The organism is Stenotrophomonas sp. B2 (assembly GCF_014947095.1).
Taxonomy (GTDB): Bacteria; Pseudomonadota; Gammaproteobacteria; order Xanthomonadales; family Xanthomonadaceae; genus Stenotrophomonas; species Stenotrophomonas maltophilia_P.
On record NZ_JADCQA010000013.1, the window covers coordinates 1 to 57,067 of the forward strand.

General features: G+C 66.8%; 50 protein-coding genes (1 of these 50 cut by a window edge). 22 read left to right on the forward strand and 28 right to left on the reverse strand.

Annotated features, from left to right (window positions below; genetic code table 11):
- Positions 1 to 469 precede the first annotated feature (469 nt).
- Complete coding sequence (gene purB, locus IMX13_RS14960; protein WP_193396645.1) at positions 470 to 1,837, reverse strand: adenylosuccinate lyase; 1,368 nt, start codon at positions 1,835 to 1,837, stop codon at positions 470 to 472.
- Between the two features lie 290 nt (positions 1,838 to 2,127).
- Between purB and IMX13_RS14965 the strand changes: the two genes are divergently transcribed.
- Positions 2,128 to 3,564 (forward strand): class II fumarate hydratase, encoded by a 1,437-nt coding sequence (locus tag IMX13_RS14965; protein ID WP_193396646.1) that lies wholly within the window; start codon positions 2,128 to 2,130, stop codon positions 3,562 to 3,564.
- A gap of 58 nt (positions 3,565 to 3,622) precedes the next feature.
- Here IMX13_RS14965 and IMX13_RS14970 read toward each other — a convergent pair whose 3' ends face one another.
- From IMX13_RS14970 to IMX13_RS15000, 7 genes are all read right to left on the reverse strand, one after another.
- Complete coding sequence (locus IMX13_RS14970) at positions 3,623 to 4,048, reverse strand: hypothetical protein (protein ID WP_053515382.1); 426 nt, start codon at positions 4,046 to 4,048, stop codon at positions 3,623 to 3,625.
- A gap of 89 nt (positions 4,049 to 4,137) precedes the next feature.
- Entirely contained in the window at positions 4,138 to 4,749 is a 612-nt protein-coding gene (locus IMX13_RS14975; protein ID WP_053515384.1) for a hypothetical protein, read from the reverse strand.
- A gap of 30 nt (positions 4,750 to 4,779) precedes the next feature.
- On the reverse strand, positions 4,780 to 5,664 hold the full coding sequence (locus tag IMX13_RS14980; protein ID WP_193396647.1) for a DUF2807 domain-containing protein: 885 nt from the start codon (positions 5,662 to 5,664) through the stop codon (positions 4,780 to 4,782).
- Between the two features lie 22 nt (positions 5,665 to 5,686).
- Positions 5,687 to 6,712 (reverse strand): hypothetical protein, encoded by a 1,026-nt coding sequence (locus IMX13_RS14985; protein WP_193396648.1) that lies wholly within the window; start codon positions 6,710 to 6,712, stop codon positions 5,687 to 5,689.
- Positions 6,709 to 7,599, reverse strand: coding sequence for an ABC transporter ATP-binding protein (locus IMX13_RS14990; protein WP_065176059.1), 891 nt, complete (start codon positions 7,597 to 7,599; stop codon positions 6,709 to 6,711). Before IMX13_RS14990 ends, IMX13_RS14985 begins: the two co-directional genes overlap by 4 nt.
- Entirely contained in the window at positions 7,599 to 7,958 is a 360-nt protein-coding gene (locus IMX13_RS14995; RefSeq protein ID WP_053515392.1) for a GntR family transcriptional regulator, read from the reverse strand. The genes IMX13_RS14990 and IMX13_RS14995 overlap by 1 nt, the downstream gene beginning before the upstream one ends.
- A gap of 2 nt (positions 7,959 to 7,960) precedes the next feature.
- Positions 7,961 to 8,206: a hypothetical protein gene (locus IMX13_RS15000; RefSeq protein WP_065176058.1), complete on the reverse strand. Its 246-nt coding sequence runs from the start codon at positions 8,204 to 8,206 to the stop codon at positions 7,961 to 7,963.
- A 364-nt stretch (positions 8,207 to 8,570) separates the two neighbouring features.
- Between IMX13_RS15000 and IMX13_RS15005 the strand changes: the two genes are divergently transcribed.
- The 5 genes from IMX13_RS15005 to IMX13_RS15025 all read left to right on the forward strand — a co-directional run bounded on the left by IMX13_RS15005 (position 8,571) and on the right by IMX13_RS15025 (position 12,521).
- A complete protein-coding gene (locus tag IMX13_RS15005) occupies positions 8,571 to 9,158 on the forward strand; it encodes a glutathione peroxidase (protein WP_053515396.1) in 588 nt (195 codons plus the stop codon).
- 96 nt (positions 9,159 to 9,254) lie between these two features.
- On the forward strand, positions 9,255 to 10,232 hold the full coding sequence (locus tag IMX13_RS15010) for an FKBP-type peptidyl-prolyl cis-trans isomerase (protein ID WP_065182910.1): 978 nt from the start codon (positions 9,255 to 9,257) through the stop codon (positions 10,230 to 10,232).
- Positions 10,233 to 10,255: 23 nt separating this feature from the next.
- Entirely contained in the window at positions 10,256 to 11,605 is a 1,350-nt protein-coding gene (locus IMX13_RS15015) for a UDP-glucose/GDP-mannose dehydrogenase family protein (RefSeq protein ID WP_053515400.1), read from the forward strand.
- A complete protein-coding gene (locus IMX13_RS15020; RefSeq protein ID WP_053515402.1) occupies positions 11,598 to 11,837 on the forward strand; it encodes a SlyX family protein in 240 nt (79 codons plus the stop codon). Before IMX13_RS15015 ends, IMX13_RS15020 begins: the two co-directional genes overlap by 8 nt.
- Before the next feature lie 15 nt (positions 11,838 to 11,852).
- On the forward strand, positions 11,853 to 12,521 hold the full coding sequence (locus IMX13_RS15025; protein WP_193396649.1) for a DUF2058 family protein: 669 nt from the start codon (positions 11,853 to 11,855) through the stop codon (positions 12,519 to 12,521).
- A gap of 60 nt (positions 12,522 to 12,581) precedes the next feature.
- On the opposite strand, the gene metH is transcribed toward IMX13_RS15025, so the two are convergent.
- Genes metH through IMX13_RS15040 form a run of 3 tightly spaced genes read right to left on the reverse strand, consistent with a single transcriptional unit; the run spans position 12,582 to position 17,358 of the window.
- Positions 12,582 to 15,266 (reverse strand): methionine synthase, encoded by a 2,685-nt coding sequence (gene metH / locus IMX13_RS15030; RefSeq protein ID WP_065182908.1) that lies wholly within the window; start codon positions 15,264 to 15,266, stop codon positions 12,582 to 12,584.
- A gap of 57 nt (positions 15,267 to 15,323) precedes the next feature.
- Positions 15,324 to 16,415: a homocysteine S-methyltransferase family protein gene (locus IMX13_RS15035; RefSeq protein ID WP_065176054.1), complete on the reverse strand. Its 1,092-nt coding sequence runs from the start codon at positions 16,413 to 16,415 to the stop codon at positions 15,324 to 15,326.
- A 13-nt stretch (positions 16,416 to 16,428) separates the two neighbouring features.
- Positions 16,429 to 17,358: a metalloregulator ArsR/SmtB family transcription factor gene (locus IMX13_RS15040; protein WP_053515410.1), complete on the reverse strand. Its 930-nt coding sequence runs from the start codon at positions 17,356 to 17,358 to the stop codon at positions 16,429 to 16,431.
- 152 nt (positions 17,359 to 17,510) lie between these two features.
- Here IMX13_RS15040 and IMX13_RS15045 point away from each other — a divergent pair, with 152 nt between their 5' ends.
- Positions 17,511 to 18,659, forward strand: coding sequence for an acyl-CoA dehydrogenase family protein (locus IMX13_RS15045; protein ID WP_053515412.1), 1,149 nt, complete (start codon positions 17,511 to 17,513; stop codon positions 18,657 to 18,659).
- Between the two features lie 149 nt (positions 18,660 to 18,808).
- Here the strand turns inward: IMX13_RS15045 and IMX13_RS15050 are convergent, their stop codons facing one another.
- The 4 genes from IMX13_RS15050 to IMX13_RS15065 all read right to left on the reverse strand — a co-directional run bounded on the left by IMX13_RS15050 (position 18,809) and on the right by IMX13_RS15065 (position 25,121).
- A complete protein-coding gene (locus IMX13_RS15050; RefSeq protein WP_227255464.1) occupies positions 18,809 to 19,693 on the reverse strand; it encodes a hypothetical protein in 885 nt (294 codons plus the stop codon).
- A gap of 323 nt (positions 19,694 to 20,016) precedes the next feature.
- A complete protein-coding gene (locus IMX13_RS15055) occupies positions 20,017 to 23,190 on the reverse strand; it encodes a multidrug efflux RND transporter permease subunit (RefSeq protein ID WP_074899280.1) in 3,174 nt (1,057 codons plus the stop codon).
- A 15-nt stretch (positions 23,191 to 23,205) separates the two neighbouring features.
- On the reverse strand, positions 23,206 to 24,465 hold the full coding sequence (locus tag IMX13_RS15060) for an efflux RND transporter periplasmic adaptor subunit (protein ID WP_053515418.1): 1,260 nt from the start codon (positions 24,463 to 24,465) through the stop codon (positions 23,206 to 23,208).
- A complete protein-coding gene (locus IMX13_RS15065) occupies positions 24,465 to 25,121 on the reverse strand; it encodes a TetR/AcrR family transcriptional regulator (protein WP_053515419.1) in 657 nt (218 codons plus the stop codon). Before IMX13_RS15065 ends, IMX13_RS15060 begins: the two co-directional genes overlap by 1 nt.
- A 251-nt stretch (positions 25,122 to 25,372) precedes the next feature.
- On the opposite strand from IMX13_RS15065, the gene IMX13_RS15070 reads away from it, so the two are divergent.
- The 3 genes from IMX13_RS15070 (at position 25,373) to IMX13_RS15080 (ending at position 32,358) form a co-directional block, all read left to right on the forward strand.
- Positions 25,373 to 30,349, forward strand: a complete 4,977-nt coding sequence (locus IMX13_RS15070; protein WP_065182907.1) for an NAD-glutamate dehydrogenase domain-containing protein — start codon at positions 25,373 to 25,375, stop codon at positions 30,347 to 30,349.
- A 243-nt stretch (positions 30,350 to 30,592) separates the two neighbouring features.
- Positions 30,593 to 31,366, forward strand: coding sequence for an NAD kinase (locus tag IMX13_RS15075; RefSeq protein WP_053515423.1), 774 nt, complete (start codon positions 30,593 to 30,595; stop codon positions 31,364 to 31,366).
- 47 nt (positions 31,367 to 31,413) lie between these two features.
- A complete protein-coding gene (locus tag IMX13_RS15080) occupies positions 31,414 to 32,358 on the forward strand; it encodes a 5'-nucleotidase (RefSeq protein ID WP_053515425.1) in 945 nt (314 codons plus the stop codon).
- Positions 32,359 to 32,426: 68 nt separating this feature from the next.
- Here IMX13_RS15080 and IMX13_RS15085 read toward each other — a convergent pair whose 3' ends face one another.
- From IMX13_RS15085 to asnS, 12 genes are all read right to left on the reverse strand, one after another.
- A complete protein-coding gene (locus tag IMX13_RS15085) occupies positions 32,427 to 32,978 on the reverse strand; it encodes a DUF2939 domain-containing protein (RefSeq protein ID WP_193396650.1) in 552 nt (183 codons plus the stop codon).
- A gap of 41 nt (positions 32,979 to 33,019) precedes the next feature.
- Entirely contained in the window at positions 33,020 to 34,000 is a 981-nt protein-coding gene (locus IMX13_RS15090; protein WP_053515428.1) for an aldo/keto reductase, read from the reverse strand.
- Positions 34,000 to 34,686, reverse strand: coding sequence for a DUF2461 domain-containing protein (locus IMX13_RS15095; RefSeq protein WP_193396651.1), 687 nt, complete (start codon positions 34,684 to 34,686; stop codon positions 34,000 to 34,002). Before IMX13_RS15095 ends, IMX13_RS15090 begins: the two co-directional genes overlap by 1 nt.
- Positions 34,683 to 36,122 (reverse strand): exodeoxyribonuclease I, encoded by a 1,440-nt coding sequence (sbcB, locus tag IMX13_RS15100; protein WP_193396652.1) that lies wholly within the window; start codon positions 36,120 to 36,122, stop codon positions 34,683 to 34,685. The genes IMX13_RS15095 and sbcB overlap by 4 nt, the downstream gene beginning before the upstream one ends.
- A complete protein-coding gene (locus tag IMX13_RS15105) occupies positions 36,122 to 37,489 on the reverse strand; it encodes an NAD(P)/FAD-dependent oxidoreductase (RefSeq protein WP_065176049.1) in 1,368 nt (455 codons plus the stop codon). Before IMX13_RS15105 ends, sbcB begins: the two co-directional genes overlap by 1 nt.
- 31 nt (positions 37,490 to 37,520) lie before the next feature.
- Positions 37,521 to 38,795, reverse strand: coding sequence for a kynureninase (gene kynU, locus IMX13_RS15110; RefSeq protein WP_053515435.1), 1,275 nt, complete (start codon positions 38,793 to 38,795; stop codon positions 37,521 to 37,523).
- 216 nt (positions 38,796 to 39,011) lie between these two features.
- Complete coding sequence (locus tag IMX13_RS15115) at positions 39,012 to 39,533, reverse strand: 3-hydroxyanthranilate 3,4-dioxygenase (RefSeq protein ID WP_128987771.1); 522 nt, start codon at positions 39,531 to 39,533, stop codon at positions 39,012 to 39,014.
- A gap of 19 nt (positions 39,534 to 39,552) precedes the next feature.
- Positions 39,553 to 40,215: a carbonate dehydratase gene (can, locus tag IMX13_RS15120; RefSeq protein ID WP_053515439.1), complete on the reverse strand. Its 663-nt coding sequence runs from the start codon at positions 40,213 to 40,215 to the stop codon at positions 39,553 to 39,555.
- A gap of 70 nt (positions 40,216 to 40,285) precedes the next feature.
- Positions 40,286 to 40,924 carry an FMN-binding negative transcriptional regulator gene (locus IMX13_RS15125; protein WP_193396653.1) on the reverse strand — a complete coding sequence of 213 codons (639 nt, stop codon included), beginning with the start codon at positions 40,922 to 40,924 and terminating at the stop codon, positions 40,286 to 40,288.
- A 10-nt stretch (positions 40,925 to 40,934) separates the two neighbouring features.
- Entirely contained in the window at positions 40,935 to 41,249 is a 315-nt protein-coding gene (locus IMX13_RS15130; protein WP_053515443.1) for a hypothetical protein, read from the reverse strand.
- Positions 41,250 to 41,256: 7 nt separating this feature from the next.
- Entirely contained in the window at positions 41,257 to 41,556 is a 300-nt protein-coding gene (locus IMX13_RS15135) for a hypothetical protein (RefSeq protein ID WP_053515445.1), read from the reverse strand.
- Between the two features lie 32 nt (positions 41,557 to 41,588).
- Positions 41,589 to 42,983, reverse strand: coding sequence for an asparagine--tRNA ligase (gene asnS / locus IMX13_RS15140; RefSeq protein WP_065182902.1), 1,395 nt, complete (start codon positions 42,981 to 42,983; stop codon positions 41,589 to 41,591).
- A 128-nt stretch (positions 42,984 to 43,111) separates the two neighbouring features.
- On the opposite strand from asnS, the gene IMX13_RS15145 reads away from it, so the two are divergent.
- The 6 genes from IMX13_RS15145 to zipA all read left to right on the forward strand — a co-directional run bounded on the left by IMX13_RS15145 (position 43,112) and on the right by zipA (position 49,416).
- Positions 43,112 to 43,450, forward strand: coding sequence for an iron-sulfur cluster assembly accessory protein (locus IMX13_RS15145; protein ID WP_053515449.1), 339 nt, complete (start codon positions 43,112 to 43,114; stop codon positions 43,448 to 43,450).
- A gap of 206 nt (positions 43,451 to 43,656) precedes the next feature.
- Positions 43,657 to 44,094 carry a 30S ribosomal protein S6 gene (gene rpsF / locus IMX13_RS15150; RefSeq protein ID WP_053515451.1) on the forward strand — a complete coding sequence of 146 codons (438 nt, stop codon included), beginning with the start codon at positions 43,657 to 43,659 and terminating at the stop codon, positions 44,092 to 44,094.
- 11 nt (positions 44,095 to 44,105) lie between these two features.
- On the forward strand, positions 44,106 to 44,336 hold the full coding sequence (gene rpsR / locus IMX13_RS15155) for a 30S ribosomal protein S18 (RefSeq protein WP_002804494.1): 231 nt from the start codon (positions 44,106 to 44,108) through the stop codon (positions 44,334 to 44,336).
- A 104-nt stretch (positions 44,337 to 44,440) separates the two neighbouring features.
- Positions 44,441 to 44,890 (forward strand): 50S ribosomal protein L9, encoded by a 450-nt coding sequence (gene rplI, locus IMX13_RS15160; protein ID WP_053515452.1) that lies wholly within the window; start codon positions 44,441 to 44,443, stop codon positions 44,888 to 44,890.
- Between the two features lie 235 nt (positions 44,891 to 45,125).
- On the forward strand, positions 45,126 to 48,629 hold the full coding sequence (gene smc, locus IMX13_RS15165) for a chromosome segregation protein SMC (protein ID WP_065176046.1): 3,504 nt from the start codon (positions 45,126 to 45,128) through the stop codon (positions 48,627 to 48,629).
- A gap of 46 nt (positions 48,630 to 48,675) precedes the next feature.
- Positions 48,676 to 49,416, forward strand: a complete 741-nt coding sequence (gene zipA / locus IMX13_RS15170) for a cell division protein ZipA (RefSeq protein ID WP_111186144.1) — start codon at positions 48,676 to 48,678, stop codon at positions 49,414 to 49,416.
- A 76-nt stretch (positions 49,417 to 49,492) separates the two neighbouring features.
- Here the strand turns inward: zipA and IMX13_RS15175 are convergent, their stop codons facing one another.
- Positions 49,493 to 50,623 (reverse strand): pyridoxal phosphate-dependent aminotransferase, encoded by a 1,131-nt coding sequence (locus tag IMX13_RS15175; RefSeq protein ID WP_193396654.1) that lies wholly within the window; start codon positions 50,621 to 50,623, stop codon positions 49,493 to 49,495.
- Between the two features lie 158 nt (positions 50,624 to 50,781).
- On the opposite strand from IMX13_RS15175, the gene ligA reads away from it, so the two are divergent.
- From ligA to gyrA, 6 genes are all read left to right on the forward strand, one after another.
- A complete protein-coding gene (ligA, locus tag IMX13_RS15180; protein ID WP_193396698.1) occupies positions 50,782 to 53,253 on the forward strand; it encodes an NAD-dependent DNA ligase LigA in 2,472 nt (823 codons plus the stop codon).
- Between the two features lie 52 nt (positions 53,254 to 53,305).
- The gene (locus tag IMX13_RS15185) at positions 53,306 to 53,791 is read left to right on the forward strand and encodes a GNAT family N-acetyltransferase (protein ID WP_193396655.1); all 486 of its coding nucleotides are present in this window, start codon (positions 53,306 to 53,308) and stop codon (positions 53,789 to 53,791) included.
- Complete coding sequence (gene epmA / locus IMX13_RS15190; protein ID WP_065176043.1) at positions 53,788 to 54,744, forward strand: EF-P lysine aminoacylase EpmA; 957 nt, start codon at positions 53,788 to 53,790, stop codon at positions 54,742 to 54,744. Before IMX13_RS15185 ends, epmA begins: the two co-directional genes overlap by 4 nt.
- A 139-nt stretch (positions 54,745 to 54,883) precedes the next feature.
- Positions 54,884 to 55,612, forward strand: coding sequence for a DUF3011 domain-containing protein (locus tag IMX13_RS15195; protein ID WP_080375199.1), 729 nt, complete (start codon positions 54,884 to 54,886; stop codon positions 55,610 to 55,612).
- 47 nt (positions 55,613 to 55,659) lie between these two features.
- Complete coding sequence (mtnA, locus tag IMX13_RS15200; RefSeq protein WP_065176042.1) at positions 55,660 to 56,724, forward strand: S-methyl-5-thioribose-1-phosphate isomerase; 1,065 nt, start codon at positions 55,660 to 55,662, stop codon at positions 56,722 to 56,724.
- A 247-nt stretch (positions 56,725 to 56,971) separates the two neighbouring features.
- A protein-coding gene (gene gyrA / locus IMX13_RS15205) for a DNA gyrase subunit A (RefSeq protein WP_065182897.1) crosses the window boundary here: on the forward strand, positions 56,972 to 57,067 show its 5' end (the start). Its footprint extends 2,619 nt past the window's final position; 96 of the gene's 2,715 nt are visible here — the first part of the coding sequence; it begins with the start codon at positions 56,972 to 56,974; the stop codon falls past the right edge of the window.

Consider the following 57,067-nt stretch of genomic DNA (forward strand, 5'->3'; position numbering starts at 1 on the left):
CCCCCGCCGTCCCCGCCCCCCCCCCCCCCCCCCCCCCCCCCCCCCCCCCCCCCCCCCCCCCCCCCGGCCCCTGACAGTTTCCTGCGGGGTCCGCCACGGAATGGAAGAAGAAAATCAAGGGCAACAGCGGCTCGCGCGCTGCGCTTGCTCGTGTAGCCGAAAAACAAAGAGGGACGCGGCGAAGCCGTGTCCCTCCTTCACATTCCGTCCCGACAACAAATGCTCTTCGATCCGTCACCGGGATGCTGTCAGAGGTGGGGCGGGTTGGGTTCGCGGGGGTGTCCGCGGCATGGATGCCGCGGCCAAGCCCCCAGGGATGGGTTCACGGCGTCCCCCGCGAACCCAACCCGCACCGCCCAACTCCCAGCAATCCAGAGCCTGGACCGCTGTTGCTGTTGCTGTTGCTGTTGCCTTGGCAGTACACGCCTGCCGCAGGCAGCGCCGCGGCCGCCGCCGCAAAGAAAACCCCTCAGATCTTCTTCGCCAGCGCCTCGGCCAGACCGGTATAGCTGCCCGGGGTCATCTCCAGCAGCCGCTGCTTCGCATCCGCCGGCAGCTCCAGCCCCTGTACGAACGCCCGCATCGACTCGGCGGTGATGCCCTGGCCGCGGGTCAGTGCCTTCAGCTGCTCGTACGGGTTCGGCAGGCCGTGGCGGCGCATCACCGTCTGCACCGCTTCGGCCAGCACTTCCCAGGCCGCATCCAGATCGGCATCCAGGCGCTGCGGATTCACCTCCAGCTTGCCCAGTCCCTTGGCCAGCGAGTCCAGCGCCACCTGGCTGTGGCCGAAGGCGGTACCCAGCGCCCGCAACACGGTGGAATCGGTCAGGTCGCGCTGCCAGCGGCTGATCGGCAGCTTCGCGCTGAAGTGCTCGAACAGGGCATTGGCGATGCCGAAGTTGCCTTCGGCATTTTCGAAATCGATCGGGTTGACCTTGTGCGGCATGGTCGACGAGCCGACTTCGCCTTCCTTCAGGCGCTGCTTGAAGTAGCCCAGCGAGATGTAGCCCCAGATATCGCGGGCCAGGTCGATCAGGATGATGTTGGCGCGGCGGGCGGCATCGCCGATTTCGGCGACGTTGTCGTGGGGCTCGATCTGCGTGGTGTACGGGTTGAACACCAGGCCCAGCCCGCTCACGAAGCGTTCGGCGAAGGCCGGCCAGTCCACGTCCGGGTAGCTGGCGACGTGCGCGTTGTAGTTGCCGACCGCACCGTTGATCTTGCCGGTCAGCTCGACCGCGGCGATCTGGCGGCGCTGACGCTCCAGGCGCGCCACCACGTTCGCCAGCTCCTTGCCCAGGGTGGTCGGCGAAGCGGTCTGGCCGTGCGTACGCGACAGCATCGGCTGCGCGGCCTGGGCGTGGGCCAGGCCACGCAGGGTGGCGGCGATGCCGTCGAGCGTCGGCAGCAGCACCTCGCGGCGCGCCTGCTCGAGCATCAGGCCGTAGCTGAGGTTGTTGATGTCCTCACTGGTGCAGGCGAAATGCACGAACTCCAGTGCCGGCGCCAGCTCGGCGTCGTCCTTCAGCTGCTCCTTGATGAAGTACTCCACCGCCTTGACGTCATGGTTGGTGGTGCGCTCGATCTCCTTCACCCGGGCGGCGTGGGCGGGGCTGAAACCGCTGGCCAGCGCGCGCAGACGGGCGGTGGCGGCTTCGGAGAACGCTGCAAGCTCGACGATGCCCGGCTCGGCGGCCAACGCCAGCAGCCACTCCACCTCGACCGTGACGCGGGCCTTGATCAGGCCGTACTCGGAGAAGATCGGGCGCAGGGCATCGACCTTGCCGGCGTAGCGGCCATCGAGCGGGGACAGGGCGAGCAGGGCGGAATCGGACATGTCGGCAGGGCGGGAGCGAGCGGCGGGGCCGATATTCTACGACGCGTGGCCTTCGCATGCTTGGCAGCACCGGGCCACGCCGGGCGCAGGGAGGCTGCGCGCTGTCCTCGCCCGGCCGGGCCCGCCGCTCCCGATGGGCAACGGTGCCGCAGATGAAACGATCCGGCCCGCTTCCGTCATGCCATGCAACGGGCAAGAGAGTATCGTGATTACCGCCGCCAGCCCGGGAAGCGACACCCTGCCAGCCGCCGCTTCCCTTTCCCCAACTGAAGTAGTGCGGAGTCGATGCAATGAGCAAAGCTGCAAGCAAGGGTGCCTCCCGGGCGTTCCGGATCGAACACGACAGCATGGGCGAGCTGCAGGTGCCTGCCGACGCCCTGTGGGGCGCGCAGACCCAGCGCGCCGTGCAGAATTTCCCGGTGTCCGGCCAGCGCATGCCGCGCGGGTTCATCCGTGCGCTGGGTCTGGTCAAGGGCGCCGCTGCCGGCGTCAACGCCGAACTGGGCCACCTGCCCAGGAACGTGGCCAAGGCGATCCAGGCCGCCGCCGCGGAAGTGGCGGCGGGCGACTGGGACGCGCATTTCCCCATCGATATCTACCAGACCGGTTCGGGTACGTCCTCGAACATGAATGCCAACGAGGTCATCGCGACCCTGGCCAACCGCGCCGGCAAGGCCGGCAAGACCACGGTCCATCCCAACGACCACGTCAACCAGGGGCAGAGCTCCAATGACGTGATCCCGACCGCGCTGCGCGTCTCGGCGGTGCTGGCGGCGCACGAACAGCTGCTGCCCGCGCTGGCGCATCTGCGCAGGACCATCGACAGGAAGGGCCGCAGCCTGCGCAAGGTGGTCAAGACCGGCCGTACCCACCTGATGGACGCCATGCCGCTGACCTTCGAGCAGGAGTTCGGTGCCTGGTCGGCACAGCTGGCATCGGCACAGGCGCGCATCGAGGACAGCCTCAAGCGCGTCCGCCGGCTGCCGCTGGGCGGCACCGCCATCGGTACCGGCATCAATGCCGATCCGCGTTTCGGCGCTCAGGTGGCCAAGGCCCTCAAGCAGCACTCGGGTTTCAAGTTCGACAGTGCCGACAACAAGTTTGAAGGCCTGGCCGCGCAGGACGATGCGGTGGAGCTGTCCGGCCAGCTCAATGCGCTGGCGGTGGCGCTGATCAAGATCGCCAACGATCTGCGCTGGATGAATGCCGGGCCGCTGGCGGGGCTGGGCGAGATCGAACTGCCGGCCCTGCAGCCGGGCAGCTCGATCATGCCGGGCAAGGTCAATCCGGTGATTCCGGAGGCGACGGTGATGGCCTGCGCGCAGGTGATCGGTCACCACACGGCGATCACGGTGGCCGGGCAGACCGGCAATTTCCAGCTCAATGTGACCCTGCCGCTGATCGCGGTGAACCTGCTCGAAGGCATCGGCCTGCTGGCCAACGTGTCGACGCTGCTGGCCGACAGCGCCATCGCAGGCCTGAAGGTGCGCGAGGATCGCGTGGCGGAGGCGCTGGCGCGCAACCCGATCCTGGTTACTGCGCTGAACCCGATCATCGGCTATGAGAAGGCCGCGGCAATCGCCAAGCGCGCCTACAAGGAACAGCGGCCGGTGCTGGAGGTGGCGCTGGAGGACAGCGGCCTGGGCGAAGCGGAACTGCGGCGCCTGCTGGATCCGACGGCGCTGACCGCTGGCGGCATCCATGCGGGAGGCGGTGGCGGCGGTTGATCTGCCGAGCAGACTTGCCGGGCCAATGAGAAACGCCGCCCTCGGGCGGCGTTTGCGTTCAGCGACGGTCGGCGACGATGTTGCCGAAGGTCTCGGTGTAGTCCTTGAACTCGGGGATGCGCTGGATCAGGTCGCCTGGAATGACGTCCATGCCCTCCGGTGGCTGGATCTTCACCGGCTGCATGTTCGGATCGGCCGGGGCGGCCACCAGCGTGTTCTGGCGCAGTACCTGCAGCTTGCCGAACATCGTCTGCAGCATCTGCTTCTGCGCGTCGTCCAGCGGAATCTGGATCTCGTCCATCTTCATCGTGCCGTCGGCCAGGATGATGATGTTCGGTGCCGGTGGACGGCGCACGGTCACCATGCCTTCGCTGACGGAGATCTTGGGCTTGCCACGCTCTGCGCGGTGGTTGCGGTAATCCTGGTCGCAGCCGGCCAGGCCCAGGCAGAACAGGGCAGCCAGCAGCAGAAACAGCTTCTTCATGACGATTCGATCGGGGGCATCCGGGGTGCCCATTGTAAGCCCGGTGGCGGCAGCGGGGACCCGCTGCCGGCCGGCTGCGCTGAAGTGTCTCAGTTGGAGAAGGTGACCGAGCTGTCCTTCCCGCAGTCGTCGACGTCGCTCTGGTCCATGCTGGCGTAGGGCTTGAAGGCCGGCAGTTCGCGGGCAAGCGCCTGCTGGCTGGCCAGCATCGCCGGCAGGCGGTCGCAGATGCGCTTGGCCTGCGCTTCGATCTTGGCGGCCTCGGCGTTGATCCGCTTCTCCACGCCTTCGCTGTCACCGCTGAAGATACCCTTGAGCGCTTCACCGGCAGCGCTGGCACCCAGCTTGGCACCGGCCAGGCCGACATTCATCCCGTCCGTCGCGATGGCGACCACGTGACCGCGGTACTCCAGCAGCTGGCGGCGCTGCGCGTCGTTGGTCGGCACATCCTTGCCGCCGATCAGCAGATGTCCATCCGGCGTGATCTCCGCGCGCGGCTGATTGTCGGCGGAGATCTTGATGTTGCCCTCAGTGATCTCCCTGCGGGCCTCATCCATGGCTTCCTGGACTTTTCTGCCAACGCCGCTGGAGGTTTCGGCGACGCTCTTGCCGACACTGGTGTCGGGCGCGGAAGACGTGCCACCGCAGGCGATCAGCGGCAGGCACAGCAGGGTGGCAGGCAGCAGGCGCATCAGGTTCATGGCATTCCCCTCGAATCGGTGGGTTGGGATTTACTTGTTGCGGGGCAGGGTGACCCTGCCGCTGACGTTGCGGTGCACGACGTCGCCGCTGCCGCTGTGATCGACGGTCAGGTTGCCGCGCACGCCATCGACGTCGATGTCGCCGGAGCCATGGCTGCGCACGTGCACATCGCCGCCGATGTCACCCAGGTCGATGCCCCCCGAGCCCACCACGCCGATCTGGACGCTGCCCTGCACGCGCTTGAAGTCGACGTCGCCCGATCCGACCGTGTCCAGGCGTGCGTTGCCACGCACGTCGCTGATCGTGAGGTCGCCGGAGCCGACCGTGCCGACGATCGCGTCGCCCCCGATGTTGCGCGCCTTGACGTCACCCGAGCCGAGCGACAGCAGGTTCAGTGCGCTGCCACCGTCGATCTCCAGGTCGCCGGAGCCGACGGAGGCATGGATGGTGCCGCGGGTGCCGCGCGCAACGGCGTCGCCGGAGCCGACATCCACGCTCAGTGACTGCGCGTTGTCGATGCTGGCATCGCCGGAGCCGACCTTGAACTGCAGCGGCAGGTTGTCCGGCACGCTGCCGCGGATGTCCAGCCAGGCGTAGAAGTTGCCCAGGTTCAGGCCGGCACGGCTTGCGCGGCGCAGGCTGACCACCAGCTTGTCGCCTTCCCGGCGCTGGTCCAGCACCAGCTGGTCCAGCAGATCCTGGCTGGACGCGCAGGCACGGCCGTCGAGCTGACCGCCTCCACTGCGGGCGGTCACCTTCAGATCGAACTGGTTCACTTCGAACACCACCGCCTTGGCACCGGCCGCGTCCAGCTTCAACGTGCGTGCAGCGGTGAACTTGCAGTTGGGTGCATCGGCGGCCAGGGCCGACAGCGGCATCAGCAACAACGCGGTACAGGCGAGCAGGGAACGCATGGGTGGTGGCTCCGGTAAGGGGTCAGATTTCGCCGGCGCGGCGGCGCAGGCGGATGGCAAGGAAGATGAAAAGCGCGCCGAACGCAGCGCCGATCCACAGTCCCGGCATCGCCAGCGACTTCAGCTGCGCGACCGGGCCCATCAGCGCGGTGACCGATTCCAGGTCCGCACGCGAGTCCTGCAGGCCGGTGCGGTAGATCAGGTCCATGCCGGGCACGCCACTGAGCAGCAGGCGACCGACGACGTTCTGCCAGAACCAGCCGCTGGTGAGCCCGAACAGGGTCATGACCTTGGTGGTGGAGACGATGATCCCGGCGAACAGCGGCAGCATCACCGCCCACAGGAACGGCTTGGACTTGGCCCAGGCCGAGCACAGCAGCAGCCAGCCGGCGGTCGGCAGCGCCCACAGGACGTAGACCGGAATCCAGGACAGATGGCCGGCGGCCAGGGTCAGCGGGCTGGCCGGTCCCCAGATCAGGTTCATCGGGCTGCCACCGTGCAGCGCGGCCACCAGGCTGATGATGGCGAGGAAGCCGAACATGGTCAGGATGCCGGCGACCACTGCGATCAGCGGGGCGATCACCAGCGCGCTGATCGCCTTGGAAAGCACGGTCTGGGTATCGGACAGTGGCAGTGATTTCCAGAACAGGATGCTGCGGTCGCGGCGGTCGTCATACAGCGCGCCAAGGCAGTAGAAGAACATCACGAACGCCAGCACCAGGAACGGCCAGGCCGAACTCAGCACCAGGGTCAGGTCGAGGCCGTTGCCCAGGTCGGCCATGTCCTTGGCACTGATGTTGCGGGTCAGCAGCGCCAGGTCCAGGCCGTTGATGTTCACGTCCTCGCCATCGATGTGCAGATTGCCGTCGCGCGCAGCCCGATGCAGGGCGAACAGGCCGAAGGCGATGCCCACACCGCTCATCAGCAGCGACACCACGCCGGCAATCAGCGGCGCATAGAGGAACCCGCCACGGTTCTCCCAGTATTCACGCTTGAGCAGCCAGCGCAGCGTGCCGGCGGGGCCGACGGGATGATTGACGGCGTTCATGCGTAGGTCCCCTTCATGACAGCGACGAACAGATCAGCCAGGCCCGGGCTGCGGGTCTCGCCGAGGGAGGTGAGCTGGTCACGCGGCACGCCGTCATACAGCAGCACGGTCTTGCCGAAGGCCAGGGCGCGCTCGTCGATCGGCTTGAGCGCACGCGCGGTATCGAGCTGCTCGGCGTTGACCAGCAGCTCGGTGTAGCGTTGGCCGACATCGTCCATCTCTGCGTCGAGCACGATGCGGCCGTCGCGGATGAACATGACGTCGCTGAGGATGTGCTCGATCTCTTCGACCTGGTGGGTGGTGACGATGATCGTCTTCTGCTCGTCGAAGTAGTCCTCCAGCAGGCGCTGGTAGAACTCCTTGCGGTACAGGATGTCCAGGCCCAGGGTCGGCTCGTCGAGCACCAGCACGCGGGCGTCGATGGCCATCACCAGGGCCAGGTGCAGCTGCACGATCATGCCTTTGGACAGTTCGCGCACGCGCTGCTTCGGCTGCAGCTTGGTGTTGGCCAGGAAGCGCTCGCAGCGGGCGCGATCGAAGCGTGGATGCACGCCGGCGACGAAGTCGATGGCCTCGCGCACCTTCAGCCAGCGGGGCAGCACCGCGACGTCGGCGATGAAGCAGATGTCCTTCATCAGCTCATCCCGATGAAGGCGCGGGTCGCGGCCGAGCACGCTGAGGTCGCCTTCCACCGTGGTCAGGCCGAGGATGGCCTTCAACGCGGTGGTCTTGCCGGCACCGTTGGGTCCGATCAGGCCGATGATCCGGCCCGCCGGGATGGTGAAGCTGGCATTGTCGAGCGCGACCGTGCTCTTGTAGGCCTTGCGCAGGCCGCGGGCGGTGATGACCGCGTCGCTTGCAGCGGTACTGGTGAGGCTGGCATTCATCAGACTTTCCCCTGGGTCAGCAATTCGTCGAGGCTCAGCCCCAGGCGCTGGATGCGCTCCAGGACGGCCGGCCATTCTTCATTGAGGAAGCGCTCGCGCTCGCTGCTGCGCAGCTGCGTGGCCGCCTGCTCGGTCATGAACATGCCCAGGCCCCGGCGCTTCTCGACCAGGCCTTCGTCAGCCAGTTCCTGGTAGGCGCGCGAAACGGTGATGGGGTTGAGCTGGTAGTCGGCGGCCACCTGGCGCACCGAAGGCAGGGCATCGCCCGGCTTGAGGATTCCGTCGAGCATCATGGCGATCACGCGCTCCTTCAGCTGGCGGTAGATGGGAGCGCCGTCGCTCCACTGGATGTCGCTCATGGTCAGCTCCGTGGGGTCAGCGGCTGTGCGAACGAGAAATACGGCATGGACAGGGAGCTGTGCAGCCGACGCGGGGGGGAGGGTGAAGCTTCCGGCGTCCCGGCCGTGGGAGTGGGCGCGTCCTGCGGGGTATCGGACAGAGAGGGGGCGGTGGGCGCGCGTGGCGAGGCCAGCCAGGCCATCACCAGCAGGGTCGAAACGGCGGTGATCGCGGGAGCGGTGACGTTGCGATGCATCCGGGTGTTCATGGCATACCCCTGTCTCAGGTGACTGGTGTTGTATGCAACTATAACACCGGCACGCCGACGTGCAACCCCCGACATGACCCAACTGATGACAGGGGGCGTCATGGCATAGACGCAATTCTGCAAGCCATTGATTTGAATGCGGAATGATGCTCGGTGGGCGCAGGCCGTCGCGTCGCTTCCATTCAGCTGCGTCCATGCTATGTCAAGCACCGGCCAGCTTCTGGCTCCGGCTGCGTTGCCGCCAATCCGCGCAAAGCGCCGGGGCGGTCGCGCGGCGGGGTGCCCCCGGGGCCGGTGCTATAGTTCGGCCGATTCCCGGCCGCTCCCGGCCGGGCCCTGTGAATGGCCACCGCGGACCGCTCCGATGCCCCTGCCGACCGTCTTCCCGCGCCGCCTGCGCGGTCTTTCCCTGCTGACCCTGCTGGCTGGGCTGGCCCTTCCCGGCCTCACCCTGGCCGCCGATCTGCTGGATGTGGACTACCGGCCCCTGGCCGGCAAGCAGCAGGTCAACCTGCAGCAGCGCTATCACGGCCAGGTGCTGCTGGTGGTCAATACCGCCAGCAAGTGCGGGTACACGCCGCAGTACGAAGGCCTGGAAGCGCTGCAGCAGCGCTATGCACGCCGCGGGTTCGCGGTCCTCGGCTTCCCGTCCAACGATTTCAAGGGCCAGGAACCCGGTGACGAAGCGCAGATCCAGGAATTCTGCACGCTGACCTATGGCGTGAAGTTCCCGATGTTCGAGAAGGTCCACGTGGTCGGCGCGCAGGCCACCCCGCTGTACCAGCGCCTGACCGCGGCAACCGGCGTGGCGCCGGGCTGGAACTTCCACAAGTACCTGGTCGGCCGCGACGGCAGGGTCATCGCCCAGTTCGCCAGCAAGGTCACGCCGGATGATCCGCAGCTGATCGCGGCCATCGACAAGGCACTGGCCGCGCCCGCCGCCACGCGTTGATATCCGGCACGGATGCCTCGACATCGACGGCATGCGTGCGACAATGCTTCTTTTCGCGCCGACGTCGGCGCCCAGTCACTTCCAGGAATGCAGCGAATGAAGATGGGAATGCGCGGCGCAGCGGCGTCGGTTCTGATTCTGGCGATGGGCACTTCGGGTGTCGCTCTGTCGCAACAACCGGCGGCCCCCGCAGCCGCCAAGGAGACCGCAACCTTGAATTCCCCCAAGCAGAAGCTCGGTTACGCCATCGGCCTGGATGTCGCCAAGTCGTTCACCCCGATCGCCGATGAAATCGACGTCGCTGCCCTGCGCACGGCCGTGGAGCGTTCGTTCGAAGGCCTGCAGCCGCAGATCACCCAGGAGCAGGCCAAGGCCACCGATGCCGCCCTGCGCCAGGTCGTGATGGCCCGCAGCGGCCAGCAGGTGCCGGGCGTTGCGCCGGGCTCGCAGCCGCCGAAGGTCGATCGGGTGAAGGTCGCACAGATGATCGGTTCCTACTCGGTGGGTCCGTCGCTGGCACAGCTGAAGGACGACATTGACGTTGCGTCGCTGTTTGACGCAATCAGCACTGGTCTGAGCAAGGGCCAGCCGAAGATGACCGAGGCTGACGCCACGGCCACCATTCAGGCGTTCATGGGCACCAAGCAGGCCGAAATGCAGGCCAAGGCCGCCCAGGCTGCACAGACCAACCGTCAGGAAGGCAATGCATTCCTGGCCAAGAACAAGACCCAGCCGGGCGTGGTGACCACGGCCTCTGGGCTGCAGTACCAGGTGATCCGCCCGGGCAGCGGCGAGCGTCCGCTGCCGACCAGCAAGGTGCGCGTGAACTACGAAGGCAAGCTGCTCGACGGCACCGTCTTTGACAGCTCCGCCAGCCGTGGCCCGGCCGAGTTCGGCCTGGACCAGGTGATCAAGGGCTGGACCGAAGGCGTCGCGCTGATGCCGGTCGGCTCCAAGTACCGCTTCTGGATCCCGGGCGAGCTGGCCTACGGTGAGAACGGCACCCCGGGCGGCCCGATCGGTCCGAACGCCACGCTGACCTTCGACGTCGAACTGCTGGGCGTCCTGCCGTAAGCCACCACGGAGCCTGCACGGACATGCGCGTTGCGATTTTCGGTACCGGTTACGTCGGCCTGGTGACGGGCACCTGCCTGGCCGATGTCGGCCACCAGGTGATCTGCGTCGATATCGACCAGGGCAAGGTCGATGGCCTGAACCAGGGCATCATCCCGATCTATGAGCCGGGCCTGGAGCCGATGGTGAAGGCCAACCACGCTGCGGCGCGGCTGGCGTTCACCACTGATGCGGCCGCGGCGATCGCGCATGGCCAGGTGGTGTTCATCGCCGTGGGCACACCGCCGGACGAGGATGGCAGCGCCGACCTGCAGTACGTGCTGGCCGTGGCCCGCACCATCGGCCGGCACATGAGCGTGCCGACCGTGGTGGTCAACAAGTCGACGGTGCCGGTCGGCACCGCCGACAAGGTCCGTGCAGCGATCACCGACGAACTCGCGGCGCGCGGCGCCGACATCGCCTTCGATGTGGTCTCCAACCCGGAGTTCCTGAAGGAAGGCGACGCGGTCGCCGACTGCATGCGACCGGACCGCATCATCATCGGTGCCACCAGCGACGAGTCGGTGGCGGTGATGCGTCGCCTGTATGCACCGTTCAACCGCAACCACGACCGCGTGGTGGAGATGGACGTACGCTCGGCCGAGCTGACCAAGTACGCCGCCAACGCGATGCTGGCGACCAAGATTTCGTTCATGAACGAGATCGCCAACATCGCCGAGCGTGTCGGCGCCGACGTCGAGCAGGTCCGCCAGGGGATCGGCTCGGACCCGCGCATCGGCTGGCATTTCATCTATCCGGGCGCCGGTTACGGTGGCTCGTGTTTCCCCAAGGATGTGCAGGCGCTGGCCCGCACCGCCCAGCAGAGCGGCCTGGAGCCGAAGCTGCTGAACGCGGTGGAAGCGGTCAACGATGCGCAGAAGGGCCACCTGTTCGCCCTGGTCCAGCGCCACTACGACAAGGGCGAGGACGAAGGCGTGCGCGGCAGGACGTTCGCCGTGTGGGGGCTGGCCTTCAAGCCGAATACCGACGACATGCGCGAGGCCTCCAGCCGCCGCCTGCTGGCGCAGCTGTGGGAGGGTGGGGCGACCGTACGTGCGTTCGACCCCGAAGCCATGCACGAAGCGCAGCGCATCTTCGGTGAGCGCGATGATCTGGTGTTCTGTGACAGCGCCGATGACGCGCTGCAGGGCGCCGATGCGTTGATCGTGGTGACCGAATGGAAGCAGTTCCGCAGCCCTGATTTTTCGATGCTGCGCGAACGGCTGAAGGACGCGGTCGTGTTCGACGGCCGCAACCTGTACGACCCCGCCGAGGTCGAAGCGGCGGGCCTGGCGTACTACGGCATCGGCCGGGGGCGTTCACTGCATGTCTGAGCTGCCGACCGAACGCGAGCAGGCGCTGGAAGCGCGCCTGGTCGAGCTGGAGATGCGTGTGTCCTTCCAGGAACACGCGCTGGCCGAACTGAGCGACGCACTGGCCGATGCCCGGATGCAGGGCACCCGCAACGCCGATGTGCTGCGCGTGCTGCTGGAAGACCTGGGCAAGGTCCGCAACGCACTGAATTCCTCCGATCCGGCGAGCGAACCGCCGCCGCCGCACTACTGATCCATACCCTTATCTATGAGCGATACCCTCCGCGACCAGTTGCTGGGCCTGGGCTTCAAGCCCGCGCCCAAGCCCGAGCGCAAGAATGATGGCCCCCGCCGTGATGGCCGCCCGCAGGGCAAGGGCGGCAACGGCAATGGAAAGCCGCAGGGCGCAGGCAAGGGCGAGCACGCGCCCGGTGAGCGTCGCGGTCCCGGTGGTGCGCCGGGCAAGCCGGGGCAGCACCGTGGACAAGGCCCGCGCAGGCCGCGCAGTGCCGAGGAGATGGATCTGGCCAAGGCCTATGCCATCCGTGCCCAGAAGGAGAAGGAAGAGCGCATCGAAGCCGAGCGCCTGAAGCAGGAGGAAGCGCGTCAGCGCCGCGAGGCGAAGGCGAAGCTGGAAGAACTGCTGAAGGACAAGGGCCTGAATGACGAGGCGGCCGACATCGCGCGGCACTTCCCGTATGGCGGCAAGATCAAGCGGATCTATGTCACCGCGGCACAGCTGACCGCGCTCAATGCCGGCGAGCTGGGCGTGGTGCAGCTCAATGGCCGCTATCTGTTGGTCACCGCCGAGGTGCTGAACCAGGCCGAAGCCGTGTTCGCGGCCTCGGTGGCGCTGAAGGTCGATCCGGATGCCCCGGCCGAGGACGATCCCTACGCCGATCCGCAGTACCAGGTGCCGGATGACCTGGTCTGGTAAGCCTGCACCGCAGTGATCGGAAACGCCGGGCAATGCCCGGCGTTGCTGTTTCTGCGCGGTCTATTCGGGATCGTAGTCGAGGTTGGATGCGAGCCAGCGCTCGGCCTGGGCGCGATCCACTCCCTTGCGCCGCGCGTAGTCGCCCACCTGTTCGCGGCTGAGGCGGCCGACCACGAAGTACTGGCTCTGTGGATGGCTGAAGTAGTAGCCGGAGACGGCCGCGGTGGGCAGCATCGCGAAGCTCTCGGTCAGCGTCATGCCCGCGTTGGCTTCCGCCTGCAGCAGATCGAACAGGCGGCGCTTCTCGCTGTGCTCCGGGCACGCTGGATAGCCGGGGGCGGGCCGGATGCCGCGATACTTCTCGTCGATCAGCGCATCGTTGTCCAGCGCTTCGGTGCGGTCATAGCCCCAGAACTCGGTGCGCACCCGCTGGTGCAGGCGTTCGGCCAGTGCTTCGGCGAAGCGGTCGGCCAGGGCCTTGAGCAGGATCGCGTTGTAATCGTCGTGCTCGGCTTCAAAGCGCGCGACATGGGCATCGATGCCGATACCGGCGGTGACCGCGAACGCACCGATCCAGTCCTGTCGCCCGCTGTCGGCCGGTGCGATGAAATCGGCCAGGCAGAAGTCGGGGCGCTCGGCCGGCTTGTCGACCTGCTGGCGAAGGAAGTGCAGGGTGGTCTCGCCCTGTGGATGCTGCACGCGGACATCGTCACCGACACTGTTGGCCGGCCACAGGCCGAACACCGCCTTGGCGGTCAGCCACTTCTCCGCGACGATGCACGCCAGCATCGCCCGGGCGTCGCGGTACAGCTCGCTGGCCTGGGTGCCGACGATCTCGTCAGTGAGGATGGCCGGAAACTTGCCAGCCAGTTCCCAGGCCTGGAAGAACGGCGTCCAGTCGATGTAATCGACCAGTTCCGACAGGGGATAGTCTTCGAACACATGCAGGCCGGGCTGGTTCGGAACCGGGGGCACATAACTGTCCCAGCCGCCCTGGAATTTCTGGCCGCGCGCGTGCTCCAGCGAGACCAGCCGCTTGGCATCGCCACGGTTGCGGTGACGGGCGCGGATCTCGGCGTAGTCGGCTTCATTGGCAGCAACGAAGCCCGCGCGCAGGTCGCGCGAGATCAGCGACTGGGCCACGCCCACCGCGCGCGAGGCATCCTTCACCCACACCGTAGGGGCATGGTAGTGCGGGTCGATCTTCAACGCCGTGTGCGCACGCGAGGTGGTGGCGCCGCCGATCAGCAATGGCAGGTCGAATCCCTGGCGCTGCATCTCGCGGGCGACATGGCTCATTTCCTCCAGTGACGGCGTGATCAGCCCGGACAGGCCGATCAGGTCGGCCTTGTGCTCGCGGGCCGCATCGAGAATCTTCTGCGCCGGCACCATCACGCCCAGATCGACCACCTCGAAGTTGTTGCAGGCAAGGACCACGCCGACGATGTTCTTGCCGATGTCGTGCACATCGCCTTTCACGGTGGCCATGATGATGCGGCCGTTGCTCTTGGCGGTGTCACCGCTGCGGGCCTTCTCCGCCTCGATATAGGGCAGCAGGTAGGCCACCGCCTTTTTCATCACGCGGGCCGACTTCACCACCTGCGGCAGGAACATCTTGCCGGCACCGAACAGGTCGCCGACGACGTTCATGCCATCCATCAACGGCCCTTCGATCACGTCCAGTGGACGGCTGGAGGCCTGCCGTGCCAGCTCGGTGTCCTCTTCCACGAACGCATCCAGCCCGTGCACCAGGGCGTGGGCCAGGCGCTGCTCGACCGGCTTGGCGCGCCAGGCCATGTCTTCGCTTTTCACCTTGCCCTTGCTGCCCTTGTAGCGTTCGGCAATCTCCAGCAGGCGCTCGGTGGCGTCGGGGCGGCGGTTGAGGATCACGTCCTCCACGCGCTCGCGCAGGTCCGGCTCCAGTTCGTCATAGATCGGCATGGCACCGGCGTTGACGATGCCCATGTCCATGCCGGCGGCGATGGCGTGGTAAAGGAAGACCGAATGGATCGCCTGGCGCACCGTTTCGTTGCCACGGAACGAGAACGACACGTTGGAAACGCCGCCGGAGACGTGGCAGTGCGGCAGGGTCTGCTTGATGATGCGCGTGGCTTCGATGAAGTCCACCGCGTAGTTGTCGTGCTCCTCGATGCCGGTGGCGACAGCGAAGATGTTCGGGTCGAAGATGATGTCCTGTGGCGGGAAGCCGATCTCATCGACCAGAATGCGGTAGGCGCGCGTACAGATCTCGACCTTGCGCGCACAGGTGTCGGCCTGGCCGCTTTCGTCGAACGCCATCACCACCGCTGCCGCGCCGTAACGCAGCACCTTGCGCGCGTGTTCGCGGAACAGGGCCTCGCCTTCCTTCAGCGAGATCGAATTGACCACGCTCTTGCCCTGCAGGCATTTCAGGCCGGCTTCGATCACGCTCCATTTGGACGAGTCGACCATCACCGGAATGCGGGCGATGTCGGGCTCGGACATGATCAGGTTGAGGTAGCGGGTCATCGCCGCCTCGGAGTCGATCAGGCCCTCGTCCATGTTGACGTCGAGGATCTGCGCGCCACTGGCCACTTGTTGCCGGGCGACGTCCACGGCCTCCTCGTAGCGGCCTTCCTTGATCAGCTTGCGGAACTGCGCGCTGCCGGTGACGTTGGTGCGCTCGCCGACGTTGACGAACAGCAGGTCCGGGGTGATGACCAGCGGTTCCAGGCCGGACAGGCGGGTGGGGCGGACAGGCGTCATGGCAGGCAGTGGCTCAGCAACGGCAGGGCGGGAAGTGCGGAACGGTGGCGGCGACGTTCATGCCGCCTGGTCCTGGCGGTCCGGCAGGACACGCGGTGGCAGGCCGGCCACCGCCTGGGCGATGGCACGGATGTGGTCGGGGGTGGACCCGCAGCAGCCGCCGACCAGGTTGAGCAGGCCATCGCGGGCGAAACCGCGCAGGGTCGCCGCCATTTCTTCGGGGGTCTCGTCATACTCGCCGAAGGCATTGGGCAGGCCGGCATTGGGATGCGCGCTGACATGGCAGTCGGCAACCTGCGACAGCGTTTCGACATGCGGGCGCATCGCATCGGCACCCAGCGCGCAGTTCAGGCCGATCGACAGGGGCCGCGCGTGTGCCAGCGAGGCGTGGAAGGCTTCGGCGGTCTGGCCGGACAGGGTGCGGCCGGAGGCATCGGTGATCGTGCCGGAGATCATCACCGGCAGGCGCGCACCGCGCGCATCGAAGGCTTCCTCCACCGCATACAGCGCCGCCTTGGCGTTGAGCGTGTCGAAGATGGTTTCGACCATGAGGGTGTCCGCGCCGCCGTCGATCAGGCCATCGATGGCTTCGCGGTAGGTGTCGCGCAGCTCATCGAAACTGGTGTTGCGGAAGCCCGGATCGTTGACGTCGGGACTGATCGATGCGGTGCGGCTGGTGGGGCCAAGCACGCCGATCACGAAGCGCGGCTTGCCGGGCGTGGTGGCTTCAACGGCATCGCAGCAGGCGCGGGCCACGGCGGCGCCGGCCTTGTTCAGTTCGTACACCAGATGCTCGAGGTGGTAGTCGGCCTGGCTGACCGAGGTGGCGTTGAAGGTATTGGTTTCCACCAGGTCCGCGCCGGCTTCCAGGTAGGCGGTGTGGATGTCGGCGATGACCTGAGGCCGGGTGAGCAGCAACAGGTCGTTGTTGCCCTTCAGATCGTGGCCCTGCGGCGCGGCGTGGTCGCAGCCCGGCCCGTGCAGGTGATCGTAGCCATCGGCGAAACGCTCACCGCGGTAGTCGCCTTCCTGCAGGCCATGGCGCTGGATCATCGTGCCCATCGCTCCGTCGATGATCAGGATCCGCTCGCGCAGCGCGCCCAGCAGGGCATTGGCACGTTCGGGGTGCAACCAGGGCAGGACGGGCATGATGATTCCGGACTCAGGGCTTGTTGGCGATCAGCGAGATCACTTCGAAGTGCGGCGGCCGCTTCTCGCGGGTGACCGTCTCCAGGCTGGAAACCTGCAGGCCGGCCTTGTCGACGAACTTCTTCAGTTCCTTGTCGCTGAAACCCAGGTTGACGTGACCATAGGCTTCCACCGCTGCCTTGTGTTCGTGGCGCGCCAGGCTGCACAGCAGCAGGCGGCCGCCCGGGCGCAGCACGCGCGCGGCTTCGGTGACGGCCTGCGCCGGCTTGCTGGCGTAGGTCAGTGCGTGCATCAGCACCACCAGGTCGAAGCTGCGGTCCTTGAAGGGCAGGGCATGCATGTCACCCTCGCGCACTTCCACATTGGGCAGGCGGCGCAGGCGTTCACTGGCAGCGGCCACCACGCGCGCGCTGGTGTCGATGCAGATGTAGCGCTTGGCATGCGGTGCCACCAGTTCGGCCAGCACGCCGTCGCCGGACGCGATATCGAGCACGTCGCCGGTTTCCAGCAGGGGCAGGGCGGTACGCGCCAGCGCCTCCCAGGTGCGGCCCGGAGAATAGTGACGTTCCATGTCGCCGGCCACGCTGTCGGCCCAGTTCTGGTCCGCGGCGCGGCTGGCCAGCACGGCGGCGACCCGTTCAGCGTCCTGGCGCAGCAGTGGATCGTCGCTTCCGTTGCTCAAGGCATGCCACAATGCGCGCTGCGCCGGATCCAGCTGCGCTTCGTCGAAGCGGTAGTAGGCCGACACGCCGGCGCGGCGGTCGCGGACCAGGCCCGCTTCCTTCAGGCGCGCCAGGTGAGTGGACACGCGCGGCTGGGCCAGCCGGGTGATCGCCGAAAGCTCGGCCACGGTCAGCTCTTCCTGCTCCAGCAGCGCCAGCAGGCGCACCCGCGTCGCATCGGCGAACACCTTCAGGCGGGTTGACCAGTCTTCCAGATCCATGAATATCTACCTATCGCGATATAGAGATATATTCGCTGGATCGGCCGCCGTGGTCAAGTCGGTGGCGTATGGAAACTCCCCGGGCCCCGGTACAATCGGCGCACCTGGGCGCGCGCTGCGCGGCCATAACCTCATGTACCCGGGAGGGTGTTGTGGATTTCAGCTTTACTGAAGAGCAGTTGATGCTGCAGGACGTGGCGCGGCGCATCGCGCAGGAGAAGATCGCCCCGAGCGCGGAGCATCATGACCGTACCGGCGAGTTCCCGCTGGAGAACATCCGCCTGCTGGGCGAGAACGGCCTGATGGGCATCGAGGTACCGACCGAATACGGCGGCGCTGGCATGGATCCGATCGCGTATGTGCTGGCGATGGTGGAGGTCGCCGCTGGCGACGCGGCCCATTCGACCATCATGTCGGTCAACAATTCGCTGTTCTGCAACGGCATCCTGACCCACGGCAGCGAGGAGCAGAAGCAGAAGTACGTGCGCGCCATCGCGGAGGGCGAGGCCATCGGTGCATTCGCCCTGACCGAGCCGCAGTCCGGTTCGGATGCGACCGCCATGCGTTGCCGCGCGGTCAAGCAGGCCGACGGCACCTACGTCATCAATGGCAAGAAGAGCTGGATCACCTCCGGCCCGGTGGCCCGGTACATCGTGTTGTTCGCGATGAGCGAGCCGGACAAGGGCGCGCGTGGCATCACGGCTTTCCTGGTCGACACCGAAAAGGCCGGCTTCGGCCGTGGCAAGACCGAGCCGAAGCTGGGCATCCGTGCCTCGGCGACCTGCGAGATCGAATTCAACGATTACGTCGCCCAGCCGGAAGACGTGCTGGGCCAGGAGGGCGAGGGCTTCAAGATCGCCATGGGCGTGCTCGATGCCGGGCGCATCGGCATCGCATCGCAGGCCATCGGCATCGCCCGTGCCGCTTATGAAGCGACGCTGGAGTATGTGAAGGAGCGCAAGGCGTTTGGCGCGCCGATCGGTACTTTCCAGATGACCCAGGCCAAGATCGCCGACATGAAGTGCAAGCTGGACGCAGCCCTGCTGCTGACGCTGCGCGCGGCATGGGTGAAGGGCCAGGGCAAGCGTTTCAGCAATGAAGCGGCCATCGCCAAGCTGACGGCGTCCGAAGCGGCGATGTGGATCACCCACCAGGCCGTGCAGATCCATGGTGGCATGGGCTACTCCAAGGAAATGCCGCTGGAGCGCTACTTCCGCGATGCCAAGATCACCGAGATCTACGAGGGCACCTCGGAGATCCAGCGCCTGGTGATCGCCCGCAACGAAACCGGGCTGCGCTGAGTCGAAACGGCTGCGCCGCTGCAACAGCGGCGCAGCCGGTAGAACCATGGCCTGAATGGATGATGCGGACCATGGTCCGCACCACTTCAAAGCGCATGGCAAAAAGCCTTGGGTCACTCCGAGGCTCCTCATCGGCATGTACTTCCAGATCAATTGCCTTCGCAGGTTAGCGTCCGTCCATCCCAGCGGCAGTCCAGCCCGCCTGCGATGCCGCTGCCTTCGATGACCGTCACGCCGTAAAGGCGTGCGGTATCGATCCAGCGCAGCATCGCCTCCTTGTCCTTGAACTGATAGACACCAGCAAAGCCTTGTGCAGTATCCGGATTGCTGGCGGCGCCGTCGGGGATGCGGTTCCCCTGTGCATCCCTGCTTCCGCCTTGCACGTATTTCGCTTCGTTAACGGAGTCGGCGCGGACGAGGAGGGTAGTCTTGGAACCATCCCGCCACGTGATGACGTAGATCGCTCCGTCGATGCCAAGCGCCTTGCTGACGAAGCTCAGGCCAATGGAAGAGAGAAACGTCGCCATGCTGTTCCAGACGGTCGAGTGGGTGGTGGCACCGCTGAAGGCTTCACCGATCTGTGATTCAAGTCGGAACCGAGCGGTCGCCATCTGGGCGATATCGTGTGCGTTGTGGCCCTTGAATTCATCGGGAAAGGCGATGCCATTGGCCGCGCCGGGATCGTCAGGGTGGATGTCGAACTGCACTCCCCTCTGACCGGCGCGTATGCCACGCCGGTCAAGCATCCCCATGATGCGGTTGAACGACGCGACAATCGGATCCGGCACGGGTATCTGGACCGCCCGGTACCTGCGCAGCTCTCGGTCGTATTCCACCTCGTAGCCCTGAAGCTTGCGCTGGCTGAAATCTGCGACGATGGTGGGACCTGTGCCGGATGTAAGCGCGAGCGCACGGGGGTCCGTGCAGTTGTCACAGACCAGCACGCCTGCGGCATGTGTCAACGGTGAGAAGAATGCGCTCAGCCCCAGCAGTGCAAGAAGTTGTACAGCGCTTGGGACAAACGAATTTGGCATGGGAACCTCCCTGATGTTTCTGCGGCAGAGACCCTTGGTTAAGGGGCTGTTCCTGTGGAGGTTGTGACGGATTGCGCGCTATTGGAATTGCTGATTGATGGCGCCAGCTGGTGACGCATATGGCCCGAAAACAGGGTGCGATCGCGATATCCATCGCCTGATCTGTAGATCCTCCCGCACGCCTGTCTGTCAGTGGCGACAGTCGCAGGTGACGAATCCCGCTCCGACATGAGTAGCTGGACATGGGATCGGCTCTCCAGAAAGCCATAAACAAAAAAGGCCCCGGATCGCTCCGGGGCCTTTTCGTTGCAGCGCAGGGTGGATCAGCGATCCGGACGATGCGCTGCTTCGCCCTCACGCTGGCGGCTGAGGAATTCCTTCGACGGCTCGTCCAGCTTGTCGCCGAGCATGCGCCGCACGACCACGAAGAAGACCGGGATCATCAGCAGGCCGAGCAGGGTGGCGAACAGCATGCCGCCGATCACGCCGGTACCGATGGCGTGACGGGAGTTGGCGCCGGCGCCGCTGGAGATCGCCATCGGGATCACGCCCATGATGAACGCGAAGGACGTCATCAGGATCGGGCGGAAGCGCAGGCGTGCCGCCTCGATGGTGGCATCGCGCAGGTTCTTGCCCGCCGCACGCTGCTCCACCGCGAACTCCACGATCAGGATCGCATTCTTCGCCGCCAGGCCGATAACGGTGATGAGGCCGATCTTGAAGAACAGGTCGTTCGGCAGGCCACGCATCATCGACAGGCCGATGGCACCGAGCACGCCCAGTGGCACCACCAGCAGCACCGCCACCGGAATCGACCAGCTTTCATACAGCGCCGCCAGGCACAGGAACACCACCACGATGGACAGCACCAGCAGCAGCGTCGCTGCGTTGCCGGCCAGGATTTCCTGGTAGGACATGCCCGACCAGTCGTAGCCGAAGCCGGCCGGCAGGTCGTTGTTGACGATGCTCTCCATGGTCTGCATCGCCTCACCCGAGCTGGTGCCCGGCGCCTGCGAGCCGACGATGTTGATCGCCGAATAGCCGTTGTAGCGGCTCAGTGACGGCGATGCGGACACCCATTCGGACTTGACCACGGTGCTCAGCGGGATCATCGCGTTGGTGCCGTCGGCGTTGGTGGTCAGGCTGGAAGGGCTGTAGAAGCTCTTCAGCGACTCCTGGCCGGTGCGGTACGGGCCATCGGCCTGCATGGTCACGCGCTTGATGCGGCCTTCGTAGAAGAAGTCGTTGACGTACACCGGCGCCAGCATCAGCTGGATGGTGCTGTACACGTCCGACACCGACATGCCCATCGACTGCGCCTGCACGCGATCCACGTGCAGCTGCAGCTGCGGAGCGTTCTCCAGGCCGTTCGGACGCACGCCAACCAGTGCTTCAGGCTTCTGCGCGGCCTGGCCGAGCAGGATGTTGCGGGCCTGCGTCAGCTGCTCGTAGCCGGCGCCACTGCGGTCCTGCAGCCACATGTCGAAGCCACCGAACTGGCCCAGGCCCTGCACGGTCGGCAGGTTGACCACGAAGATCTGCGCTTCCTTGATGCCGTAGAACGCGCCGTTCATGTTCTGGATGAACTCCGGCGCGGTGAACTTGCGTTCTTCCCACGGCTTCAGGCGGATGAAGCCCATGCCCACGTTCTCGCCGGAACCGACGAAGCTGAAGCCGGCCACCTGCAGCATGCCTTCAAAGCCATCCTGCTTTTCCAGAATGCCGCGCATCTGCGCGAAGACCTCGTTGGTCTGGCCCTTGGTCGAGCCCGGGGGCAGCTGCACGATCGCCAGCGCATAGCCCTGGTCTTCTTCCGGCAGGAAGCTGCCCGGCATGCGCGTGAACAGGAAGCCGCACAGCGCGGTCAGTACCACGAACAGGATCATCCAGCGCGGGGCATGGCGCACCGCCGAGGTGATGTGGCCCACGTAGGTGTGGCTGATCTTGTCGTAGTACTTGTTGAAGGTGCGGTAGACGATGTTCGGGTTGTCGTTGTGCGTCGGCTTCAGGAAGGTCGCGCACAGCGCCGGGGTGAAGCCCAGCGCCAGGAAGGCCGAGAACGCCATCGAGATGGCGATGGTCAGCGCGAACTGCTTGTAGATTTCGCCGGCGGCACCGCCCTGCAGTGCGGACGGGATGAACACCGCTGCCAGCACGACGGTGATCGCCACCACTGCGCCGGTGATCTGGGTCATCGCCTTCTGCGTGGCCGGCTTCGGTGCCAGGCCTTCCTCGCTCATGATGCGTTCGACGTTCTCGATCACCACGATGGCGTCGTCGACCACGATGCCGATCGCCAGCACCATCGCGAACAGGGTCAGCTGGTTGATCGTGAATCCGATCATCCACATGCCCAGGAAAGTACCCAGCAGGGCGACCGGGATGACCAGGGTCGGGATCAGGGTGGCGCGGAAGTTCTGCAGGAAGATCAGCATCACCAGGAACACCAGCAGCACCGCTTCGAACAGCGTCTTGACCACTTCCTGGATCGAGATCTTGACGAAGGTCGTGCTGTCGTACGGCGAGAACCAGGTCACGCCGGCCGGGAAGCTGGGCTGCAGTTCGTCCATCTTGGCGCGCACCGCATCGGCCACGTTCAGGGCGTTGGCGCCCGGCAGCAGCTGGATGGCGAAGGCACCGGTCGGCTTGCCGTTGTACTGGGTGTCGAAGCCGTAGTTGTTGGCACCGAAGGCGACGCGGGCGATGTCCTTGAGCAGCACGCGCGAGCCGTCGGCATTGGCGCGCAGGATGATGTTCTCGAACTCCTGCGGCGAGCTGAAACGTCCCTCAGCCGACACGGTGGCGGTGAAGTGCTGGCCTTCCGGCGACGGGTCCGAGCCCAGCGCACCGGCGGCGAACTGCACGTTCTGCGCACGCACGGCAGCCAGGACCTGGCTGGCCGAGAGACCATAACCCTGCATCTTCTCCGGGTTCAGCCAGATGTTCATGGCGTACTCGGAACCGAACTGCTGGGTGCTGCCGACGCCGGGAATGCGCGAGACCTGGTCGAGCACGCGCGAACCGACGATGTCGTTCAGCGCGTCACGGTTGATCGCCGCCGTATCCGACTGCAGGGCCACGACCATCAGGAAGCCGGCGTTGGCCTTGGCCACCACCACGCCCTGCTGGGTCACCTCCGACGGCAGTCGTGGCGTCGCCAGCGACACCTTGTTCTGCACCTGCACCTGGGCGATGTCCGGATCGGTACCGGTCTCGAAGGTGAGGGTGATCTGCGCGCGGCCATTGGACGAGGACGAAGAGCTGAAGTACAGCAGGTGATCGATACCGGTCAGCTGCTGCTCGATCACCTGGGTGACCGATTTTTCGGTGGTGTCCGCGCTGGCGCCCGGATAGGTGGCCGAGACGGTCACCTGTGGCGGAGCGATGTTGGGATAGGACTCCACGCCCAGGTTGAGGATCGCGATCACGCCGCTGAGCGAGATCAGGATCGCTACCACCCAGGCGAAGACTGGATGTTCGATGAAAAATTTAGGCATGACGGAAGGTTCCCGTTACTGCTTGTTCGAGTCGGTGGCGGCCGGCGCGGCCTTGTCGGCTGCGTCGGTCTGGGCCGGAGCCTTGTCGGCGGCAGCGGCGGGTGCGGCCGGGCCGGCACCGCCGGCCGCGGGCTTGCCGGCGGCGTCCTGCCCCGGCGTCCAGGGCTTGGCGACGGCCGGGCTGCCTTCCTTGACCTTCTGCACGCCGGCCACGATCACCTTGTCGCCGGCGGCCAGGCCATCGCTGACCAGCCAGTTGCCGCCCTGTGCGCCTTCGGTCTTGACGTTCTTGCGCGCCACCTTGCCATCGGCACCGACCACCATCACGTAGCCGCCCGTGGTGTCGCGCAGCAGCGCCTGCTGCGGCACCAGGTAGGCATTGTTGCGCTCGCCGAGGTTGGCCTGGAAGCTGACGAAGGCTCCCGGCAGCAGGATCTGCTGCGGATTGGGCAGCAGCGCACGCAGCGACACCGCGCCGGTGGCCGGGTCGACCGTAGTCGAGGAGAAGTCGAGGGTTCCCGGCTCGCTGTAGGTGCTGCCATCGGCCAGCTTCACGTTGACGGTGGCCTTGCCGTCGCCGGCCAGGGCCAGGGCGCCCTTGGCCTGCTGCGCGCGCAGCTGGGTCAGCTCGTCCACGCTGAGCGAGAAGTTGACGTACAGCGGATCGAGCTGGTCAACGGTGGTCAGCAGGGTCACGTCGCCCTGGCCAACCAGTGCGCCCTCGGTCACCTGCTGCTTGTTGGCCACGCCGCTGATCGGCGCGGTCACTTCGGCGTAGCCCAGGTTGATCCGCGAGGAGGTCACCGCCGCTTCGGCCTGCTTGACCGCGGCCAGCGCAGTGCGCTCGGCCGATTCGGCGTTGTCCAGGTCGGACTTGGAGACGAACTGCTGCGGTGCCAGCGAGCGGGCACGATCGGCCGCCACCTTGGCGTTGGCGTAGGTGGCGCGCGCCGACGCCAGCTGGGCCTCGGACGCGTTCAGCGAGGCGCGCAGCGGTGCCGGGTCGATCAGGAACAGGGTCTGCCCCTGCTTGACCTGGGAGCCTTCCTGGTAGACGCGCTTGAGCAGCACGCCCGGCACGCGTGCGCGGACATCGGCACTGCGGAACGGCGACAGGCGGCCGACCAGCTCGCGCTGCAGCGGCAGGGTCTGCGGCTTCGCATCGATCACGCCCACCTCCGGCGGCGGGGGTGTCTGCTGTTCCGGTTTCTTGCAGGCAGCCAGCGCGACAGCAACGGCGCACGTCAAGGCAAGGGTGCGGAGTGGGGCGGTCATCAGGAGGAACTCCGGGGTTGGTTTGTAGACGGGGCCGGCGACGGTTGCGGCGCAAACGCGCGCAGGAAGCTGTCGACGGAGAACTCTGCCCAGCGCCGACGCAGGAGCGCGTCATCACGATGGGGGGTATGGAAGCGCTGTTTGTCGAAATCCTGACCGGCGATCATGCTCAGCAGCAGTTCGGCCATGAAGTGCGGGTCGTCATGCCGGAGCAGGCCACGCCTGCAAACGGTTTCAATCCATTCAGAAAGATGAAGTGTCAGCGCGCCAGCACCATGCCGGTACAGCGCGCGGGCCTCTTCGGGGAACTGGGCGGCATCTGCAGCGATCAGCCGGCAGGCCTGGCCGACATGCGGTTGGTTGAAATGCTCCAGGAAGTCGATGGCGAACTGCAACAGGCTGGCACGCAGGTCGTCACTGCGGAGTGCACGCAGCATTGCCCCCGTCGCGTGTCCCACATGCCGCTGCATCACCCGCCGCAGCAGTTCCTGCTTGCTGCCATAGCGCGAGTACAGGGTCTGCTTGGAGCAGCCGGCCTGCTGGGCCACCGCATCCATGCTCATCTGCATGCCCTGCCGGGCCAGCAGTTCGCGCACGGCATCGAACACGCGCTCATCGCGCGCATCGAGGGCAACGGGGAAGTAGGCCGGGTTCACGCGGTGGACTATACCGTCCAGTTCAGGATTGTGGAATCGAAACGACGTTCCCGCGTGTGTCTTCCGGTAACACGCTTTGCCGATCCTGTCGGCAAGGCGGCCGCCCCCCGCTCGCTCCGTACCTGGGCGAACTGAATAGGCGTCTAAACCGCAGCAAACCCGAATCTGCTTATTCCGTCCTGCAGCAAGGCCTTTTCGCGCGGGAGGGCTACAATTTCATTTTCCCAACTGAGCAAGCGCATCGCTCTGCCATGAAACCGCAAAAAACCGCAGCCAAGACCGTGAAAAACAAGACCAAACCAGCTGAGTCGGAGGTCGCAGTGACCGCTGGTTTCTCCCTGGAGCCGGTATACACGGCCTTGCGCAAGCGTTACCCGGCGGCCGCCCAGGCCGAAGCAGTGGCGTTTGCCGCTGACTTCTACAAGCGCATGGAGGCGGACGAGTTCCCGCACCACAGCGCTGAAGAGTGGGCCGCGCTCGCGGCCGAGACGCTGGAGTTCGCCCGTGCCCGCAAGGCCGGCAAGGCCAACGTGCGCGTGTTCAATCCGACGGTGAAGGCGAACGGTTGGGAATCGCCGCACACCGTGCTGCAGATCATCAACGACGACATGCCGTTCCTGGTCGACACCGTGACCATGTCACTGGCCGAACAGGGCGTGGGCGTGCACGTGCTCGGCCACCCGGTGCTGCGCTTCACCCGCGACAAGGCCGGCAAGCTGGTCAAGGTCGGCGAGGGCGAGGCCGAATCGGTGATGCTGCTGGAGATCGACCGCCAGCCGGCCGATGCCATGGCCGCCATCGAGCAGGCCATCGGCAAGGCGCTGGACGAAGTGCGGGCGATCGTGCGCGATTGGCAGCCGATGAAGGACAAGGCACTGGCACTGGCCGACGATCTGGGCAGCCGTGCGCTGCCGGTCGACGATGCCTCGCGCAGGGAAGCGCAGGAGTTCCTGCGCTGGGCCGCCGACAACCACTTCACCTTCTTCGGCTACCGCGAGTACCGCGTCGAGAAGCAGGGCAAGGAAGACGTGCTGGCGCCGCTGAACGAGACCGGCCTGGGCCTGATGCGCGGCAAGGACAAGTCCGCCGCACGCCCGGTCAAGACGCTCGCCGCCCAGGGCCTCAATGCCACGTCGGGGCTGAAGGACGCGCTGATCCTGACCAAGACCAATGCGCGCTCCCGCGTGCACCGCGCCGGCTACATGGACTACATCGGCGTGCTGGAATTCGACGCCAAGGGCAGGATCATCGGCGAGCAGCGCTTCCTCGGCCTGTTCACTTCCAGTGCCTACAACCGCCGCCCGTGGGAAATCCCGCTGGTGCGCCAGCGCCACGAATACGTGATGAAGCAGTCCGGCCTGGCCGCGTCCAGCCACAGCGGCAAGGCACTGCGCCACATCCTGGAAACCCTGCCGCGCGAAGAACTGTTCCAGTCCAGCGAGGACGAACTGTTCCGCACCGCGATGGGCGTGCTGGGCCTGCAGGAGCGCGTGCGCAGCCGCCTGTTCCTGCGCCGTGACAAGTACAGCCGATTCATCTCCGCGCTGGTCTACCTGCCGCGCGAGCGCTTCAACACCGACGTGCGCCTGCGCATCGAGGCGATGCTGAAGGAAGCGCTGCATGGCGAGTACGTCGACAGCTCGGTGGTGCTGGGTGAATCGCCGCTGGCGCAGGTGCATCTGATCGTGCGCCCGAAGCCCGGCGAGATGCTTGACGTGGATACCGCCGAACTGGAGCGCAAGCTCGCCCAGGTGCTGCGCAACTGGCAGGACGACCTGCGCGAAGCGCTGGTGGCCCGTCATGGCGAAAGCGAAGGCCTGCGCATCGCGGCCCGCATCGGCAAGGCACTGCCGGCCGGCTACATCGAAGACAACAGCACCGCAGTTGCCGCCAACGACGTCAGCCAGCTCGACGCGCTGACCGGTCCGGACGATCTGCGCCTGAGCCTGCAGGCGGTGCCGCGCGAAAGCGGCGATGGCCTGCGCCTGAAGCTGTACCGCCAGCTGGACGACATTCCGCTGTCCGACGCGCTGCCGATGATGGAGAACATGGGCCTGCGCGTGATCGCCGAGCGTCCGTACCGCCTGTCGGTCGACAACGCCCCGGTATACGTGCAGGACTTCGAGGTCGAATCGACGGCCGGTGCGATCGATGCCGCCAGCGTCGACGAAGCATTCGGCGAAACCTTTGCCCGCGTCTGGCACGGTGATGCCGAGAACGATGGCTTCAACCGCCTGGTGCTGGCCGCCGGCCTGCACTGGCGCCAGGTCGCCATGCTGCGCGGCTACTGCAAGTATCTGCTGCAGACCGGCGTGCCGTTCTCGCAGGCGTACGTGGAAGGCACGTTCGCCCGCTATCCGCTGCTGGCGCGCCTGCTGGTCGAACTGTTCGAAGCGCGCTTCGATCCGGCCACCGGCCACGAGAGCAAGGACGACATCGCGGCCGGCCAGGCCCAGCTGAAGGCCCACTTCGATGTGCTGGCCGCCGGCGACGAGGCCACCCTGAAGGTGCTCAAGACTGTGGTCGATGCCCGCAAGGGTGACCGCGACGCGCAGATGCAGGCCGCGCGCGATGCGCTGCTGAAGCTGATGGACCGCGTGTCGAGCCTGGACGAAGACCGCATCCTGCGTTCGTTCATGGGCGTGATCGATGCCACCCTGCGTACGAGCTACTACCAGACCGACGCCAATGGCCAGCACGGCCATGTGATCAGCTTCAAGTTCGACTCGGCGCTGGTGCCGGACCTGCCTAAGCCGCGTCCGTACCGCGAGATCTTCGTCTACGGTCCGCGCGTGGAAGGTACCCACCTGCGCTTCGGCGCGGTGGCCCGTGGCGGCCTGCGCTGGTCGGACCGTCGCGAAGACTTCCGTACCGAAGTGCTGGGTCTGGTCAAGGCGCAGATGGTCAAGAACACCGTCATCGTGCCGGTCGGTGCGAAGGGCGGCTTCTTCGCCAAGACCCCGCCGGTGAACGGCGACCGCGACGCGATCTTCGCCAACGGCGTGGCCTGCTACAAGCTGTTCATCCAGGGCCTGCTGGACATCACCGACAACATCGTCAACAACAAGATCGTGCCGCCGGTGGATGTCGTGCGGCACGACATGGACGATCCGTACCTGGTGGTGGCCGCCGACAAGGGCACGGCGACCTTCTCCGATATCGCCAACGGCCTGGCCATCGCGCACGGCTTCTGGATGGGCGATGCGTTCGCCTCCGGTGGTTCGGTGGGGTACGACCACAAGGGCATGGGCATCACCGCGCGCGGTGCATGGGAGTCGGTCAAGCGCCACTTCCGTGCGCTTGGCCGTGACAGCCAGAGCCAGGACTTCACCGCGGTCGGCGTCGGCGACATGTCCGGCGATGTGTTCGGCAACGGCATGCTGCTGTCGCGCCACATCCGTCTCGTCGCGGCATTCGACCACCGCCATATCTTCCTTGACCCGAACCCGGACGCGGCGACCTCGTTCGTCGAGCGCGAGCGCATGTTCACCGTGCCGCGTTCGAGCTGGGCAGACTACGACGCCAAGCTGATCAGCAAGGGCGGCGGCGTGTACCCGCGCAGCCTGAAGTCGATCGAGATCACCCCCCAGGTGCGTGAAGCGCTGGGCCTGGACGAGAACGTCAAGGCGCTGTCGCCGAACGACCTGATGAGCGCGATCCTGAAGGCACCGGTGGACCTGCTGTGGAACGGCGGCATCGGCACCTACGTGAAGGCCGCCAGCGAGCAGCACAGCGATGTCGGCGACCGTGCCAACAACGCACTGCGCGTGAACGGTGGCGAGCTGCGCTGCAAGGTGGTGGGCGAGGGCGGCAACCTCGGCATGACCCAGCTGGGCCGTATCGAGGCCGCGCAGGCCGGCGTGCTGCTCAACACGGACTTCATCGACAACTCGGCCGGCGTGGATACGTCGGACCATGAAGTCAACATCAAGATCCTGCTCAATGATGTGGTGCGGGCGAAGAAGCTGACGGTCGACCAGCGCAACAAGCTGCTGGCCTCGATGACCGATGAAGTCGCCGACCTGGTGCTCAACGACAACTATCGCCAGAACCAGGCGCTGAGCCTCATGGAGCGGATGGCGGTCAAGCGCCTGGGTTCCAAGCAGCACTTCATCCGCACCCTGGAACAGCAGGGGCTGCTGGATCGGCAGATCGAGTTCCTGCCGTCCGATGCCGAGCTGTCCCAGCGCAAGGCGCGCGGCCAGGGCCTGACCCGTCCGGAGCTGTCGGTGCTGCTGTCCTACTCCAAGCTGGTGGCGTTCAACCAGCTGCTGGAGTCGGATATTCCGGAAGATCCGTACCTCTCCAAGGAGCTGCTGCGCTACTTCCCCACGCCGCTGCAGAAGAAGTACGCCGATGCGATGGAGCGTCACCGCCTGAAGCGCGAGATCATCGCAACGGCGGTGACCAACCAGACCATCAACCGCATGGGCGCAACGTTCCTGATGCGCATGCAGGAAGACACCGGCCGCTCCATCGCCGAGGTCGCCAAGGCCTACACCATCAGCCGCGAGACGCTGGATGCGCGCGCGCTGTGGGCGCAGATCGACGCCCTCGACGGCAAGGTGCCGGAGTCGGTGCAGATCGACGCGCTGGAGGTGATCTGGAAGCTGCAGCGTTCGTTCGTGCGCTGGCTGCTGTCGCGTCCGGGTGCGATGCCGGGCATCACTGAAGCGGTCAACCGCTATCAGGGCCCGTTCAACGACATCCGTGTCGCGTCGGGTGTGCTGCCGGACTCGCAGCGTCCGACCTACGAGGCGCTGGTGGCCGAGTGGAAGGAGAAGGGCCTGCCGTCTGCGCTGGCACAGCAGCTGTCCGAGCTGCACTTCCTGGAACCGGCGTTCGACATCATCGAACTGGCCCGTACCCGCAAGCTGAAGCCGGTGGACGTGTCCAAGGTGCACTTCCGCCTGGGCGATGCCCTCCAGCTGCCGTGGCTGTTCGAGCAGGTCGATGCACTGGAAGTCAACGGCCGTTGGCATGCGGTGGCACGCGGCGTGCTGCGCGACGAGCTGGCCGCCAACCATCGCAACCTGGCCGGTCAGGTGCTCGCCACCAAGGGCGGCAGTGCCGAGGCCAAGGTGGCTGCATGGATGGGCCGCGATGACAACAGCCTGCGCTTCACCCTGGCAATGCTGGCGGAACTGGCCGAGCAGAAGACCCTGGACTACCCGACCGTCTCGGTCGCGGTCCAGCGCCTGGGCCAGCTGGCCGCACACGGTGCGTGACTGATGTAGTGCCGGGCCACGCCCGGCCTGCGTGAAACGGAGCGGCCCCGCGAAAGCGGGGCCGTTCTGTTTCTGGCCATTGGCGATTCGCCGGGCATGGCCCGGCGCTACCGGAACGCGGAACTTCGCCGGGCATGGCCCGGCGCTACCGGGAGCGCGGAGCCGGGTAGCGCCGGGCCATGCCCGGCGAGCGTAGCGGCGCTCGGTTATGCTCTCCCTCATGCCTTCCCCCCGGATCCACCGATGAGCGACACCCCCCGCATCGCTTTCCTGGCAAGCACCACCGAAGCTGCGCAGATGGCCCGCGCGGCCATGGTCGCGCGCTTTGGTGACCATGCCCCCGAGCAGGCCGACGTGCTCTGCCCGCTGGGTGGTGATGGCTTCATGCTGCAGACGCTGCATCGTCACGGCCACCTGGGAAAACCGGTGTTCGGCATGAAGCTGGGCACCGTAGGTTTCCTCATGAACCAGTACCGGGGCGACGACGACGTCAATGCACGCATCGCCCGCGCGGAACCGGCCAACCTGCGTCCGCTGGAGATGGTGGCGCTGACCGAATCGGGCACCAGCACCGGTTCGCTGGCGTACAACGACGTGTCCCTGCTGCGGCAGACCCGCCAGGCTGCGCACATCGGCATCGACCTCAATGGGCAGGAGCGGGTGGCCGAACTGATCGGCGACGGCGTGCTGGTTGCCACACCCGCAGGCAGCACCGCCTACAACTATTCGGCCCACGGACCCGTGCTGCCCTTGGGCTCGCACACCATCGCGCTGACGCCATTGGCACCGTATCGCCCGCGACGCTGGCGTGGTGCCATTCTCAAGGCGGATACGGAGGTGCGCTTCCGCGTGCTGGACCCCTACAAGCGACCGGTCAGCGTGACCGCCGATTCGCACGAGACGCGCGACGTGGTCGAGGTGACCATCCGCGAGTCGCGCGACCGCCGGGTGACATTGCTGTTCGACCCGGAACACAATCTGGAAGACCGGATCCTGAGCGAACAGTTCGTTTTTTGAGGACAATAGGTTGCCGGTCGCGTCGACCGCCAGAAGGACCCCCACCGATGGGTGACAACTCCCCCCGTTTGCTGACCGTCGCGGTGACCTCGCGCGCCCTGTTCGATCTCGAGGAAAGCCACGCGCTGTTCGAGACCGATGGCGTGGCGGCCTATGCGGAGTACCAGCGCCAGCACGAGGACGACATCCTCGGTCCCGGCGTGGCCTTCCCGGTGGTGCGCAAACTGTTGGCGCTGAACCAGGGCGCCAGCCCGGAGAACCCGCGCGTCGAGGTGATCCTGCTGTCGCGCAATTCGGCCGATACCGGCCTGCGTATCTTCAATTCGATCCAGCACTACGGCCTGGGCATCATCCGTGCCACCTTCACCGCCGGTGAGCCGACCTGGCCCTACGTGAAGCCGTTCGGCACCGATCTGTTCCTGTCGGCCAATCCGGAGTCGGTCCGCAGTGCGCTGCGCCACGGAATCGCCGCTGCGACGATCCTGCCCAAGCCACCCGGCGAGACCGCTGCGGCCGCCGCGGACCAGATCGACACCGGCCGACCGTCCGGCCAGCTGCGCATTGCCTTTGACGGTGATGCGGTGATCTTCGGTGATGAAAGCGAGCGCATCTCGCGTGAACAGGGGGTCGAGGCATTCGGCCGCCACGAGCGCGAACGTGCGCGCGAACCGCTCAGCGGTGGCCCGTTCCGCGGCTTCCTGTCCGCGCTGCACACGCTGCAGGAGGTGTTCCCGGCCGGTGACAGTGCGCCGATCCGCACGGCGCTGGTCACCGCCCGCTCTGCGCCCGCGCACGAGCGGGTGATCCGCACGTTGCGCGAATGGGGCGTGCGCCTGGACGAGGCGCTGTTCCTGGGCGGCCGCCACAAGGGGCCGTTCCTGCAGGCCTTCGGTGCCGACATCTTCTTCGATGATTCGCAGCACAACATCGACAGTGCCCGCGAACACGTTGCCGCGGGCCATGTGCCGCACGGTGTCGCCAACGAGGGATGACGCGGGGGCCACGCCCGGCGAGCGTAGCGGCACCTGTAGGAACGCCGGGCCACGCCCGGCGTTCTGCATCATGGGGTGCCGGCCATTCCCAACTGCAGGTCAACCACTTTCCAGCGCAGCCCCTGCGGTTCCAGCACGACCTTCAACGGTGGTTGGCCCGGGCCGCGATCAACGTCGACGACGAAGCGGTCGAACGCTTCGAAACGGTGGCGGGCGTTCTTCAAAGGCCGTGCCGGTTCGGTCGCCGCGAAGGCATCTCCGCCCTGCAGCTCGTTGCGCCCACGCTTCCACAGCACATGGCCCTGCAGCATCGCACCGATGCCGGTCGGGGTCATCAGGGTGTCCACCGCCGCGCCTCCAAGCTGGTCGCCCAGGCCGTAGAGCAGGGCGCCGAACGGACTGCTGGCCACATCGGGGCCGGCCTGGCGCACGAGGTAATCATTGAGTTGCGCACGCAGGCTGACGCGCACGCGCGGAAAGTCGACGTAGCGTTCCAGTGCGGCGGTATCGCGCTGTTCGATGGCCTTGGACAGACCGTGTATGGCCAGGTAGGGACCGCCGAACCACACGCCGGCCAGGGCAATCACCAACAGGACCACGATCGCAGTGAGCTTCTTCATGCCGCCAGACTGCCGCAAGTGCGGCCGGGCGGGGTGAAGACTCAATGACTGGGCGAACCGCTGCCGTCGCCATAGGCCGCGACCAGGCGTTGCCGGTCGGCGGGGCGCAGTGCTTCGGGTCGCGTGGCCAGCACCTCCTCCAGACTGCCGACGCGGGTAGTGCCCAGGATGCCGGCGGCCACGCCGGGGTGGCCCAGAACGTAGGCAAACGCAGTCTGGGCCGGACGCTGGCTGTCGATCGCCGCAATGGCCCGGCGCATCGCACGTGCGCTGCGCATCAGACGGCGGCTGCTGGGCTTGAGCCACGCGCGCGCCAGGTACCAGGCATCGGCCAATCTCGGCCGGCGAGGCTGGCTGGGCAGCAGGTGGCCCTGTGCGAGCACGGTGCCTGCCAGTACGCCGATTCCGGCCGCATGCAGCTGGTCGATCAGCGGCGCACGATCCTGCTGCAGCGCGTTGTAGTCCAGCAGGACCACGTCGAATGCCTGTGGATGCGCAAGCATCCAGTGCAGCGTCGAGGCTGAGTGGGTGTTGATGCCGGTGGCGCGGATCAGGCCACGTTCGCGCAGGCGCTGCAGCGCATCGAGCAGATCGTCGTTGATGTCGTGCGCGGTGGCGCCATGCAGCTGGTAGATGTCCAGGTAATCCAGGCCAAGGTTGCGCAGCGAGGCTTCGCAGCTGGCGGTGATGGCCGCAGGCGAGAAATCGCGCTGTTCTGCGCCACTGATGCCGGCCTGTCCGGTCAGTGTGCCGCCCTTGCTGGAGATGACCAGTGACTCACGCGGGTAGCGGGCCAGCAGCGGTCGCAGGATGCGGCCCAGGCGCGGTTCGGCGTGGAAGCCGGAGTAGTTGTGGCCGGTGTCGAACAGGTTCACGCCCTGGGCCAGCGCGTGCTCGACGATCGCTGCGGCGGCATGCTCGGCAAAGCGGCGATGGCCCCAGAAGCCCGAACAGCCCAGCCCGACCGGCGATACGGACAGGCCGGTGCGGCCGAGCGGGCGGCGTTGCCGGGCCAGTGGCATCAGAACTCCAGATCCAGTGCCGCGCACAGATAGTCGACGAAGGGGCCGAGCGCGGCCAGATCCTTGCCGAGCGTGGACAGCAGGCGCGGCCCGGTCATCGTCTCATCGTCCAGCGAGCGCCACATCACCCAGTTGCGATGCTTGAGATCGTCGATGAACTCGAAATCGGCGGGGAAGCCACGCGGCGGCCTGACCAGCTTCTCGCTCTGCTCGAAATCGAAACGCCGGCGCAGGGCGGGTGCATGCGCTGCGGCCTTCCAGCTGCCGGGGTTGTCCAGGATGAAATGGCGCACGCGGCGCTGGGTGTCCGGTTCGGGGTGCCACAGGCCGGCACCGACGAAGCTCTCGCCCGGCTGCAGATGCACGTAGAACGACGGAGCGGCCACTTCGCGGCGGCGTTCATGGAACAGGCGTGCGCCCTGCCAGGTCTTGTACGGCGATTTGTCGTTTGAAAAGCGCGCATCGCGATGGATGCGGAACAGCGAACCACCGACGCCACGGGTATCGGCACGGAAATGCGCGCTGACCCCGGCCAGCGCGGGCTGCAGGTCGCCCAGCAGGCGCAGGAACGGCTGCCGTACATGGTCTTCGTACTGCTGGCGATGGTCGTTGAACCAGGCCTTTTCATTGTGCCGCGCAAGGCTGCGCAGGAACCTGAAACTGGCGTCGCTGAAATAGGTGCTCACAAGCTCTCCTGCAGATGCTGGCCCCAGTCGCGCAGCGATTGCAGCAGGGCCAGGCGGCGATCGTCGTCCGGCGCCTCGGCGGCCAGTGCATCGAGCTGCTGCTGGTACTGGGGCAGGTTGAGTTCGCCCAAGCGGCCGTCACCGAGCAGGCGCTGGCGGCGGTAGTCCTGCCAGCGCTGGCGCTCGGCCGGTGCCAGGGTGTCGGGATGGTTGCGGGCGCGATAGCGGAACAGCAGTTCGGGCAGGCGCGGATCGCGGAAGCGGCCTTCCAGCGCAGCCAGCTCTGCGGGCGGCGTGGTCCGCGCCAGGGCCAGCAGTGGCTTGTCGCCATTGCCGAGGAAGCCGTCGTACAGCGAAGCATCGACGTCGGCCACGACGGCGTCCCGTGGTTGGTTGTACACCTGCCGTGCCTTCACGGCCAGTTGCGGCGCGAATGCACGCAGCCGCTCGACCTTGGCTTCGATGGCGGCGACATCCAGGCCCAGGCGGGCGTGATCGTCGGGCCGCAGGTGGTTCCAGGCGACCAGCGCCGGGACCTTGTTCAGATGTACTTCCTTCAGCGGCACCCGGGCGACGCCTTCGGGCAGTTCGCTGGCGCGCAGGTAGAGCCGCTCGGCGATCGTCTCGGCTGGCAGCTGCAGCAGGTCGTCGATGTCACCTTCCAGATCGAACACGATCACCCGGTTGTTGATCGTCGGGTGCACCGCCAGCGGCAGCACCGGAGCCGCGCACAGCCGGCTGGCCGGGTATCGCATGGAAATGTGCAGCACCGGCTTCAGCGCGCCCACGTCCAGCAGGCTGCCGACGAAACGCTTGTCGCGCAGTTTCAACGCGTACTCCCACAACCGCGGCTGCGACTGCTTGAACAGGCGTGCCATGCCGATCGTGGCGCGCACGTCCGACAGCGCCTCGTGCGCATCGCCATCGCGCACATTGTTGGCTTCGGCCAGGTGCTCGAGCTTGAACGACGTGGCGCCGTCCTCGCGCAGTGGCCAGTGGATGCCTTCGGGACGCAGGGCGCGCATCAGCCGCAGCATGTCCAGCAGGTCCCAGCGCGAGTTGCCGTTGCGCCACTCGCGCTCGTAGGGGTCATGGAAGTTGCGGAACAGACCGTAGCGGATGAATTCGTCGTCGAAGCGCAGGGTGTTGTAGCCCAGGGCACAGGTACCCGGGCGCGACAGCTGTTCGTTGATGCGATCGAACGCTTCGGCTTCGCTGATGCCTTCAGCCAGTGCCCGTTGCGGCGTGATGCCGGTGACCAGGGTGGCCATCGGCGAGGGCAGCAGATCGTCGGCGGGGCGCACGAAGAAACTCACCGGCGTGTCGATCTCGTTCAGATCGGCATCGGTGCGGATCGCCGCGAACTGCGAGATGCGCGTTCGCCGTGGGTCCTGTCCGAAGGTTTCCAGGTCGTAGAACAGGAAGCTGTCAGCCATCAGTGTGCGCCCTCCAGGACCGGCAGCCGGGCATGGATCTGAGCCTCCAGAGCCGCCCAGTCGATGTTCTCCAGCGACGTATGGCCGATCGTGGCGGCCACCAGCATGTCGCGCTGGATGTCGGTCCGGCGCAGTGCCTCGGCGTAGGGCGTGTGCAGGAACGTGACCATGGTGTAGTGCGGTACGAAGCGGGTCGGCCAGCGATGCTGAAGCGCCTGCTCCAGCTCGCGCTGCAGCAGGAAGGCCGGGTCGGCGACGCGATCACGCATCTCCAGGTAGTTCTCCAGGGCCATCTGCTGGATCGCATGCGCGTTCGGCTTGCGTTCTTTCTCGAAGGCGGCGAACGCGCTCTGCAGGTCGTCGGCTTCCATCAGATGGCGGGCCAGTGCCACGCAGTCCTCGAACGCGCAGTTCATGCCCTGCCCGTGGAAGGGCACCATCGCATGCGCGGCATCACCGATCAGCACGGCCTGGCCCTGCTGGTGCCAGCGCTCCAGCGTCAGCGTGCCGAGCAGGCCGGGCGGATGCTGCTCCCAGTCCGTGCGCAGGTCGGGGATCAGCGGCAACGCATCGGCGAACTCGCGCGCGAACAGGGCTTCGGCCTGGGCGCCGGTATTGACGGTGGCGAAACTGGGCTCGCCCTGGTTGGGCAGGAACAGGGTGACCGTGAACGTGCCTTCGTGATTGGGCAGGGCGATGCACATGAAGTGGCCCCGTGGCCAGATGTGCAATGCGTTGCGTTCGATGCGGAAGCCACCATCACGGTCCGGTGGAATCTCCAGTTCCTTGTAGGAGTGATCGAGGAAGGCGATGTCCTCGCCCAGCGGCGCGCGCCGGTTCATCGCCGCGCGCAGCGCCGAGCCGGCGCCGTCAGCGCCGATCAGGCTGTCGAAGTGGATGTCGTGCGGGCTGTCGTCGCGATCGTCGATGAAGCGCGCATGGCCGGCATCGAAATCGACGGTATGCAGCCGGCGGTGGAAATGTACGGTGGCACCTGCCTGCTCGGCCAGTGTCAGCAGCGTGGTGTTCAGGTCCCTGCGATGGATCGACCAGATCACTTCGCTGTCGTCGCGGCCATAGCGCTGCAGCTGCGCGGCGCCTTCGCGCGGATGCACCATGCGTCCACGCATCATCACCGCGCGGGCCATCACCTCGTCCTCCACGCCGGCCTGCCGCAGCGCGTTGCGCCCACGCTCGGCCAGCGCCAGGTTGATCGAGCGGCCGCTTTCGTAGTCGGCCACGCGTGGGTCGCCACGGCGTTCGTACAGGGTGATCCGCCAGCCCTGCCGCGACAGCAGGATGGCGAGCAGGGATCCGGCCAGGCCGGCACCAATGATGCTCAACGAGCGGGAGGCATGTGCGATCAACGAACTGTCCAGCAGGAGGGGAGGTGCCGGCTCAGAGGCCGGCCCAGGCTTCCACTTCCTCGACGAAATGGTGGACGTCCAGGTAGCGGTTGTAGAGCGGGGTGGGGGAGATGCGGATCACGTCCGGCTCGCGCCAGTCACCGAGCACGCCGACCGAGCGCAGGTGCTCGAACAGGGCGCGGCCACGCTCGCGGCCGGCGATCACCCGCAGCGAGAGCTGGCAGCCGCGCCGGTCCGGCTCGGCCGGGGTGACGATGTCGAGCACGTTGGCCAGGCGCGCGCGCACCAGGGCTTCGAGCATGCCGGTCAGTGCCAGCGACTTGCTGCGCAGGGCGTCCATGCCGGCCCGTTCGAACAGGTCCAGTGAAGCGCGCAGCGGCGCCAAGCCGAGGATCGGCGGATTGCTCAGCTGCCAGCCTTCGGCGCCGGTGGCGGGCGTGAACTGCGGGGACATCTGGAAGCGGGTGGCTTCGTCATGGCCCCACCAGCCGGCGAAGCGTGGCAGGGTGCTGTCACGGTGGTGACGCTCGTGCACGAACGCCCCGGCGACGGCCCCCGGGCCGCTGTTGAGGTACTTGTAATGGCACCACACGGCAAAGTCCGGCGCCACATCGTGCAGGCGCAGGGGCAGGTTGCCGACCGAATGCGCCAAGTCGAAGCCGATGCGCGCGCCCTGCAGGCGTGCGGCGCGGGTGATCGCATCGAGGTCGAAGGCCTGGCCGGTGCGGTACTGCACGCCTGGCCACAGCACCAGAGCCAGGCGAGGGCCATGCGTGGCGATCGCGCGTTCGATCGCGGTCATCGAGATCGTGCCGCTGGCTTCGTCCGGCTGCACCTCCACCAGGCAGTCGGCCGGGTCGAAGCCATGGAAACGGATCTGCGCTTCCACCGCGTGACGGTCCGTCGGGAAGGCGCCGGCTTCCATCAGGATCACCGGTCGTTCCCGGGTCGGTCGGTAGAAGCTGACCATCATCAGGTGCAGGTTCACGCTCAGCGTGTTCATCGCCACCACTTCGCTGGGCAGCGCACCGACCACCCGCGCCAGCTGCGTGCTGACCAGACGGTGGTAGGACAGCCATTGGGTGGGGCCGGTGAAGTGGCCTTCCACTGCCAGTTCAGCCCACTGCTTCATCACTTCCTGCACCGCCGCCTGTGCGCCGCGCGGCTGCAGTCCCAGCGAGTTGCCCACGAAGTAGGTCTGCTCGCCACCGCCGTGGCGCGGAATCAGGAATTCACTGCGCAGCGGCCGCAACGGATCCGCGGCGTCGAGAGCGATGGCATGGGTGCGGTTCAGCAGGTCGGACATGGTCGGGCAACAGGCTGCAACGGGGCTGCCAGTGTAGCGCCTGGGGCCTGCGTGATGCCGCGCAGTACGCTCGCCGGGCATGGCCCGGCGCTACCCGGAGATCACGCGCATCGGCCATGCCGGGCCATGCCCGGCGGGGGCATCAGCAATCGCAACACCGGTAGCGCCGGGCCATGCCCGGCGGATGCATCAGCAATCGCCATGCCCGGCGATCGATCAGTCCGCCGCCGGTGCCGGCAACGGGTCGATGTGGCCGCATTTGCCGCAGGTACGCAGTTCCAGGCTGGCGTGGTAACGCGCGAAGACCTTGGGCAGGTCGGTCTCGATGTTCTGCAGCGCGAAGAACTCCTCATGCAACTTGTGGTTGCAGCGCTCGCAATGCCAGATCACACCGTCCATCTCGTGCGGCAGCCGCCTGCGCTCCACGACCAGCCCGACGCCGCCCGGTGGCCGGCGCGGCGAGTGCGGCACCTTCGCCGGCAGCAGGAAGATCTCGCCGGCACGGATCGGGATGTCGCGGACCGCGCCATCCTCCTGGACCTTCAGCACCATCTCCCCCTCGAGCTGGTAGAACCACTCGGGGCCTTCGTCGTAGTGATAATCGGTGCGCGAGTTCGGCCCGCCGACCACCATGACGATGAAGTCGCCGTTGTCGATCATCTTGTTGCCCACCGGCGGTTTCAGCAGGTGACGATGTTCTTCGATCCAGGCGTGCAGGTTGATCGGCGAGGCGAGCATGGTCGGGCTCCGTGGGGGATCAGTCGCGCTTGCCCTTGCGGGGGACATAGGAAAGCGCTTTCTCGTAAGCCGGCTGCAGATCTTCCGGCGAGCCCACATCGATGCCCATTTCGCGCACGCGGCCATCCTTCAGGCTGTAGACCCAGCCATGCACCATCAGCTTCTGGCCGCGTGCCCAGGCGTCCTGCACGATGGTCGAGCGGCACAGGTTGGCGACCTGCTCGATGACATTCAGCTCGCACAGGCGGGCATGACGCAGCTCGTCGGTCTCCAGCGCATCGATGATCGCCGCGTGCTTCTGCATCACGTCGCCGACGTGGCGCAGCCAGTTGTCCGCCAGGCCGACGCGGGTGTTGTGCAGGCAGGCATGCACGCCGCCGCAACCGTAGTGGCCCACGATGAGGATGTGCTTCACCTTCAGCTGGTCCACCGCGTACTGCACCACGCTCAGGCAGTTCAGGTCGGTGTGGGCGACCACGTTGGCGACGTTGCGATGCACGAACACTTCGCCCGGTGCCATGCCGATGATCTGGTTGGCCGGCACGCGCGAATCGGAGCAGCCGATCCACAGGTATTCCGGGTGCTGCTGCTTGGCCAGCTGATGGAAGAACTCGGGATCTTCCTTCTCGATGCGGTCGGCCCAGTCGCGGTTGTTCTGCAGCAGCTTGTGGATGTCTTTCATGTTCGGGTCCCTGACCTCGGTGGGGGCAAGTCGCGGCTGTCCGGCCGCGTCGTCGCGGGAGTCGGTGCGTTCAGCCGCCGGCGGCGGCCTCATCGCGGAACCAGCGCATCCACTGCGCCAGTTCGGTGGAAGGAGGGGTGTGCAGGCGATCCAACGCGTCGATCACCGCCTGCTGGTTGGCATCAGGATGGTTCTGGCTGAGCTTCAGTTTCAGCTGTACCTGTTCGACGTGGAAGTGGAACCCGACGATGGCGCGCAGCTCCGGGCCGTGTTCGGGACGGTCAGCCTCGAACCGCCACTGCTGGCCGACGCTGGCCTCAAAGCGGTCGCTAATGTCGCCGACCAGCTGGGCCAGCGCATCGGTGCCGTCGAACGGCTGCAGCTGTCCGCGCAGCTCGGCAGCGGCATAGTTCCAGGTCGGAACGCGTGCCGCCGGTTCCTTGTCCGGATACCAGCTGGCCGAGACGTAGCCATGCGGGCCGTCGACCAGCACCTTGGCGGTGCCTTGGCGACGCGACTGCGGGTTGGCCCGCGCCCAGTGGCCGCGCAGTTCGATGCGCTGGCCATCACGCCGGTACAGCACCGGCACGCGGGTCAGCTCGGGCAGGCCGTCGTCACCGGTGGTGAGCACGGTGACGAACGGATCGCGCGCCAGCAGGCGGTCCAGCCAGATCAGATCGGTCTCGGCGAAGGCGCACGGAGTGAACATCGGCCTGGGCTCAGGCGCGCCCGCCCAGCGATTGCACCATGCGGCCACGCAGGCCCTCGTCGCTGTCGGCGTGCGGTGGCTGCACCTCATGCAGGCTGAAGCCGCGCACCAGCGCGTCTTCTTCGTCCAGGCCGTCGAATTCGACGAAATCGGCGTCGAACAGCTGCGCGCGGGCAGTGTCCTCGCTGTCGTAGCTGAGGGTGTTGCCATCACTGTCGAGCACTTCGGCCGTGCCGGCCGGGCGCACGCGCAGGCGGGCCCAGATCAGGGTGTTGCCGAGGCTGGCCAGCCACCAGCTGTCGTGCGGGGCGGAGAGATCGTTCATGTATGCGTTACCAGAGCGAAGCCAGCCAGAGCAGGGCGGCCATGCCCAGTCCGGCCAGCAGGGTCAGCAGCGAAACCCAGGCGGGCGTGGCCAACCCGGACAGCGAGCGATCCGGCTGCTGCCGGTAGTCGCGGCGCAGCAGCCAGGCCAGGGCATCGGGCTTGAGGAAGGCGCCGCTGCCGAAGCGCTGTGCCAGCGCCGGATGGCGGTCACGCACGTGCACCAGGGTCAGCGGCCAGAAGATCACGAAGGCACTGAACCCGGCCACTGCGACGCCGACAAAGCAGAGGGCGAAGAACAGGGTCATGGGGGCAGTACCTCCGTGGTCGGTGGTGGGGCTTAGAAGTCCGCGCTGCCGGGAGCGCGCGGGTAAGGAATCGCATCGCGGATGTTGGACAGGCCGCAGACGTACACCACCAGGCGCTCGAAGCCCAGGCCGAAGCCGGCGTGCGGCACCGAGCCGTAGCGACGGAAATCGCGGTACCAGCTGTAATGCTCACGGTCCAGGCCGAACTGGGCCATGCGCGCGTCCAGCACGTCCAGGCGCTCTTCGCGCTGGCTGCCACCGATGATCTCGCCGATGCCCGGCGCCAGCACGTCCATCGCGGCGACCGTCTTGCCGTCGTCGTTCAGGCGCATGTAGAACGCCTTGATGTGCTCGGGGTAGTTGGTCACCACCACCGGGCGGCCGACGTGTTCCTCGGTCAGCCAGCGCTCGTGTTCGGTCTGCAGGTCCAGGCCCCATTCGACCGGGAAGTCGAACTTCCGGCCAGACTTCTGCAGCAGGCTGACTGCATCGGTGTAGTCGATGCGCTCGAACGGCGCGTTGATGAAGTCTTCCAGCTTGGTGATCGCGTTCTTGTCCACGCGTTCGGCGATGAAGGCCAGATCATCGCTGCGCTCGTTCAGCACCGCGCGGAACAGGTACTTGAGGAACTCCTCGGCCAGGCGCGCATCTTCGGCCAGGTCGGCGAAGGCGATCTCCGGCTCGATCATCCAGAACTCCGCCAGATGGCGGGTGGTGTGGCTGTTCTCGGCGCGGAAGGTCGGGCCGAAGGTATACACCTTGCTCAGGGCCAGGCAGTAGGCCTCGACGTTCAGCTGGCCGGACACGGTCAGGAACGTCTCCTTGCCGAAGAAGTCGCGGCTGAAATCGATCGCGCCCTTCTCATCGCGCGGCAGGTTCACCATGTCCAGCGTGGACACGCGGAACATCTGGCCGGCGCCTTCGGCGTCGGAGGTGGTGATGATCGGGGTGCTGATCCAGTTGAAACCGTTCTCGTGGAAGAAGCGGTGCACGGCCTGGGCCAGGCAGTTGCGGATGCGGGTGACCGCGCCGAACAGGTTGGTGCGCGGGCGCAGGTGCGCCACTTCACGCAGGAACTCCGGCGTCATCGGCTTGGGCTGGATCGGGTAGGTGAGCGGGTCTTCGACCCAGCCGACCACTTCGACCGCACTGGCCTGGATCTCGAACGACTGGCCCTTGCCCTGCGATTTCACCAGGATGCCGGTGGCCACCAGCGAGCAGCCGGTGGTGAGGCGCTTGATCTCGTCGAAGTTGACCAGGGTGTCGTTGGCTACGACCTGGATCGGGGCGAAGCAGGAGCCGTCGGTCACATTCACGAAGGCCAGATTCGCTGAACCGCGCACCGTGCGCACCCATCCGCGTACCGTGACTTCGCCGCCTTCCGGGATCTTCCCGGCAAGCGCATGTTCAACGCTGACCACCGTCATGACTTGAATCCTCTGCTGATCGACTCGATCTGTGAACACGGGAGTTTACCGGTTGCAGCGTTCTGCTTGCGAGGCATTTCTGCGGCCCAAGCCTCCCTATAATGTCCCTGTTCCTCTGGAGTAGTCCCATGGCTGTCAGCCTGACCCCCATTGCCTTCGAGCGCGTGCAGCGCTTCGTCGCCCAGACCCCGGGTGCGCTGGGCCTGCGCTTCGGCGTGACCAAGACCGGCTGCTCCGGCTGGGGCCACGTGACCGACCTAGCCCGTGACGAGCGCGAGGGCGATACGGTGTTCGACCAGGACGGCGTGAAGATCTACGTCGATGCACAGAGCCTGGCCCTGGTCGACGGCACCGTGATCGACTTCGGCAAGCACGGCCTGAGCGAGACCTTCACGTTCAGCAACCCGAACGCGACCGCCGAGTGCGGCTGCGGCGAGAGCTTCACCACCGACGCCGACAAGGCCTGAGGGCCGCTTCCCCGGGGTCGTGCCGGCCGGTCCTCGGGCAGGTCCCGGTGCTGCCGGGTTCAGGTTCGGCCACGGTTGCCCGGTTGCCCCATCTGCGCCATAATGCGCGGCTTCCTGCCTTCCTGGCGGGAACCCTTGCCCCACCGCGGTCTCAACGGCGGGGGGCTGTCCGGCCGCAAGGCCACATCCGAAAGGTAGAAAAAAACATGAGTCGTCATTACGAAATCGTGTTCATGGTCCACCCGGACCAGAGCGAGCAGGTCCCGGCCATGATCGAGCGCTACAAGTCGCTGGTCGAGAACGGCAACGGCACCATCCACCGTCTGGAAGACTGGGGCCGTCGCCAGCTGGCATACCCGATCCAGAACCTGGTGAAGGCGCACTACGTGCTGCTGAACATCGAAGCCGACCAGGCCGTGCTGAACGAGCTGACCGAAAGCTTCCGCTTCAACGACGCCGTGCTGCGCAACCTGGTCATCAAGCGTGACGAGGCTGACACCGAGCAGTCGCTGATCATGAAGAGCAAGGACGAGAAGGGTGACAAGCCGGAGCGCGGTGAGCGCCGTCGTCGTGACGACGAAGAAGGCGAGTCCACCACCACCGCTGACAACGAAGCCGGCGAAGACGCCGCTTCCGCCGCCTAAGGAGCCTTCCCATGTCCAAGTTCTTCCGTCGCCGCAAGTTCTGCAAGTTCACGGCTGAAGGTGTCAAGGAGATCGACTACAAGGATCTCAACACCCTGCGCCAGTACCTGACCGAGAACGGCAAGATCGTGCCGAGCCGCGTCACCGGTACCAAGTCGAAGTACCAGCGTCAGCTGGCGACCGCCGTCAAGCGCGCTCGCTTCCTGGCCCTGATTCCGTACACCGACAACCACGACGTCTGATGCCCGGCGGGGTGGCCGCGCGCCGCCCCGTTGTGCCAGCTATTCGGACAGCCTTTGTTGCGGGGCATCGCCTCGCTAACGAATAACTTATCTGGAGTAAAACCATGCAGCTGATCCTCCTGCAGAAGGTCACCAACCTCGGCAACCTGGGTGACCTGGTCACCGTCAAGCCGGGCTACGGCCGCAACTTCCTCGTGCCGCAGGGCAAGGCCGTGCCGGCCACCGAGAGCAACAAGGCAGAGTTCGAAGCCAAGCGCGCCGAGTACGAAGCCAAGGCCCAGTCCATCCACGCCGAGGCTGAAGCCCGCAAGGCGAAGCTGGAAGGCGCGAGTGTCACCATCGCCGCCAATGCTTCGACCGAAGGCAAGCTGTACGGCTCGGTCGGCCCGCGCGACATCGCCGAGGCCTTCACCGCCGCCGGCCTGCCGCTGGAAAAGAGCGAAGTCATCCTGGGCGAAGGCGCGTTCCGCAACATCGGCGAGTACGACGTGCTGATCCACCTGCACGCCGACGTCGAGACCACCGTCAAGGTCGTCGTCGAAGCCGAAGCCTGATCCCACGCCGCAAGGCCTGGCATCACCGCAGAACGGGCGCCCGCGAGGGTGCCCGTTTTGTTTTGTCGGTCCGCCCGACGGGCGCGCGGGCCCCGATGTTCCACGCCCATTCGTAGAACACGGCCACATCGGTATACTCAGGGCGTCACACCCGTTCCACGGTCGGCGATCCCAGCAGGATCAATGACTTGGAGGGTAAACGCAGGCCGCTTGCCGGCCCCAGTCCGGAACCCCTATGCGTCTTTCCACGATCAAGCTGTCCGGCTTCAAGTCTTTCGTCGATCCGACCACCCTGCATCTGCCGACCAACATGACCGGCGTGGTGGGGCCCAATGGCTGCGGCAAGTCGAACATCATCGACGCCGTGCGCTGGGTCATGGGCGAAAGTTCGGCCAGCCGCCTGCGCGGCGACTCGCTGACCGACGTGATCTTCTCCGGTTCCAACGCCCGCAAGCCCGTCTCGCAGGCCACGGTCGAGCTGATCTTCGACAACTCCGACCACACCATCTCCGGCGAATACGCCTCGTTCAACGAGATCTCGGTCAAGCGCACGGTCAGCCGCGACGGCACCAGCAACTACTACCTCAACGGCACCAAGTGCCGCCGCCGCGACATCACCGATCTTTTCCTGGGGACCGGCCTGGGCCCGCGCAGCTACTCGATCATCGAACAGGGCATGATCAGCCAGATCATCGAGGCGCGTCCCGAGGATCTGCGCGTCTACCTGGAAGAGGCGGCCGGAATCTCCAAGTACAAGGAGCGGCGCAAGGAAACCGAAACCCGCATCCGCCACACCCGCGAGAACCTTGATCGCCTGGGCGACCTGCGTGAGGAGATCAGCAAGCAGCTCGAGCACCTCAAGCGCCAGGCCCGGCAGGCGGAGCAGTACCAGGCGTTGCAGGAAGAGCGCAGGGTCAAGGATGCCGAGTGGAAGGCGCTGGAGTTCCGAGGCCTCGATGGGCGCCTGTCGAAGCTTCGCGAGGGCCTGTCGCAGGAAGAAACCCGGCTTCAGCAGCTGATCGCGGACCAGCGCGACGCCGAGGCCCGCATCGAGACCTCGCGCATGCGCCGCGAGGAAGCGGCCGACGCACTCAATACCGCGCAGGCCGCGGTCTACCAAGTCGGTAGTACCTTGGCCCGACTGGAGCAGCAGATCCAGCACCAGCGCGAGCTGTCGCAGCGCCTGCACAAGGCCCGCGACGAGACGCGGCAGGCATTGGCCGAGCTGGGCCAGCACATCAGTGGCGACGAGGCCAAGCTGATGGTGCTGCGCGAGGCGGTGGACGCCGCGACCCCGCAGCTGGAGGCGCTGCAGGAAGAGAACGAGATCAAGCAGGAAAGCCTGCGCGAGGCCGAAGCCCGCCTGGCCGACTGGCAGCACCGCTGGGAACAGCACACATCACAGAGTTCCGAAGCCTCGCGCGCCGGCGATGTCGAGCGCACCCGCGTGGACTACCTGGACCGGCAGATCCTCGATGCCGACCGGCGTCGCGAGGCGCTGGCCGCCGAGCGTGCCGGGCTGGACGTGGACGCGCTGGAAGAAGCCTTCGAGCAGCTGCACCTGCAGCACGACACGCAGAAGACCGCACTGGACGAGCTGAGCGAACAGGTCGAGCAGCGCAAGCAGGGCGTGGCCACCGTGCAGGAACAGCAGCGCAACGGTCAGAACGAACTGGCCGAACTGCGCAAGCAGGTCAATGGCCTGCGCGGTCGCCTGGCATCGCTGGAAACCCTGCAGCAGGCCGCACTCGGCCAGGAGCAGGGCGCCGCGGTTGCCTGGTTGAAGGCGCGCGGGCTGGATTCGGCCGCGCGCGTGGGCGAGCGCCTGGATGTCGATGCCGGTTGGGAAAATGCGGTGGAAAGCGCCCTCGGCCAGCTGATCGAAGGCGTGCTGGTGGACGACCCGGCAGGCCTGGTCGATGCGCTGGGCGAACTGGGCGAAGGCCGAATCGCACTGGTGTCTGACGATGCCAGCGATCTGGACGTCGCCGCGACATCGCTGGCCGCGCGCGTGCGCGGACCGACGGCGATCCGACGCCTGCTGGCGCATCTGCATGGCGCGCGGGATCTGGACGAGGCCCGTGCCCTGCAGGCCCGGCTGCCCGCCGGTGATTCGATCATCACCCAGCGCGGCGAGCGTCTCGGCCAGGGCTGGGTGCGCGTGTCGCGCTCCGGTGCGGCCAAGCAGGGTGCGCTGCTGCGCGAGCGCGAGATCAATGAGCTGCGCGAGCAGATCGAACAGCTGCAGAACCGTGAGGTCGAGCTGGAAGATCAGCTGTCCGGCTTCCGCGAGCAGCTGCTGGCCGCCGAACAGCAACGCGAAGATGCGCAACGGGCGCTGTACCTCGCGCATCGTGCGGTATCCGAGCTGGCAGGTCAGCTTCAGGGCCAGCAGGGAAAGGTGGAGGCCGCACGCACGCGCATCGATCGCATCGAAGGCGAGCTGAGCCAACTGCTGGAGACCCTCGAGGTCAACCGCGAGCAGGCGCGCGAGGCACGTTCGCGGCTGGAGAGTGCCGTCAGCAGCATGGGCGACCTGGAATCGACCCGGCAGGCCCTGGAAAGCGAACGCCGGCAGCTGGCCGAAGCACGCGACCTCGCCCGCGAAGCCGCACGGGCGGTGCGCGAACGCTCGCATTCGCTGGCACTGACCCTGGAATCGCAGCGCGCACAGGTGGCATCGCTGAGCCAGGCGCTGGAGCGCATGAGCACCCAGCGCGGGCAGCTGGATTCGCGCCTGGGCGAACTGCATTCGCAGCTGGACGAGGGTGATTCGCCGGTCGAATCGCTGCAGGCCGAGCACCAGAATGCGCTGGAAGAGCGCGTGCGTGCCGACCGTGTCCTGGCCGAAGCGCGTACTCTGCTTGATGGCATCGACGCCGAGCTGCGCAATTTCGAACAGACCCGCCACCAGCGTGATGAGCAGGCGCTGGCGCAGCGCGAGCGTATTTCCCAGCGGAAGCTGGACCAGCAGGCCCTGGTGCTCAGTGCTGACACCCTGCAGGCTGCGGTGGAGAAGGCCGGCTTCGTGATGGCCGACCTGCTCAACGCATTGCCCGAGGACGCCCGCCTGGGGGACTGGGAGCAGGCCGTGCACCAGATCGACGGTCGCATGCGCCGGCTGGAGCCGGTCAACCTGGCGGCGATCCACGAGTATGGCGAGGCATCGCAGCGGTCGGAGTATCTCGATTCGCAGCATGTGGACCTGACCACGGCGCTGGAGACCCTGGAAGACGCCATCCGCAAGATCGACCGCGAAACCCGCGGCCGATTCAAGGATACGTTCGACCGGGTCAACGCCGGTGTGCAGGCCCTCTATCCGCGCCTGTTCGGCGGTGGCCATGCCTATCTGGAACTGACCGGTGAAGATCTGCTCGACACCGGCGTGACCATCATGGCGCGTCCGCCGGGCAAGCGCGTATCCAGCATCTCGCTGCTGTCCGGCGGCGAGAAGGCGATGACCGCGGTGGCGCTGGTGTTCGCGATCTTCCAGCTCAATCCGGCGCCGTTCTGCCTGCTGGACGAAGTGGACGCACCGCTGGACGAGGCCAACGTGGGCCGCCTGGCCAACATGGTCAAGGAAATGAGCGAGAAGGTGCAGTTCCTGTTCGTCAGCCACAACAAGGCGACGATGGAAGCTGCGCAGCAGCTGTCGGGCGTGACCATGCGCGAGCCGGGCGTCAGCCGCCTGGTCAGCGTGGACCTGGAAGAGGCCGCGCGATTGGCGGGCGCGGCCTGACGTGCCATCCTAGTTAACTGAATGAACTAGCCGGAGAACCTATCGAATGTCCGACACGGCACTGTTGCGCATCGGCATCCTGGCCGCCGGCCTGCTGTTGATCGCCGCGATCTTCCTGTTTGGCCGTCCGAAGAAGAAGCCCCAGGGCCGCCGCGTGGAAGGCACCGAACCGACCAGCAGCGAGCGCCGCGAACCGGTCCTGGGCGAGGACGGCGTACCGTTGGCCGATACCCGCCTCGATCCGGCACTGGGCGAAGAGGGTCAACAGGCCGAGCTGGGCCTGGCCGACACCGACGCCGGCGCGGCCAGCGACCTGGGCAAGCGCGCCACCCAGGATTTCGACAAGATCGTCTCGCTGTTCGTGGCCGCACGGGCCGGCGAGCAGCTGCGCGGCGAGGACATCGTCGTGGCGGCCGAGAAAACCGGTCTGGTGTTCGGCCACATGAACGTGTTCCATCGTCTGGTGGAGGGCCATCCGGAACGGGGGCCGATCTTCTCGATGGCCAGCATCATGAAGCCGGGCAGTTTCGACATGGCCAACATCCGTGCCATGGAGACACCGGCCATCGCCTTCTTCCTGACCCTGCCGGCGCCGCTGACCGCGCTCGATGCCTGGGAGAAGATGCTGCCGACCGTGCAGCGCATGGCCGAGCTGCTGGATGGCGTGGTGCTGGACGACAGCCGCAACGCGCTCGGCCGCCAGCGCATCGCCCACATCCGTGACGAGCTGCGTGCCTATGACCGCCAGCACCAGGCGCCGCCCCTGACCAAGACCCCGCGCTGGTAAGCGCGGTCATCCCGGGCATGCCGACCCACGGTCGGCACCCACCACCACGGCAGATCCATCGCCTGCGTGGATGAAGTCAGGAAGGCACCCCGGCGACCTGGGCGAACGCGGCGCGGAACGCTGCCATCTCCTCCTCGGTGCCAACGGTCACACGGACGCGCTGCGGCCAGATCGGCCAGCTGCGACCGATCACCACACCCTGTGCGGCCATCGCCCTGGCAAAGGCGGCACCGTCGCGCTGGACGTCCACCACGAAACAGTTCGCTTCCGACGGCAGGCAGCTGAAGCCACGCTTGCCCAGCCAGGCGATGGTCGCCTGCCGGATCTTCGCGTTCTGCAGACGGCGCTGCGGAACCAGCTGCGGATCGTGCAGGCTGGCCAGAGCGGCGGCCAGCGCCGGCACCGGCAACGGGTTGTCGCCGAGGCTGCCCAGCTCGCGCAGGCGATCGGGATGGGCCGCTGCCGCGCCCAGACGCAGTCCGGCCATGCCATACAGCTTGGAGAAGGTGCGCAGCACGATCAGGTCATCGCGCTCCGCCACCTGCGCGATCAGGCTCGGCTGGTCGCTGTACTGCAGGTACGCTTCGTCCACCAGTACCCGGGTTCCGGCGGGCTTGCTGGCCAGCAGCCAGGCGAGCTCGGCGGGCGGGCTGATCGAACCCGTGGGGTTGTTGGGGTTGCACACATACATCAGCCCGGTCGGGCGCGCGTGCGCGGCAGCCACCATCGCGCGCACATCGTGCGCGCCGTCGCTGCGCAGAGGCACTCGGCTGACGTGTGCGCCCCGCGCGGCGGCCACGTCGCCAATCGCCTCGAAGGTCGGATCAGCCACGACCAGGCCCTGCTGCGGGCCGGTCCAGATTGCGGCGGCACGGTTCAGGGGCTCGCTGGAGCCCGGGTACAGGCGCAGGTGATCGGCACTGACGCCGCTGAGTTCGACGAATGCATCACGGACCTGCGCCGCCAGCTCGAAGCGGTAGCGGCCGCAGCGCGCGATGCTGTCGCGAGCGGCCGATTGCGCAGCGGCGGAAGGCCCATACGGGCATTCATTGAAGTTCAGCAGCACCGGCCCATCGGCGCGCGGCGACGCGGGAGCCGCAGCCGGGGCGGTTTGCGCGTATCCCAGGCCCGGCAGGCCACTGCCGGCGACGGCGAGGCCGGCACCGGCCAGCTGCAGGAAGCGACGACGGGAGGCAGGCAGGGTCATGGGCAGGTTTCCGGAGGGCGGCCGACGCACGCTAGCGCTGCCGGTGGAGGGCGGCAAGCCCGTCTTTCGCGGAGCGGGGCCCGGCGCTGCCGGGGCGGGGACGTTACAGGGCATGACGGCCGGGCGCGGTAGAATCCCCAGCCGCCCCAGAATCACCGATCACGATGAGCCCCAGCCCCGCCGAACGCGTCGATGAACTCCGCCGGCAGATCGCCCAGGCCAACCGCGCCTATCACGAGCTGGATGCGCCGGAGATCCCCGACGTCGATTACGACCGGCTGGTGCGCGAGCTGGAAGCACTGGAACGTGCGCACCCCGAACTGGCCCGCGCGGACAGCCCGACCCAGCAGGTCGGCGCGCGTCCCTCCGGGCGTTTCGCTGAAGTCCGCCACGCGGTGCCGATGCTGTCGTTGTCCAATGCCTTCAGCGATGAGGAGGTGACCGACTTCGTGCGCCGCATCGACGAACGCCTGCGACGCGGTGCCGCGCGCTTTTCGGCGGAGCCGAAGATGGACGGGCTGGCGATCAGCCTGCGCTACGAGGATGGACATTTCGTTCTGGGTGCGACCCGCGGCGATGGCACGACCGGCGAAGACGTCACGGCCAACCTGCGCGAGATCGGCGACATCCCCCGGCGTCTGCACGGCAAGGGCTGGCCGGACGTGCTGGAAGTGCGCGGTGAGGTCTACATGGCCCGTGCCGACTTTGAAGCCTACAACGATCGCGCGCGGCTGCATGGCGGCAAGGTACTGGCCAACCCGCGCAATGCGGCGGCCGGGTCGCTGCGCCAGCTCGACCCGAAGATCAGCGCACAGCGCAAGCTCAGCTTCTTCGCCTACGGCACCGGAGAAGTGCAGGGCGGCGAACTGCCCGATACCCACTCGGGCACGCTCGCGCAGCTGGGTGCCTGGGGCTTCCCGGTCAGCGATCTGTGCAGGGTGGTGGAAGGCGCCGATGGATTGCTGGCCTACTACCGCGATATCGGCGCACGCCGCGATGGCCTGCCCTTCGACATCGATGGCGTGGTCTACAAGCTGGACGACCGCGCTGGCCAGCAGGCGATGGGTTTCGTCTCGCGCGCACCGCGCTGGGCCATCGCGCACAAGTTCCCGGCGCAGGAACAGAGCACCACGCTGGAAGCGATCGAGATCCAGATCGGCCGCACCGGCGCTGCCACTCCGGTCGCGCGCCTGGCGCCGGTCGCCGTGGCCGGCGTGATCGTCTCCAACGCAACCCTGCACAATGCGGACCAGATCGAGCGCCTGGACGTGCGGGTGGGTGACAGCGTGATCGTGCGCCGTGCCGGCGACGTGATTCCCGAAGTGGTCAGCGTCATCCTCGACCGCCGGCCGCCGGGCACCACGCCGTGGCAGATGCCCACGCGCTGCCCGGTCTGTGGCTCGGAGATCGTGCGCGAAGAGGGCGCGGCCGCGTGGCGCTGCTCCGGTGAGTTGTCGTGCCCGGCGCAGCGCAAGGAGGCCATCGCCCATTTCGCTTCACGTCGCGCGATGGATATCGATGGCCTGGGTGACAAGTACATCGAAACCCTGGTGGATGCCGGCATCGTCAAGGGCGTGGCGGACCTGTACCGGCTCACCCGCGACCAGCTGCTGCACCTGAAGCTGGTGCTCGACGCGGAAGATCCGTCCGCGCTGGCCGCCAGCCTGGCGCCGCACCTGCCGGCCGAAGGCAGCGGCACCGTGCTCAATGCCGTGCTCAAGCTCGATGGCAACGATGTGGCCTGGCGCGCGAACGCACTGGCGCAGCCGGCCAGCTTCGAGTGGAACACGAAGAAGATCGCGACCCGCTGGGCCGACAACCTGATCGCCGCGATCGACACCAGTCGTGCCACCACGCTGGAACGGCTGTTGTTCGCGCTGGGCATCGAACATGTCGGCGAAAGCACGGCCAAGGCGTTGGCGCAGTGGTTCGGTGATCTGGCCTTGATCCGACGGCTGCCCTGGCCACTGTTCAAGCGCGTGCCGGACATCGGTGGCGAAGTGGCACGTTCGCTCGGTCACTTCTTCGAGCAGCAGGGCAACCAGCAGGCCATCGACGATCTGCTGCAGGTTGGCCAGGTGCGCATCAGCGACGTGCATCCGCCCAGTGCGAAGCTGCGTGAGGGGCTGGACCTGGCTCAGCTGCTGGTGGAATCGGAGATCCCCGGCATCACCCGCCTGCGCGCGGAAAAGCTGGTGGCGGTGCTGCCCAGCGCGCAGGCCGTGCTCGATGCCGAGCATGGCCAGTTCGTCAATGCCGGATTGCCCGAGGACACCGCGCGCGGCCTTGCCCAGTGGCTGGAAGCGGACAGCCATGGCGTGATGCTGCTGGCTGCCGAGGAGGCGATGCAGCAGATCCTGGCCAAGGCGCCCGCGCTGACCGAAATCGTCGCCGGTCCGCTCGACGGGCAGACCGTGGTCCTGACCGGCACCCTGGCCCAGCTCACCCGCGATGTGGCCAAGGAGCGACTGGAGGCGCTGGGAGCCAAGGTGTCCGGCAGCGTGTCGAAGAAGACCCACTTCGTGGTGGCGGGTACCGAAGCCGGCTCCAAGCTGGACAAGGCGCAGGCCCTGGGAGTGCCGGTGTGGGACGAAGCGCGTCTGCTGGCCTTCCTCGCCGACCACGAATGATCACCCTGCCGGGCGTGACATGCGCCCGGCCCGAAACAGCAAAGGATTCCCGATGCAGACTGCCCCGCTGGACTTCCGCCTGGCCACCCGCGCCGACGAGGAACTGCTGATCTCGCTGATACGCGCGTTCTACGCCGAGGACAGGATCGAGTTCGACGACGTGCGCGTGCGCCGCGGTGTCGATGCACTGCTGGCCGATCCGCGCAACGGCGAAGTACTGCTGTGGCTGGACGAAGCCGGTCAGGTGGTCGGCTATGCGGTGATCGCGATGGGCTTCAGCCTGGAGCAGGGCGGGCATTTCATGCTGCTTGACGAGCTCTATCTGGGGCCGCGGGCGCGCGGCCGTGGCCGGGGCAAGCAGGCGCTGGCCATCTGCGAACAGCGTGCGCGCGGACGCGGGGTCAGCCGCCTGCGCCTGGAGGTGAACCACCACAACGAACTGGCGCGTCGGCTGTACCTGGCCAGTGGCTACATCGATGACACCCGCGACCTGCTGACCCTGCCGCTGGATCACCCGCGCCAGGAGGGCATCCTGTGAGCGACGCCCTGCGGCGCAAACTGCAGCAGCGTGCCGCGCTGAACGCGCTGGTGCGCCGCTTCTTCGCAGAGCGTGACGTGCTGGAGGTGGAGACACCGATCCTGTCGGTGGCCGGTAATACCGAGCCCAACATCGACAGCTTCCATACCGACTTCAGCGGCCATGTCGACGCCGGCGGCCGCCGTCGCTGGCTGCGTACGTCGCCGGAGTACCCGCTCAAGCGGCTGCTCGCTGCCGGTGTCGGCGACTGCTACGAACTGGGGCGGGTGTTCCGCAACGGCGAGGCCGGCGGGCGCCATAACCCGGAGTTCACCCTGCTGGAGTGGTACCGGGTTGGCTGGGACCATCACCGGCTGGTGCAGGAAACCGCGGAGCTGGTCCGCCTGGCTCTGGGCCTGGTCGGACGCAGCGCCAGCCTGCGTGTGCTGAGCTACCGCGAGCTGTTCCAGCAGCAGGTGGGCGTGGATCCGTTCCAGACCGATGAGGCCGGGCTGCGCGCTGCGCTGGGTGACGTGCATATCGACCCGGTCGGGCTGACCCGCGACGACTGGCTGGATCTGCTGATGACCCATCGCATCCAACCGCATTTCGATGACGCAGTCATGACCGTTGTCCACGACTGGCCGGCGAGCCAGGCAGCACTGGCCCGCATCCGCCCTGGTACGCCGCCGCTGGCCGAGCGGTTCGAGCTGTACCTGGGGGCCGTGGAGCTGGCCAACGGCTATCACGAACTGAACGATGCCGACGAACAACGGGCGCGTTTCCAGCACGACCTGCAGCGCCGCCATGCGCGCGGGCAGGTGCAGCCGGCGCTGGACGAGGCACTGCTGGCGGCGCTGCCCGCGATGCCTGCGTGTGCGGGAGTTGCGGTCGGCATCGATCGCCTGTTGATGGCGATGAACCGCACGCCCCGCATCGCCGACGTGCTGGCCTTCGATTTCGCCGACGCCTGAGCGCACGCGGCTTTCTGAACCAGACAGACTGAACGGATTGCCGCGTCCGCGCGCTTGATTCAGCAAGCACGATGATGCTCTCATCACTCCCGATGCCAGACACTGGCATGGCAGTTCGTCCAGTCCTATGGGGAAGGCTTTGGTCAAGTGGTTTGCGGTTGTGGCGGCACCGGTCTACTCCATTGCGATGTGGGGAGTGCTGACGCCGTTGCCGGCATCGGCGCAGCAGGCCGGCTATGACGGCGAAGTCGTCACCTGCGAGTCACGCGACATGGCCTGGGTGCACTGCGATATCGATGTCAGCAACGGCGTCGATCTGGTTCGCCAGTTGTCCAGCAACAGCTGTATCCGTGGCAGCGAATGGGGCACCGACCGCAGCGGCGTGTGGGTCACGCTCGGCTGCCGTGCCGAGTTCCGGGCGCGCCCGGCGCAGGGAGTGGCTGCGGCCGAGCCAGGCAGCAAGCGCAAGGTGCGCCGCGTGGTCCGCTGTGAATCCAATGGCCGTCCGCAGAGTTGTCCGGTGCGTCTGGACGGCGCGCCGGTGCGCCTGCTGCGGCAGCTGTCGGTGCTGCCATGCCGGGAAGGGCAGGGCTGGGGTTACAAGCGCAACGAGGTGTGGACCAGCCGAGGCTGCCAGGGTGATTTCGAGGTGGCCGATGAGGATGGCCGTTTCGTCGACGTGCCGCGCCGGCTGACCTGCGAATCCAAATCGAAGAAGCGCCGATTCTGCGGCGCCAGCATCTCCGTCGGTGCCGCGGTGCGACAGCAGCTGTCCAGCACCGAGTGCGTGGAGGGCAGCACCTGGGGCTGGAGCCGCAACGGCATCTGGGTGGACGGCGGTTGCCGCGCCGAATTCTCGGTGAATTGAATCCGGCCGGGTGCCTGCGCGAGGGGGCGTGGCCCTACAATGGGCCCATGAACACTGCCACCGACCTCGATTACGCCCGCTACGACCACATCCGCCCGATCCTGTGGACCGGCGATGCCCTGCAACTGCTGGACCAGCGCAAGCTGCCGTTCGTGGTCGAGCATGTGGTATGCCGGGACAGCGATGAAGTCGCCGCGGCCATCCACGCCTTGACCGTACGTGGCGCCCCGGCCATCGGCATCGCGGCGGCCTGGGGCGTGGTGCTGGCGGCGCGTGAGGTGCAGGCGGCCGATGGCCCGCTCGCCCTGCAGCAGCTTGAGCCGGCGCTGCAGCGGCTGAACGCCTCACGCCCGACCGCCGTCAACCTGGCCTGGGCACTGGCGCGGATGCGTCGTTGCCTGGGCAGCGCCGGTGCGGACTGGAAGACGCTGCTTGAAGCGGAAGCGCGGGCCATCGCCGAGGAAGACCTGGCCGCCAACCGCCACATGGGGGCGCTCGGCGCCGGCCTGATCGATGCCGGCAGCGGCGTGCTGACCCACTGCAATACCGGCTCGCTGGCCACAGCCGGCTTCGGCACCGCGCTGGGCGTGATCCGCGCCGGCATGGCCCAGCACCGGATCGCCCGCGTGTTCGCCGGCGAGACCCGGCCGTGGCTGCAGGGCGCGCGCCTGACCGTCTGGGAACTGCAGCAGGATGGCATCGACGCCACCCTGATCGCCGATTCGGCCGCCTCGCACCTGATGAAGACCGGGGCCGTGCAGTGGGTGATCGTCGGCGCCGACCGCATCTGCGCCAATGGCGATACCGCCAACAAGATCGGCACCTACCAGCTGGCCATCGCCGCGCGCCACCATGGCGTGAAATTCATGGTCGTGGCGCCGTCCTCGACGGTCGACATGGAGACCGTCGACGGCAGCCAGATCGAGATCGAACAGCGCGATCCGGGCGAGCTGTACGGCGTGGGCGGGACGCGCACGGTGGCCGAAGGCATCGCCGCCTGGAACCCGGTGTTCGATGTCACCCCGGGCGAGCTGATCGACGCCATCGTGACCGAGCGCGGCGTGATCCTGAACCCGACCGTGGAGAACATGCGCGCCGCCTTCGGCGGTTGAGACGCACAGTCGGTCTGCGCCGCGGGAGCCGGGCGCATCTTCCGGGTTCGCCGCGGCCGGCCCCGGGCGTGGCCCGATGGGCCCCGTCCTGCCCCTAAGTTCCTGATTTGTGCCGGTAAAACCCCTGTAAACACAGGCGGGGAATGGTCCGATGTGGTAGTATCCACAGGTTGAATCGAGGTTCCGGCATGGTCACCCCCGCAGGTGTCCGCGCCGGACTGGACCGCTACCAGACAACGGAACCCGAATGGCAGAAACCGCCAAGGAAATCATCCAGGTCAACCTGGAAGACGAGATGCGCAAGAGCTACCTCGATTACGCCATGAGCGTGATCGTGGGCCGC

Excerpts from the sequence above, each read along its gene's own strand:
- IMX13_RS15145 (WP_053515449.1), top strand. The coding sequence starts at position 43,112 with ATGGCTGTCAGCCTGACCCCCATTGCCTTCGAGCGCGTGCAGCGCTTC.
- IMX13_RS15025 (WP_193396649.1), top strand. The coding sequence starts at position 11,853 with ATGAGCGATACCCTCCGCGACCAGTTGCTGGGCCTGGGCTTCAAGCCC.
- IMX13_RS14985 (WP_193396648.1), bottom strand. The coding sequence starts at position 6,712 with ATGAACGCCGTCAATCATCCCGTCGGCCCCGCCGGCACGCTGCGCTGG.
- rpsF (WP_053515451.1), top strand. The coding sequence starts at position 43,657 with ATGAGTCGTCATTACGAAATCGTGTTCATGGTCCACCCGGACCAGAGC.
- IMX13_RS14970 (WP_053515382.1), bottom strand. The coding sequence starts at position 4,048 with ATGAAGAAGCTGTTTCTGCTGCTGGCTGCCCTGTTCTGCCTGGGCCTG.
- IMX13_RS15125 (WP_193396653.1), bottom strand. The coding sequence starts at position 40,924 with ATGTTCACTCCGTGCGCCTTCGCCGAGACCGATCTGATCTGGCTGGAC.
- IMX13_RS14980 (WP_193396647.1), bottom strand. The coding sequence starts at position 5,664 with ATGCGTTCCCTGCTCGCCTGTACCGCGTTGTTGCTGATGCCGCTGTCG.
- asnS (WP_065182902.1), bottom strand. The coding sequence starts at position 42,983 with ATGACGGTGGTCAGCGTTGAACATGCGCTTGCCGGGAAGATCCCGGAA.
- IMX13_RS15115 (WP_128987771.1), bottom strand. The coding sequence starts at position 39,533 with ATGCTCGCCTCGCCGATCAACCTGCACGCCTGGATCGAAGAACATCGT.
- IMX13_RS15075 (WP_053515423.1), top strand. The coding sequence starts at position 30,593 with ATGAGCGACACCCCCCGCATCGCTTTCCTGGCAAGCACCACCGAAGCT.
- IMX13_RS15060 (WP_053515418.1), bottom strand. The coding sequence starts at position 24,465 with ATGACCGCCCCACTCCGCACCCTTGCCTTGACGTGCGCCGTTGCTGTC.
- IMX13_RS15015 (WP_053515400.1), top strand. The coding sequence starts at position 10,256 with ATGCGCGTTGCGATTTTCGGTACCGGTTACGTCGGCCTGGTGACGGGC.
- IMX13_RS15085 (WP_193396650.1), bottom strand. The coding sequence starts at position 32,978 with ATGAAGAAGCTCACTGCGATCGTGGTCCTGTTGGTGATTGCCCTGGCC.
- IMX13_RS14990 (WP_065176059.1), bottom strand. The coding sequence starts at position 7,599 with ATGAATGCCAGCCTCACCAGTACCGCTGCAAGCGACGCGGTCATCACC.
- IMX13_RS15070 (WP_065182907.1), top strand. The coding sequence starts at position 25,373 with ATGAAACCGCAAAAAACCGCAGCCAAGACCGTGAAAAACAAGACCAAA.
- can (WP_053515439.1), bottom strand. The coding sequence starts at position 40,215 with ATGAAAGACATCCACAAGCTGCTGCAGAACAACCGCGACTGGGCCGAC.
- mtnA (WP_065176042.1), top strand. The coding sequence starts at position 55,660 with ATGAACACTGCCACCGACCTCGATTACGCCCGCTACGACCACATCCGC.
- smc (WP_065176046.1), top strand. The coding sequence starts at position 45,126 with ATGCGTCTTTCCACGATCAAGCTGTCCGGCTTCAAGTCTTTCGTCGAT.
- sbcB (WP_193396652.1), bottom strand. The coding sequence starts at position 36,122 with ATGGCTGACAGCTTCCTGTTCTACGACCTGGAAACCTTCGGACAGGAC.
- purB (WP_193396645.1), bottom strand. The coding sequence starts at position 1,837 with ATGTCCGATTCCGCCCTGCTCGCCCTGTCCCCGCTCGATGGCCGCTAC.
- IMX13_RS15090 (WP_053515428.1), bottom strand. The coding sequence starts at position 34,000 with ATGCCACTGGCCCGGCAACGCCGCCCGCTCGGCCGCACCGGCCTGTCC.
- rplI (WP_053515452.1), top strand. The coding sequence starts at position 44,441 with ATGCAGCTGATCCTCCTGCAGAAGGTCACCAACCTCGGCAACCTGGGT.
- metH (WP_065182908.1), bottom strand. The coding sequence starts at position 15,266 with ATGACGCCTGTCCGCCCCACCCGCCTGTCCGGCCTGGAACCGCTGGTC.
- IMX13_RS15135 (WP_053515445.1), bottom strand. The coding sequence starts at position 41,556 with ATGACCCTGTTCTTCGCCCTCTGCTTTGTCGGCGTCGCAGTGGCCGGG.
- kynU (WP_053515435.1), bottom strand. The coding sequence starts at position 38,795 with ATGTCCGACCTGCTGAACCGCACCCATGCCATCGCTCTCGACGCCGCG.
- IMX13_RS15130 (WP_053515443.1), bottom strand. The coding sequence starts at position 41,249 with ATGAACGATCTCTCCGCCCCGCACGACAGCTGGTGGCTGGCCAGCCTC.
- IMX13_RS15005 (WP_053515396.1), top strand. The coding sequence starts at position 8,571 with ATGCCCCTGCCGACCGTCTTCCCGCGCCGCCTGCGCGGTCTTTCCCTG.
- IMX13_RS15020 (WP_053515402.1), top strand. The coding sequence starts at position 11,598 with ATGTCTGAGCTGCCGACCGAACGCGAGCAGGCGCTGGAAGCGCGCCTG.
- rpsR (WP_002804494.1), top strand. The coding sequence starts at position 44,106 with ATGTCCAAGTTCTTCCGTCGCCGCAAGTTCTGCAAGTTCACGGCTGAA.
- IMX13_RS15035 (WP_065176054.1), bottom strand. The coding sequence starts at position 16,415 with ATGCCCGTCCTGCCCTGGTTGCACCCCGAACGTGCCAATGCCCTGCTG.
- IMX13_RS14995 (WP_053515392.1), bottom strand. The coding sequence starts at position 7,958 with ATGAGCGACATCCAGTGGAGCGACGGCGCTCCCATCTACCGCCAGCTG.
- IMX13_RS14975 (WP_053515384.1), bottom strand. The coding sequence starts at position 4,749 with ATGAACCTGATGCGCCTGCTGCCTGCCACCCTGCTGTGCCTGCCGCTG.
- IMX13_RS15185 (WP_193396655.1), top strand. The coding sequence starts at position 53,306 with ATGCAGACTGCCCCGCTGGACTTCCGCCTGGCCACCCGCGCCGACGAG.
- zipA (WP_111186144.1), top strand. The coding sequence starts at position 48,676 with ATGTCCGACACGGCACTGTTGCGCATCGGCATCCTGGCCGCCGGCCTG.
- IMX13_RS15040 (WP_053515410.1), bottom strand. The coding sequence starts at position 17,358 with ATGGATCTGGAAGACTGGTCAACCCGCCTGAAGGTGTTCGCCGATGCG.
- IMX13_RS15080 (WP_053515425.1), top strand. The coding sequence starts at position 31,414 with ATGGGTGACAACTCCCCCCGTTTGCTGACCGTCGCGGTGACCTCGCGC.
- IMX13_RS15175 (WP_193396654.1), bottom strand. The coding sequence starts at position 50,623 with ATGACCCTGCCTGCCTCCCGTCGTCGCTTCCTGCAGCTGGCCGGTGCC.
- IMX13_RS15055 (WP_074899280.1), bottom strand. The coding sequence starts at position 23,190 with ATGCCTAAATTTTTCATCGAACATCCAGTCTTCGCCTGGGTGGTAGCG.
- IMX13_RS15050 (WP_227255464.1), bottom strand. The coding sequence starts at position 19,693 with ATGCCAAATTCGTTTGTCCCAAGCGCTGTACAACTTCTTGCACTGCTG.
- IMX13_RS14965 (WP_193396646.1), top strand. The coding sequence starts at position 2,128 with ATGAGCAAAGCTGCAAGCAAGGGTGCCTCCCGGGCGTTCCGGATCGAA.
- IMX13_RS15010 (WP_065182910.1), top strand. The coding sequence starts at position 9,255 with ATGAAGATGGGAATGCGCGGCGCAGCGGCGTCGGTTCTGATTCTGGCG.
- IMX13_RS15000 (WP_065176058.1), bottom strand. The coding sequence starts at position 8,206 with ATGAACACCCGGATGCATCGCAACGTCACCGCTCCCGCGATCACCGCC.